This window comes from Rathayibacter sp. Leaf248 (assembly GCF_920939495.1).
In the GTDB taxonomy this organism is placed as follows: domain Bacteria; phylum Actinomycetota; class Actinomycetes; order Actinomycetales; family Microbacteriaceae; genus Rathayibacter; species Rathayibacter caricis.
On the sequence record NZ_CAKLAV010000002.1, the window covers coordinates 676,020 to 733,690 of the forward strand.

Here is a 57,671-nt window from a genome sequence, read left to right on the forward strand (position 1 = left end):
GCACGTGATCGCCCGGCTCGTGCGCGAGCACGGCTGGCGCGTCGGCGTGGTCGGCCAGTCCCACTCCGTCGTCGAGAACGTGCTGACGGCTGTCGTGGGGCGCGGAGTCGACCCGTCGCGGGTCGCGAAGGTGCCCAAGAAGGGCGCCTCGGCCGAGTCGCTCGCCGCGGCCGCGTGGGCTCCCGTCAGGAACGGCGCCGCCCTCGCGGCGGTGCTCCAGGAGGAGGGCGGCTGCGTCGTCGGCGGCACCGCGTGGACCTTCGCGAACGCCCAGACCGTGCCCCGTCGCTCCCTCGACCTGCTCGTCGTCGACGAGGCGGGTCAGTTCTCGCTCGCGCCGACCATCGCGAGCTCCGTCGCGGCGCAGCGGCTCCTGCTCCTCGGCGATCCGCAGCAGCTCCCGCAGGTCAGCCAGGGCTCGCACCCCGAGCCGGTGGACGAGTCGGCGCTCGGCTGGCTGGCCGACGGCCACGACGTGCTGCCCGCCGAGTACGGCTACTTCCTCGCGCAGACCTACCGGATGCACCCGGCCCTCGCCGCCGCCGTCTCCGAGCTCTCCTACGAGGGCGCCCTGGTGTCCCGGGCCCCCGCCGAGCGCCGCCTCGAGGGGGTGGCTCCGGGGCTGCACTCCGTCCCGGTCGTGCACGCCGGCGACACCACCTCCTCGCCCGACGAGGCGGGCCGCGTGGTCGAGATCGCACTGTCGATGATCGGCCGCACCTGGGTCGACGAGCACGGCGAGCGGAGTCTCTCCGCCGCCGACGTCATCGTGGTCGCGCCCTACAATGCGCAGGGCGGGCTGCTCCGCGCCGCGCTCGACGAGGCGGGCCTCGTCGAGACCGCGGTCGGCACCGTCGACCTGTTCCAGGGCCGGGAGGCGGTGGTCGCGATCGTGTCGCTCGCCGCGTCCTCGGGCGCCGACGTCCCGCGCGGCCTCGAGTTCCTCCTCCTGCCGAACCGGTTGAACGTCGCGATCTCGCGGGCGAAGTGGGCCGCGTACCTCGTGCACTCGCCCGCCCTCGCGGCCTCCCTGCCCACCTCGCTCACCGGGCTCGAGCGGCTGTCGCGCTTCATCCGCCTCCTCGAGAAGGACGTCGGCGTGGGGGAGTGACGGAATCAGTGGCCGGAAGGCGAGCGGAGCACCGTTCTCGATGGTTCCAGGCGTGGTGGGCGACGCGATCCGTCGCTACGGTAGGGGCATGAGAATCCTCCTGGTCGGTGCCGGCGGCGTCGGCGACGCCTTCGCCCGGATCGCCGCCCGCCGCACGTTCTTCGAGCAGATCATCGTCTGCGACTACGAGCTCGCCCGCGCCGAGCGCACCGTGGCGTGGATCGCCGACCGCCACGGCGTCGACGACCGCTTCGTCGCCGCCCGCATCGACGCCTCCGACGCCGAGAGCGTCGAGACGGTCGCGCGGGCGCACGGAGCGACGCACGTCATGAACGCCGTCGAGCCCAAGTTCGTCCCCACGATCTTCGCGGGCGCCCTCGCGGCCGGCGCCGACTACGTCGACATGGCGATGAGCCTCTCCCGCCCGCACCCCGACGAGCCGCACGCGAAGACCGGCGTCAAGCTCGGCGACGAGCAGTTCGAGGCGGCGGGGGAGTGGGAGTCGCGCGGCCGTCTCGCCCTCGTCGGCATGGGCGTCGAGCCCGGCCTGTCGGACGTCTTCGCCCGCTACGCCTCCGATCACCTCTTCGACCGGATCGACGAGCTGGGCGTGCGCGACGGCGCGAACCTCGTGGTCCGCGACGAGAGCGGCGCGGAGGTCTTCGCTCCGTCCTTCTCGATCTGGACGACCATCGAGGAGTGCCTGAACCCTCCGGTCGTCTTCGAGAAGGACCGCGGCTGGTTCACCACGCCGCCCTTCTCCGAGCCCGAGGTGTTCGAGTTCCCCGAGGGCATCGGCCCGGTCGAGTGCGTGAACGTGGAGCACGAGGAGGTGCTGCTGATGCCGCGCTGGCTCGACGCCGAGCGGGTCACCTTCAAGTACGGGCTCGGCGAGCAGTTCATCGGCGTCCTGCGCACACTCAACCTGCTCGGCCTCGACCGCACCGAGCCGATCCGCGTGCGGTCGGCCGAGGGCCCCGTGCTCGTCGCCCCGCGCGACGTGGTCGCCGCGGCGCTGCCCGACCCGGCCGGCATCGGCCCGCGCATGACCGGCAAGACCTGCGCCGGCCTGTGGGTCAGCGGCACGAAGGACGGCGCGCACCGCGAGGTGTACCTCTACCACGTGAGCGACAACGAGTGGACGATGACCGAGTACGGGGCGCAGTGCGTGGTGTGGCAGACCGCGCTGAACCCGGTCGTGGCCCTCGAGATGCTCGCCACGGGTGCCTGGACGGGAGCGGGAGTGCTCGGCCCGGAGGCGTTCGACGCGGCGCCGTTCCTCGAGCTGATGGCGAGGCCCGTCGAGGAGGGCGGCTACGGCCAGGCCTGGCACGTCCGCGAGGACACGCGAGCCTAGGCTGGTCGCATGAGCATCGACGACGGGCTCGCCTCGGCGAGGGACGACGCACGCGCGGCCCTGGAGGCCGCCCGAGCACTGCAGGCCGAGGCGGCGCGGGCGCTCGAGCGCGCCGAGGCCACCGCGGCGGCGCTGGGTGCGGTGTCGGGGCCGGAGGAGGCGAGCGCGGTCGTCGACGACGTGCGGCTGGTCGAGGCGGCGCAGGAGGATCCGGTCGCCGCGCCCGCGCCTCCGGCCCCGCTTTCCGAGTCCGCCGTCGACGCCGTCCGCGCCGGCTACGCCTTCGCAGGCCCCGTCCTCGAGCTCGGCGCCCTCGTCAACGGCGAGGCCCGCCCCGACGTCCCCGTCCGGCTCCCGCTCGGCATGCTCAACCGCCACGGCCTCGTCGTCGGCGCGACCGGCACCGGCAAGACCAAGACGCTGCAGGTCCTCGCCGAGCAGCTCTCCGCGGCCGGCGTCCCCGTCTTCGCCGCCGACATCAAGGGCGATCTCTCCGGCCTCGCGACGCCCGGCACCGGGAACGAGAAGCTCCTCGCCCGCACCCGCACCATCGGGCAGGACTGGCACGCGGAGGCGTCACCCGCCGAGTTCTTCGCGCTCGGCGGCATCGGCACGGGCGTCCCGGTGCGCGCGACCGTCACCGGCTTCGGGCCTCTGCTGCTCTCGAAGGTGCTCGGTCTGAACGCGACCCAGGAGTCGAGCCTGGGCCTCGTCTTCCACTACGCCGAGGGCGAGGGCCTCCCGCTCGTCGACCTCTCCGACCTCCGCGCCGTCCTCACCTATCTCGTCGGCGACGAGGGCAAGGGCGAGCTGGCCGAGCTGGGCGGCCTGTCCAAGGCCACCGCGGGCGTGATCCTCCGCGAACTGATCGCGTTCGCCGACCAGGGCGCCGACGTCTTCTTCGGCGAGCCCGAGATCGACACGGCCGAGTTCCTCCGCAGCACCGCCGACGGCCGCGGCGTGGTGAGCCTCCTCGAGGTGCCCGGAGTGGCGGACCGGCCGGCCCTCTTCTCGACGTTCCTGATGTGGCTGCTCGCCGACCTCTTCAACGACCTGCCCGAGGTGGGCGACCTCGAGCGCCCGAAGCTCGTCTTCTTCTTCGACGAGGCGCACCTGCTGTTCCGCGACGCCTCCAAGGACTTCCTCGCGGCGATCACGCAGACGGTGCGCCTCATCCGCTCGAAGGGCGTCGGCATCGTCTTCGTCACCCAGACGCCCAAGGACGTGCCGGGCGACGTCCTCGCCCAGCTCGGCTCGCGCATCCAGCACCAGCTCCGATCGCACACGCCCGACGACGCGAAGGCCCTGAGAGCCACCGTCTCGACCTACCCGGAGTCGGACTACGACCTCGGCGAGACCCTCCAGGCCCTGCCGATCGGCGAGGCGATCGTGACGGTGATGAACGAGCGCGGCGCTCCGACGCCCGTCGCCTGGACGCGGCTGCGCGCCCCACAGGGCTCCATGTCGCCGACACCGGAGTCGGAGCGCGAGGCGAGCGTGCAGCGCTCCCCGCTGCTCGCGCGCTACGGAACGCCGCTCGACCGCGACTCCGCCCGCGAGATCCTGACCCGCCGCCTCGACGCCGCAGCCGACGCGGAGGAGCAGCGCCGGGTCGCCGAGGAGCGCGCCGAAGAGGACGCCCGCCTCGCGAAGGAGCAGGCCCGCGCCGCGAAGGAGCGCGCCGCCGCCGACGCCCGCCTGCAGAAGGAACGCGCCGCCGCCGAGCGCCGCGCCGACGCCGCCGCCGAGCGCACCCGCCGCCGCACCGCCCCCACCACCCGCAGCAGCACCCCGCGCCGCGAGAAGGGCGTCGTCGAGCAGGTCCTCGGCTCCTCGGCGGGCAAGACCCTGCTCCGCGAAGTCGTCCGCGGCATCTTCGGCACCGCCCGCCGCCGCCGCTGACGCGGCCGCCGCCGCCGCTGACGGGGCCGTCTGCGGCGTTGTCGTCGGTCGCGATACCGCCGGTATCGCTCCCTCCTCCGCCTTGCAGCCGACCCCGTCAGCGGCGGCGGCCCTGCGGGCACCTTCCAGGAAGACGGGCGGCCCTGTGAGCGTCCTCTTGCCAGCCGGCGAAGCGGGCGCCGCTAACGTCTGCGTGTTAGCGTCACTACTCGTGACCGAGAGCCCGAGCACCCGAGACCGCATCCTCCGGGCGACCGCCGAGCTCCTGGCCGAGGGCGGCCGCGACGCCGTCTCGACGCGCGCCATCAGCTCCGCGGCCGGCGTGCAGGCGCCCACCATCTACCGCACCTTCGGCGATCTCCGCGGCCTCCTCGACTCGGTCGTCGCCGCGGCCGTCGCCGACGCCCTCGCCGACTTCGAGCGGAGCGACGCCCCGGCCGATCCCGTCGACGCCCTCCGCGCGGCCTGGGACCAGCACGTCGCGTTCGGGCTCGCGCAGCCGCACCTCTACGCCCTGATGTTCACCGCCCGGCCGGGAGAGGAGTCCGAGGCCGCTCGCCTCGCCGGCGGTGTCCTGCTCGCGCACGTGCGCGCTGTCGCCGAGGCCGGCCGCCTCACCGTCGACGTCGAGCACGCCGCCCGGCTCCTGCAGTCCGCGGCCCTCGGCTGCACGCTGACCCTGACTGCCGGGCGCGATTCCGACGACGACCTCTCCTCCCGGTCCCGCGAGGCGGTCCTGACGGCGATCACGACCTCGGAGGCGGGACCGACCGATCCCGCGGCCCGCGCCCTCGTCGCGCACGCGGTCGCCCTGCGCGCGGTGCTCGGCTCGGTCGACGCCCTGAGCGAGGCCGAGCGGATGCTGCTCGAGGAGTGGCTCGTCCGCATCGCCCGCTGACAGCGGACCCGCCGGAGAGCGGCGCACGGGTTAACGAAAACGGTGCCCGTGCTGGCGAGAGCAACGGACACCGTTCGCGGAGGATGGGGGATTCGAACCCCCGAGGGCTTTCACCCAACACGCTTTCCAAGCGTGCGCCATAGGCCACTAGGCGAATCCTCCAGGCGCGACCGTGATCGCGACCTCATGCACACTACACGGAACGGGCGCCCCCTGCAGACCACCGGGCGCTCCTGAGCCCCGCCGGATCGGGTTAGACTGTCTCCCGGCTCCCCGCGTGGCGCCATCCAGGCCAACTCCCCCAGGGCGGAAACGCAGCAAGGGTAACCGGGCTCTGGCGGGTGCGCGGGGGGTCTTCTTCCGTTAAACAGGACGCGTACCGCTCCTCCGCAGGCCGCACCTCGTGCACGCCCTCCCATCCTGAAGCGACTGCCCAGTCTCGACGCGGGCCCCGTCGGTAGGGTGGCTCCGATGGTCCAGAGCATCTACATCTCGTCCGCCGAAGGTCACTCCGGCAAGTCCACGGTCGCCCTCGGCGTCCTCGATGTGCTCAGCAGCCAGGTGCAGCGGGTGGGCGTCTTCCGCCCGATCGCGCGCTCCACCTCCGAGCCCGACTACGTGCTCGAGATGCTGCTCGGCCACTCCGATTCGGGTCTCGCCTACGAGGACTGCATCGGCGTCACCTACGAGGACGTGCACGCCGACGGCGAGGCCGCGCTGTCGCGGATCGTCGAGCGCTACAAGGGCGTCGAGGCGCGGTGCGACGCGGTCGTCATCCTCGGCTCCGACTACACCGACGTCGGCAGCCCCACCGAGCTGGGCTACAACGCCCGGATCGCGGCCAACCTGGGCGCCCCGGTGCTGCTGGTGCTGACCGGTCGCGACCCCTCCCGCAGCGAGCAGCTCGGCCAGGCGCCCGCGCGCACTCCCGAGGAGATGCGCCAGATCACCGAGCTCGCCTCAGTCGAGCTGCGCACCGCGCACGCCTCCCTCATCGGAGTGATCGCGAACCGCGCCGATCCCGAGACCGCACCGAACGCGGTCGCGGCGATCCGCGAGGTCCTGCCGGAAGGCGCCCCCGTCTGGGCGATCCCCGAGGATCCGTTCCTCGTCGCTCCCAGCGTCTCCCGTCTCGTCGAGGCGGTCGACGGCGTCGTCGTCGCGGGCGATCCCGAACTGCTCGGCCGTGAGGCGCTCGGCGTCGTCGTCGCCGGCATGTCGATGGTCAACGTGCTCCCGCGCCTGATGGAGGGCGGGGTCGTCATCGTCCCGGGCGACCGCCCCGAGGTCGTCCTCGCCGTGATCATGGCGCACGCCTCGGGCAACTTCCCGACGGTCTCGGCCATCATCCTCAACGGCGGCTTCGAGCTGCCGGAGCCGATCGTCCGGCTGATCGAGGGCGTCGACACGCGGCTCCCGATCGTCATGACCGAGCTCGGCACCTACGACACCGCGGTGCGCGTCACCGCGGCCCGCGGGCGCCTGGCGGCCGACTCGCCGCGCAAGCGCGACACCTCCCTCGCCCTGTTCCACCAGACGATCGACGCGGTCGAGCTGCTGACCCTCCTCGACGTCGGCCGCTCCGAGGTCGTCACGCCGCTCATGTTCGAGTACGGCCTGATCGAGCGGGCGCGCATCGCCGACCGGCACATCGTGCTCCCCGAGGGCGGCGACGACCGCATCCTCCGCGCCGCGGCGACCGTGCTGAAGCGCGGCATCGCCCGCCTGACGATCCTCGGCGAGGAGTCGGAGGTCCGCGGCCGCGCCGCCGGGCTCGGCCTCGACATCGACGGCGCCCGTGTCCTGAGCGTGCTCGACCCCGAGCACCGCGCCCGGTTCGCCGAGGAGTACGCCCGCATCCGCGCGCACAAGGGCATCACCTACGACCACGCGTTCGACACGGTCACCGACGTCTCGTACTTCGGCACGATGATGGTGCAGCTCGGCCTCGCCGACGGCATGGTCTCGGGAGCCGCGCACACGACGGCGCACACCATCCGTCCCGGCTTCGAGATCATCAAGACCAGCCCCGGCGTCTCGGTCGTCTCGAGCGTGTTCCTGATGGCGCTCGCCGACCGCGTCCTCGTCTACGGCGACTGCGCGGTGAACCCGGATCCGACCGAGGCGCAGCTCGCCGACATCGCGATCTCCTCGGCCGAGACCGCGCAGCAGTTCGGCATCGACCCGCGCATCGCGATGCTCTCCTACTCCACGGGCGAGAGCGGCGCAGGAGCCGACGTCGAGAAGGTGCGCGCCGCGACGGCGCTCGTGCGCGAGCGCCGCCCCGACCTGCTCGTCGAGGGCCCGATCCAGTACGACGCGGCAGCGGATGCGGCCGTCGCCGCCTCGAAGATGCCCGGCTCTCAGGTCGCCGGCCGTGCGACGGTGTTCATCTTCCCCGACCTCAACACGGGCAACAACACCTACAAGGCGGTCCAGCGCTCCGCCGGCGCCGTCGCCATCGGCCCGGTGCTCCAGGGTCTGCGCAAGCCCGTCAACGACCTCAGCCGCGGCGCCCTCGTCCAGGACATCGTCAACACCGTGGCGATCACGGCCATCCAGGCCGCGACGCAGGCGATCGTCCCGCCCACCTCCGCCATCCCCGTCGTGCGCTGACGCCACCCGCGTCGCCGCCTCCCCACCGACCCCGACCCCCAGGAGTCCTCTCATGTCCGTCGTCCTCGTCGTCAACAGCGGTTCGTCCTCGTTCAAGTACCAGCTCATCGAGATGACGACGGAGGAGACGCTCGCCAGCGGCCTCGTCGAGCGGATCGGCGAGGAGACCGGCCGCACGAAGCACTCGCACGACGGCGAGAGCGTCGAGATCGAGGGGCCGATCCCGGATCACACGGCAGGCTTCGACGCGATGATCCGCGCCTTCGAGGAGAACGGGCCGAGCCTGTCCGAGTTCCCGCCCGTCGCCGTGGGGCACCGCGTGGTGCACGGCGGCAAGCGCTTCTACGAGGCGACGGTCGTCACGGACCTCGTGAAGATCAACATCGAGGACCTCTCCGATCTCGCGCCCCTGCACAACCCGGCGAACCTCGAGGGCATCGAGGCGGCGCAGAAGGCGTTCCCGGACGTGCCGCACGTCGCCGTCTTCGACACGGCGTTCCACCACACCCTCCCGCCGGAGGCCTCGACCTACGCGATCCCGGCCGAGCTCGCCGACAAGCACCGCATCCGCCGCTACGGCTTCCACGGCACCTCGCACAAGTTCGTGTCCGAATCGGCCGCCGCCTACCTCGGTCGCCGCCGCTCCGACCTCAAGACGATCGTCCTGCACCTGGGCAACGGCGCGTCCGTCTGCGCGGTCGACGGAGGAGCCTCCGTCGAGACCTCGATGGGCATGACCCCGCTCGAGGGCCTCGTCATGGGCACACGCTCCGGAGACCTCGACCCCGCCGTCGTCTTCCACCTCGCCCGCAAGGCCGGGCTCTCGATCGACGAGCTCGACACGGTCCTCAACCGCCGCAGCGGACTGCTCGGCCTCTCCGGCCGCGGCGACATGCGCGACGTGCAGGAGGCGTCCGAGGCCGGCGACGAGAAGGCCGCCGCCGCCCTGGAGGTCTACTACCACCGCCTCCGCCACTACATCGGCGCCTACTACGCCCAGCTCGGCCGCGTCGACGCGATCGTCTTCACCGCCGGAGTCGGCGAGAACGTCCCCGCCGTCCGCGCCGGCGCGCTGCGCGGCCTCGAGGGCCTCGGCATCGAGCTCGACCCCGAGCGCAACGCCGCCCGCGACCGCGGCGCGCGCCGCATCTCGACCGACGACTCCCGCGTCGCGGTCCTCGTCATCCCCACCAACGAGGAGCTCGAGATCGCCCGGCAGTCCTTGTCGGTCGTCTAGCGGCTGCGCCGCTAGACGACCCGCGGTCGGCTTCCCGAGAGGGTCGCGTTCCCAGGAGCGGGGTGCGTCGGGCTGCCCGGAATCGCTCGCACGCGATTCCGGGTCGCGCCCTCTGAGCGGTGCGGCTGGTCGGTGGGGGACGGGGCTTCGCCCGTCCGCTCCCGGATGTCGGTCCTCACGCCCCGAAAAGGGACTCGTCGCCTCTGTGCTCGCCGCTCGCCGAGGCGCCGTGCGCAACGTCGGCCAGGAGTGCGCGTCAACCACGATGGTGGCCGAGGCCCGCTCCTGGCCGTCGTTGCGCACGGAACGTCCGACGCAGGAGGCGCCGGCAGCGTCGGATGCTCCCGGGTGGTCCTCAGAAGTAAGGAGCTGGGACGCGATCCCGCGATTCCCGCTCGGATCTGTCGCGATCAGCCTTCGTTCTGCAGGGCCGGCGGTCCGCAACCGAGGGCGCGGGCCGTCCAGGCGAACCGAGCGGCCTCCGCGAGCCCTCTCGACCTCCATTGCAGACGGAACGACGGATCCGACCCGCCGCAGAGCTGGACGAGCGGACGCGCCGCCCCTCACCTCTCCAGCACCCGCCCCTCACCCGAGTACACGTTGAACCCCGCCCCCCGACTGAACCCGATCAGCGTCAATCCGGCCCGCCGCGCGAGGTCCACCGCCAGCGACGACGGAGCCCCGACCGCCGCGAGCAGCGGGATCCCCGCCATCACGGCCTTCTGCACGAGCTCGAACGACGCGCGCCCCGACACCTGCAGCAGCGTTCCGCGCAGCGGGAGCCGCCCCTCCCGCAGGCCCCAGCCCACGACCTTGTCGACCGCGTTGTGCCGCCCCACGTCCTCGCGGAGGCACAGCAGCGCGCCGTCGGCGTCGAACAGCCCCGCCGCGTGCACCCCGCCGGTCCGCTCGAAGAGGCCTTGCGCCTCCCGCAGCCGGTCGGGCAGCGAGGCGAGCAGGGGGGTGGACGCCGTCACCGGGTCCTCGTCGACGGTCCACGCCGACTCCGTCGTCACCGCGTCCAGCGACGCGAGCCCGCAGACCCCGCACGAGCTGCTCGTGTACACCGAGCGCTCCCGCTCCAGGAGGAGCGACGCCCGCCCGTCGCGCACGGTCGCGTCGACCACGTTGTAGGTGTTCTCGCCCGGGCCCGCACCGCTCGCGCAGTAGCGCAGCGCCGCGAGCTGGTCGGTGGCGGTGAGGACCCCCTCCGACACCAGGAACCCGGCGACGAGGTCGAAGTCCTCGCCCGGGGTGCGCATGGTCACGCTGAACCGGCGGCCGCCTACGCGGATCTCGAGCGGCTCCTCGACCGCGAGCACGTCCTCCCGGCGACGGGTCGGCTCCGCGGCGCGCACGGCGGTCAGTCGGGTCCTCGCTGCGGCGCGGCTCATGGTGGTCTCCTCCTCGAGCGGTGCTGTCCATCCTCGCACCGGCTGCGCGGTGCCGGGCCGCCCCTCCGATCACCGGCTGAGCGACGTAGCATGCAGGGATGGTCGACGACGCCGCACCCCGAGAGAGCCCGATCGACGAGCGAGGCCTCACGGTCGGCGCCCGCAAGCACCGCGCGGTCGGGATCCCCGGAGTCGCGCACGCCCTGCAGATCTCGCTGAAGCAGATGGGGCCGCTCCGCAGCGCCGAGACCCTCCTCCGCGTGAACCAGAAGACGGGGTTCGACTGCCCCGGCTGCGCCTGGCCCGAGGCCGACAAGCGCCACGTCGCCGAGTTCTGCGAGAACGGAGCGAAGGCGGTGGCCGAGGAGGCGACGCTCCGCACCGTCACGCCGGCCTTCTTCGCGCAGCACCCGCTCGCCGAGCTCGAGACCTGGGACGACTTCGCGCTGGGCCAGCAGGGCCGTCTCACCGAGCCGATGCTGCTCGAGGAGGGCGCGACCCACTACCGCCCGATCGGCTGGGACGAGGCGCTCGACCTCGTCGCCGAGGAGCTGCGCGCGTGCGCCAGCCCCGACGAGGCGATCTTCTACACCTCCGGTCGCACCTCCAACGAGGCCGCCTTCGTCTACCAGCTGATGGTGCGCGGCTTCGGCACCAACAACCTGCCCGACTGCTCGAACATGTGCCACGAGTCCAGCGGATCCGCGCTGACCGAGACCATCGGCATCGGCAAGGGCTCGGTCAGCCTCCGCGACATCGAGCGGGCGCCGCTGATCATCGTCGCGGGGCAGAACCCGGGCACGAACCACCCGCGGATGCTCACCTCGCTCGAGCGCGCGAAGCGGGCCGGCAGCACGATCGTGGCGATCAATCCGCTGCCCGAGGCGGGGCTGCTCCGCTTCGACAACCCGCAGACCGTGCGCGGCACGATCGGCGGAGGCACCGCCCTCGCCGACCATTTCCTGCAGGTCCGCCTCGGCGGCGACCAGGCGCTGTTCCAGGGATTCGGCAAGGCGCTCCTCGACCTGGAGGAGTCGCGTGGCGGGGTCTTCGACCGCGCGTTCATCGAGCAGTCGACCGACGGGCTCGAGGCCTACCTCGACGAGCTGCGCGGTACCGCGTGGTCCGAGATCGAGCTCGGCAGCGGGATCGACGAGGCGCGGATCCGTGCGATCGCCGAGCTGATCGCGGCGTCCGAGGGCACGATCGTCTGCTGGGCGATGGGCCTGACCCAGCACCGCCACTCCGTCGCCACGCTCAAGGACGTCGTGAACGTGCTGCTGCTCACCGGCAGCATCGGCAAGCCCGGCGCGGGGGTCTGCCCGGTGCGCGGACACTCCAACGTGCAGGGCGACCGCACGATGGGCATCTTCGAGCGGATGCCGGACGTGTTCCACGACCGGCTCGACGCCGAGTTCTCGTTCTCGTCTCCGCGCGAGCACGGCACCGACACCGTCGCCGCCATCCGTGCGATGCGCGACGGGAAGGCGCGGGTCTTCATGGGACTCGGCGGCAACTTCGCGCGCGCGACTCCCGACACCGCCGTCACCGAGGCCGCGATGCGCTCGCTCGCCCTCACCGTCCACGTCTCGACGAAACTCAACCGCTCGCACGTCGTCACGGGCCGACGCGCCCTGATCCTCCCGACGCTCGGCCGCACCGACGCCGACGTGCGGGCGACGGGGGAGCAGCGCGTCACCGTCGAGGACTCGATGAGCGCCGTGCACGCGTCGCGCGGTCGCCTCGCTCCCCCGAGCGAGCACCTGCGCTCCGAGGTGGCGATCCTGACCGGGATCGCGGAGCGGCTCCTCGCCGGCCGCGAGAACGCGCCGGTCGCCGACTGGGCGGCCCTGCGCGAGGACTACCGCCTCATCCGCGGGCACATCGCCAACGTCGTCCCGGGCTTCGAGGACTTCGAGGAGCGGGTGAGCACTCCCGGCGGCTTCGTCCTCCCGCACCCGCCCCGCGACGAGCGCCGCTTCGAGACCGCGACCGGCCGGGCCCGCTTCACCGCGAATCCGCTCGAGTACCCGCGCGTTCCGGAGGGGCGCCTGCTGCTGCAGACCCTGCGCTCGCACGACCAGTTCAACACCACGATCTACGGCCGCGACGACCGCTACCGCGGCATCCACGGCGGGCGGCGCGTGGTCTTCGTGAACGCCTCCGACCTCGCCGCGCTCGGCATCGCCGACGGCGCGATGGTCGACCTCGTGTCGGAGTGGGAGGACGGCGTCGAGCGCCGCGCGCCGGAGTTCCGGACCGTCGCGTACGACACTCCGCGCGGGTGCGCCGCCGCCTACTACCCCGAGACCAACGTGCTGGTGCCGCTCGACTCGACGGCCAGGATCAGCGGGACACCGACCTCGAAGTCGGTCGTCGTGCGGCTCGAGCCGGTGGCCTGACCACTACCAGGGCAGCGGCAGCAACCGGACGGAGTCGCCGGCCTGCGCGCCGCCGGGCGGCACCACCGCGACGGCCTCCGAGGCCGCGAGCCCGGTGAGCATGTGCGAGCGGATGCCCGCCGCCGCCCGCCAGCCGCCCTCGCCCCGCGAGACGGGGACGAGCACGGTCGTCCCCGGTCTGCCGAGCGGCTCGCCCAGAGTCCCGGTACCGGGAGCCCGCGGCGTCGCTCCGGCGGCGGCGTCCAGCGCCGGAGGGAGGAACGACAGCGCGGCGAGCAGCGCCGCGAGCGGGTTCCCCGGCAGCGCGATCACGAGCGCACCTCCGGGCAGCACCGCGAGCATCGTCGGGTGGCCGGGACGCATGTCGACGCCGTCCACCAGCACCACGGCGCCGGCGAGGGTCAGCGCCCGTCGCACCGAGTCCGCCCGCGAGCGCCCGGTCCCGCCGGTCGTCACGCGGATCGGCGCCGAACCCGCCGAGAGCCGCGCGGCGATCGCGTGGTCGTCGTCGCCGAGCCGGTCGATCTCGCCGATCGCTCCTCCGGCGCCCTCGACGAACGAGGGGAGGAGCGGAGTGAACGCGTCGCGGACCCGGCCGGCCACGGGCGCCCCCTCGGTGTCGATCTCGTCGCCGGTGAGGAGGAGGTCCACGAGGCTCGGGCGGCGCACGCCGACGCGGTCGACGCCCGCGACCGCGAGCAGTGCGAGGTGCGCCGGAGTGAGGCGGGTCCCGGCGTCGACCAGCACGGTCCCGGCGGAGGCCTCGTCCCCGGCGCGGCGCACATGGCGCCCGTGCGGCAGGTCCGCGGCACTCGAGAGCACTCCGTCTCTCACGACGCCCTGCTCGGTGGGCACGACCGCGTCGCACCAGGCTGGCACGACGCCGCCCGTGACGATCGGAGCAGCGACCCCGTCGGCGAGCCGCCACGGACCAGCCCCGCGCACCGCCCAGCCGTCCATCGCCGACGAGTCGTAGTGGGGGAGCGGGCGGGTCGTCGCCACAGGCCCGGCGAGCACCGCTCCGCGGGCCGCGAGGAGCGGGACCTCGACGACGTCGCCGATGCCGACGGCCTCGGCGGCGCGCCGTCGGGCGTCGTCCCAGTCGGTCGCCTCGTGCCGGTGCGCGCTCATCCCCTCATTCTGGCCGGAGCCCGGGCGGGGCCCGCATCGCGCGGACCCCGCCCCTCGCTCAGCCGAGGTACCCGTTGGGGTTCAGCACGAACTTCTTGGCCGCTCCCTTGTCGAAGTCCGCGTATCCGCGCGGAGCCTCGTCGAGCGTGATCGCGGTGGCCTGCACCGCGTCGGCGATGTGCACCCGGTCGTGCAGGATCGCCATCATCAGCTGCCGGTTGTACTTCATCACCGGGCACTGACCCGTCGTGAAGGACAGCGACTTCGCCCAGCCCAGACCCAGCCGGATCGAGAGCGAGCCCTCCTTCGCCGCGTCGTCCACTCCGCCCGGGTCGCCCGTGACGTAGAGGCCGGGGATGCCGAGCGCGCCGCCCGCCGCCGTGATCGACATCAGCGAGTTCAGCACCGTCGCCGGCGCCTCCTGGTGCGAGTCGGGCCCGTTGCCGTGCGCCTCGAAGCCGACGGCGTCGACTCCGCAGTCGACCTCCGGCACGCCGAGGATCTGCTCGATCTGCCCGGCCGGGTCGCCCTTCGAGACGTCGACGGTCTCGCAGCCGAAGGAGCGCGCCTGGGCGAGCCGCTCCTCGTTGAGGTCGGCGACGATGACGACGGCCGCGCCCAGCAGCTGGGCTCCGACCGCCGCGGCGAGTCCGACCGGGCCCGCTCCCGCGACGTAGACCGTCGATCCGACGCCGACCCCGGCCGTCACCGCGCCGTGGAAGCCGGTGGGGAAGATGTCCGAGAGCATCGTGAGGTCGAGGATCTTCTCCAGCGCCTGGTCGCGGTCGGGGAACACGAGCAGGTTCCAGTCGGCGTAGGGCACCATCACGTACTCGGCCTGGCCGCCGACCCAGCCGCCCATGTCGACGTAGCCGTAGGCGCTGCCCGGTCGGTCCGGATTCACGTTCAGGCAGATGCCCGTCTTGCGCTCCTTGCAGTTGCGACAGCGGCCGCAGGCGATGTTGAAGGGCACCGAGACGATGTCGCCGACCTTCACGAACTCGACGTCCGGCCCGACCTCGACGACCTCGCCGGTGATCTCGTGACCGAGGACGAGGTCGGAAGGGGCGGTGGTGCGGCCGCGGACCATGTGCTGGTCCGATCCGCAGATGTTGGTCGAGACGGTGCGGAGGATCGCACCGTGCGGCAGCTTCCGGCCGATGTTGGCCGGGTTGACGCCCGGACCGTCCTTCAGCTCGAAGGTCGGGTAGTCGATGTCGATGACCTCGACGACTCCGGGGGACTTGTAGGCGACGGCTCTGTTGCCCGACATGGGTGCTCCTTCAGCGCAGCGACCGCGGAGCGCTCGCCCCGCGGGAGCCCTGGCGCCGCGCGGTGATCCGGCCGCGGCGTCGGGGCTCGATCGCACCGTACGCCCGCAGTCTGGAGCGGGATCGAGCCTCGGGGAGTACCGTGTCAGGAGTCGTGCGCGCGGCCGCGGATCGCTTCGCGCGACGCCGTCACGACCGCCTCGAGGGCCTCCGCCCCGCCGCCCTGCAGACCCGCCGCGTACCCCGCGAGGAACGTCGTCAGAGGAGCAGCCGGCCGCACCACCCCGTGCGCCGCGTCGCCCGCCAGCGCGAGCAGCGCGTCGCGGCCGATCGGCACCTCGCCGAGCCCGAGAGCGGCGCACAGCTCGTCCCACCAGTCCGCCAGCAGCGCGTCGGTGGAGTCGGCGGGAGGGGCGGCGCTCGTGTCGGTCATCCGCTCATTCTCCGCCGAGGGGGCGCGGGACGTCGATGCCGTGGCTCCTGGCGTCCTCGGGATCGTCGATGTCGTCGGCGGATCCTGCGGGCACCTCGACGAGGGCGACCTCCCGGTCGGCGAGCAGGGCGCGGACCGACGCGCCGTCGGCCGCGCCGAGCCGCCGGAGCGCCGAGACGAGCGAGGCGCGCCGGTGCACCCCGAGCAGCTGTTGGGATCGGCCGCCGGCGTCGAGGGCCAGGACGGAGTACGCGTCGCTGCCCGCCGCCTCCTCGATCAGCCGCCCGACGGCCGCCGACGGCGCGACGAGGTCCGCGGCGAGGACGAGCACCCACTCCGGGGAGTCCGGACGCTCGAGCAGGGGCAGCGCGGCGGCCAGGCCCGCGACCGGTCCGCCGAAAGGCGGCTCCTCCTGCACGAGCACGGTGCTCCCCGTCGCCGAGCGGAGCGATCCGGGTCCCGCCACGACGATCCGCTCGGCACCGTCGACCGCCGCGAGCGCGGTGGCCAGGAGCGTCGTGCCGCGGTGCACGAGGAGCGGCTTGGCTGCGCCGTCGAGGCGGCGCGCGCGCCCTCCGGCGAGCACGACGGCGTCGAAGCGGAGGAGGGGGGCGGGGTCCGTCACGGTCCGAGGCTACGCGGGGCCCGGGCTCGGGCGACCCGACTCCGGTGTCGGAGGTCGCGGCTACTCTGTACGGGTGGTAGCAGCCCTGTATCGCCGGTACCGGCCCGAGACGTTCGCCGAGATGATCGGCCAGTCGCAGGTGACCGATCCGCTCATGACGGCCCTGCGCACCAACCGCGTGAACCACGCCTACCTCTTCAGCGGTCCGCGCGGCTGCGGCAAGACCACGTCCGCGCGCATCCTCGCCCGCTGCCTGAACTGCGCCCAGGGCCCGACGGACACCCCGTGCGGCGTCTGCGACAGCTGCGTCGAGCTCAGCCGCGAGGGCCAGGGGTCGCTCGACGTCGTCGAGATCGACGCCGCGAGCCACAACGGAGTCGACGACGCGCGCGACATCCGCGAGCGCGCCGTGTTCGCCCCCGCCCGCGATCGCTTCAAGATCTTCATCCTCGACGAGGCGCACATGGTCACGCCGCAGGGCTTCAACGCGCTGCTCAAGATCGTCGAGGAGCCGCCGGAGCACGTGAAGTTCATCTTCGCGACGACCGAGCCCGACAAGGTCATCGGCACCATCCGCTCGCGGACCCACCACTACCCCTTCCGCCTCGTGCCGCCGGCGCAGATGCTCGACTACACGCAGGAGCTCTGCGAGCGCGAGGGCGTCGGAGTCGCGGCGGGCGTCCTGCCCCTCGTGGTCCGCGCGGGAGGCGGCTCGGTCCGAGACACGCTGTCCCTGCTCGATCAGCTGATGGCCGGGTCCGAGGACAGCACCGTCGAGTACGAGCGCGCCGTCGCGCTGCTCGGCTACACCCACGGCGCCCTCCTCGACGAGGTGATCGACGCGCTCGCCGAGCACGACTCCGCCGAGGCGTTCGGAGCGGTCGACCGCGTCATCCAGACCGGTCAGGACCCGCGGCGCTTCGTCGACGACCTCCTCGAGCGGCTCCGCGACCTGATCGTCGTGGCCGCCACCGGAGCCGCGGCCGCCGCGGTGCTGCGCGGCGTCTCGCAGGACGAGCTCGACCGCATGGCGGGCCAGGCCCGCGCGCTCGGCCTCGCCGAGCTCTCCCGCATCGCCGACCTCGTCAACGACGCCCTCACCGAGATGACCGGAGCCACGTCCCCGCGCCTGCACCTCGAGCTGATGATCGCGCGCGCCCTGGTCCTGAGCGGCGCGCCCTCGGCCGCCGGCGCCCCGCGCGAGGCACCCGTTCGTGCCGAGGCCCCCCGTGCCGAGGTCCCCCGCGCGGCCGACGAGCCGCGCGATCGCGCTCCGGCCGCCCCGGCTCCGATCGCGCCCGCGCACCGCATCGAGCGCCCCGCCGCCGTGATCGCCACCGCCGTGCCGGTCGAGGAGGTGCCGGTCGAGACCGTCCCCGTCGCCGCTCCGGCGGCGTCCGGTCCCGACGCCGTCCCCGCGAGCCCGGTCCCGGCGCCGTCCGCCCCCGCACCCTCCGCACCCGCGCCGTCCGCCGCCGAGGAGGGCCCGATCACCCTGCAGCGGATGAAGGACAGCTGGCCCGAGATCCTCGAGGTCGTGCAGAAGGCGAAGATGACGGCGTGGCTCGTCGCCTACACCGCGCAGGTGCGCGCCCTGAAGGACGACGTCCTCACCCTCTCCTTCCCGAGCCAGAACGACGTCGACTCGTTCAAGATGGCCGGAACGGCGGGGCAGCCCGGAGTCAGCGAGCACCTCCGCCAGGCCATCCAGCAGGTGCTCGGCCTCCGCGTGAAGTACATCGCCCGCGTCGAGCCGTCGGCCGCCGCTCCCGAGACGGTCCGCGCGGCCGCGGAGGCGCCGCCCGCACCTCCGGCCGCCGCCCGCGCCGCCGCGGCGCCGTCCGCGGCGACGGGATCCGACGGCTGGGCCACCGTGGCGATCCCCGCCGACCCGGTCGCTCCCGTCGTCGAAGGCGAATCGGTGCCCACCCCCGCGGCGGCCCCGAGTGCCCCCGCGCCGCAGCGCGCCGCCGAGCCCCCGGTCGTCCGCAGCGCCCCCGCCGAGGACGCTCCCCCCTTCGACGAGGAGCCGCCGGAGGAGGACATGCCTCCGGTCGAGCCTCCGATGCCCGACTCCTGGGCCGTCGTCGCCCCTCCCGGCGAACCCGCTCCAGCGGCCGTCCCCGAGCCCGTCCGCGCACCCGCCGCGGCCCCCGAGCGTCGGGAGCCGCCCGCGCGCCCGGTGACGCGGACCACCCGCTCGGCCACGGCCGACGGCCGCCAGCGCTACGGCGAGGCCGTCGTGCGCGAGATCCTCGGCGCCCAGTTCATCGAGGAGCAGCCCCACGTGCCGCGCGGTCCCCGCGTGAGCGGCGCATGATCCTCGCGCCGCCCCGTCCCGCCCGTTCCCCCCGCCCCGCCCGCCCCGACAGAGAGGAGGCGACCGCATGTACGAAGGCATCGTCCAGGAGCTGATCGACGAGCTCGGCCGCCTCCCCGGCATCGGCCCGAAGTCCGCCCAGCGCATCGCGTTCCACATCCTGCAGACCGAGACCTTCGACGTCACCCGCCTCGCCGAGATCCTGCTCGAGCTGCGCGGCCGCGTGCACTTCTGCGACATCTGCGGCAACGTGGCCGAGGAGGCGACCTGCGGCATCTGCCGCGACCCGCGTCGCAGCCGCACGGTCATCTGCGTGGTCGAGGAGGCGAAGGACGTCCCCGCCATCGAGCGCACGCGCGAGTTCCGCGGCCTGTACCACGTGCTCGGCGGAGCGATCAGCCCGATCGACGGCATCGGCCCGGACCAGCTCCGCATCCGGCAGCTCCTGCAGCGTCTCGCCGACGGCGAGGTGCAGGAGGTCATCATCGCGACCGACCCGAACCTCGAGGGCGAGGCGACCGCGACCTACCTCTCGCGCATGCTCAGCACGCTCGGCATCCGGATCACCCGGCTCGCCTCCGGCCTGCCAGTCGGCGGCGATCTCGAGTACGCCGACGAGATCACCCTCGGCCGCGCCTTCGAGGGCCGCCGCCTCGTCGAGAACTGACGCAGGAGGGGACGAGCCCGCCGGCCCGAAACATGGCCCCTCGTGCATGCGCCCGCCGGTAGACTCCTTCGTCGGGTCGCGACGGCCCACCAGCCACCGACCCGGGAGCAGCACGTGAGCCTGATCGTCCAGAAGTTCGGCGGGTCCTCCGTCGCCGACGCGGAGAGCATCAAGCGCGTCGCGAAGCGGATCGTCGCCACGAAGCAGGCGGGCAACGACGTCGTCGTCGCCGTCTCGGCCATGGGCGACACCACCGACGATCTGCTCGAGCTCGCCCATCAGGTGACCCCCATCCCGGCCCCCCGCGAGCTCGACATGCTGCTGTCCTCCGGGGAGCGCATCTCGATGGCGCTGCTCGCCATGGCCATCAAGAGCATGGGCTACGAGGCCCGCTCCTTCACCGGCAGCCAGGCCGGGATGATCACCGACGCGCAGCACGGAGCGGCGCGCATCGTCGACATCACTCCCGTGCGCCTGCGCGAGGCGCTCGACGAGAACGCCGTCGTCATCGTCGCCGGGTTCCAGGGCTTCAACCGCGACACCAAGGACATCACCACCCTCGGCCGCGGCGGCTCCGACACCACCGCCGTCGCGCTGGCCGCGGGCCTCGGCGCCGACACCTGCGAGATCTACACCGACGTCGACGGCGTCTTCACCGCCGATCCCCGCGTCGTCAAGCGCGCCCGCAAGCTCGACCGCATCTCCAGCGAGGAGATGCTCGAGCTCGCCGCGGCCGGGGCCAAGGTCCTGCACATCCGCGCCGTCGAGTTCGCGCGCCGCCACGGAGTGACGCTGCACGTGCGCTCCTCCTTCAGCCCGAACGAGGGCACCATCGTCTACAACGCCGGAGCAGCCGGCACCGAGAAGGGACAGACCGTGGAAGAGCCGATCATCGCCGGCGTGGCCGCCGACCTGAACGAGGCCAAGATCACCGTGGTCGGCGTGCCCGACATCCCGGGGAAGGCCGCGCAGATCTTCACGATCGTCGCGAAGACCGGGTCGAACATCGACATGATCGTGCAGAACGTGTCGGCCGCCTCGACCGGTCTCACCGACATCTCCTTCACGCTGCCCAAGGCCGACGGCCAGACGGTCCTCATGGCGCTCAACGCCGAGAAGGACGACGTCGGCTTCCAGGCGCTGCAGTACGACGACCAGATCGCCAAGCTGGCCCTCGTCGGCGCCGGCATGCGCACCAACGCGGGCGTCTCGGCGAAGCTGTTCCGCTCGCTGTTCGAGGCCGGCATCAACATCGAGATGATCTCCACCAGCGAGATCCGCATCTCGGTCGTCACGCGGGCCGACACGGTGAACGAGGCGCTGCGCGTCGTCCACACCGCCTTCGGGCTCGACGCCGAGGACGACGCCGTCGTCTACGCCGGCACCGGTCGCTGACGGACACCCACCCCCGCGATCCCGCCGATCGCGCGGTGCCGGGCGCGGAGGCGACTCGCCGCCCGGTACCTTCTCACCGGTACCCGCTGCCCGCGGGACCCCTCCTCATCCCCACGCGAGTGGGAGCGGCGGCCGCGCCGCACGGACGAAAGAGCAGAGCATGAGCAGCACCCCCCTCCACGTGGGCGTCGTCGGCGCGACCGGCCAGGTCGGGAAGGTGATGCGCCGCCTCCTCGAGGAGCGCGACTTCCCGATCGCCTCGATCCGCTTCTTCGCCACCGCCCGGTCGGCCGGCACCACTCTGCCGTTCCGCGGCGAGGACGTCGTCGTCGAGGACGTCGAGACCGCCGATCCGACGGGGCTGGACATCGCCCTCTTCTCGGCCGGAGCCACGGGCTCCCGCGCGCAGGCCCCGCGGTTCGCCGCCGCCGGCGCTCTCGTGATCGACAACTCCAGCGCGTGGCGCATGGACCCCGAGGTCCCGCTCGTCGTCAGCGAGGTCAACCCGCACGCGATCGACCAGGCCGTCAAGGGCATCATCGCGAACCCCAACTGCACCACGATGGCGGCGATGCCGATCCTGAAGGTGCTCGACGCCGAGGCGGGTCTCACCCGCCTCATCGTCAGCACCTACCAGGCGGTCTCGGGCAGCGGTCTCGCCGGAGCCAACGAGCTCGCCGGCCAGGCGAAGGCGGCCGTCGCCGACGAGCGCCTCCTCGACCTCGTGCACGACGGCTCCGCGGTCGCGTTCCCGGACCCCGCGGTCTACGTGGCTCCGATCGCCTTCGACGTCATCCCGTTCGCCGGCAACCTCGTCGAGGACGGCCTGAACGAGACCGACGAGGAGAAGAAGCTCCGCAACGAGAGCCGCAAGATCCTCGAGCTGCCCGGCCTGCTGGTCTCGGGCACCTGCGTCCGCGTCCCCGTCTTCACCGGGCACTCGCTCTCCGTCAACGCCGAGTTCGCGCGGGAGCTCACGCCCGAGCGCGCCCGCGAGCTGCTCGCCGATGCGCCCGGAGTCGTCCTCCACGAGGTCCCGACCCCCCTCGTGGCCGCGGGCACCGACCCGAGCTACGTCGGCCGGATCCGCGCCGACGAGGGAGCGCCCGAGGGCCGCGGCCTCGCGTTCTTCATCAGCAACGACAACCTGCGCAAGGGCGCCGCGCTCAACGCGGTGCAGATCGCGGAGCTGATCGCGGCGCGTCCCGCCGCCTCCTGACGCCGGAGCGGCGCCGCGCGAGCCGAGCCGACCGCTCGACTCCGCGCGGCGCCGCCCGCCTCCGCGTCGAAAAGCCGCGAATTTGATGACGGTGCAGCCCCCCGTCCGGGCTGCCGACCCTTCCGCGACGGTAAACTCGGTTCTCGTGAACTCCTCGGAACCGGTCGACGTCGCCCTCATCGGAGGGGGCATCATGAGCGCCACGCTCGGAGCCCTCCTGACCACGCTCCAGCCCGACTGGACGATCGCGGCCTACGAGCGCCTCGGCGACGTCGCGCAGGAGTCCTCGAACCCGTGGAACAACGCGGGCACGGGCCACGCCGCCCTCTGCGAGCTGAACTACATGCCCGAGGCGGCCGACGGCTCCGTCGACCCCGCCAAGGCGATCCAGATCAACGAGCAGTTCCAGATCTCGCGCCAGTTCTGGGCGAGCCTGGTCGAGGCCGGTGCGATCCGCGAGCCCTCCAGCTTCATCAACGCCGCTCCGCACATGACCTTCGTGCACGGCGAGGCCAACGTCGAGTACCTGCGCAAGCGCTACGAGGCGCTGAAGGACCAGCCGCTCTTCGCCGGCATGGAGTTCACCGAGAGCGTGAAGACGATCCACGAGTGGGCCCCTCTGCTGATGGAGCAGCGCCCCGCCGGCGGTGGCCCGTACGCGGCGACGCGCATCCCCGCCGGAACGGACGTCGACTTCGGCGCTCTGACCCACCAGCTCTTCGACCACGTCGTCGGCAACGGGGGAACCCTCGACACGGGCCACGAGGTCACGAACATCACCCGCCGCAAGGACGGGCTCTGGCAGCTCGACCTCAAGCAGCTCGTCGGCAGCACGCCCAAGCGCGTGCTCGCCCGCTTCGTCTTCGTCGGCGCGGGAGGCGGCGCCCTGCACCTGCTGCAGAAGTCGGGGATCCCCGAGATCAAGGGCTTCGGCGGCTTCCCCATCTCGGGTCAGTTCCTCCGCACCGACAACCCCGAGATCGTGGCGCGCCACCAGGCGAAGGTCTACGGCAAGGCCGCGGTGGGCGCACCGCCCATGTCCGTCCCGCACCTCGACACGCGCGTCGTCGACGGCGAGGCGTCGCTCCTCTTCGGTCCCTACGCCGGATTCACGCCCAAGTTCCTCAAGCGCGGATCGTGGCTCGACCTGCCGCTCTCGATCCGCCCGCACAACATCGGGCCGATGCTCGCGGTCGCCCGCGACAACTTCGACCTGATGAAGTACCTCCTCGGCGAGGTCGTCGCCGGCCGTGGCAAGAAGATGAAGGCGCTGCGCGAGTTCCTGCCCACCGCCCGCTCCGAGGACTGGTACCTGATCACCGCCGGCCAGCGCGTCCAGGTGATGAAGAAGGACGAGAAGAAGGGCGGAGTGCTGCAGTTCGGCACCGAGGTCATCACCGGGGGAGAGGGCACCATCGCCGGCCTGCTCGGCGCCTCGCCCGGAGCCTCGACCGCCGTCCCGATCATGCTCGACGTGCTCAAGCGCTGCTTCCCGGACGAGCTGAAGGGCTGGGAGCCGCGCATCCGCTCGCTCATCCCGAGCTACGGCTCGACGCTGAACGACGCTCCCGAGGCGGCCGAGCGCACGGTCGCGGCGACCGCCGAGACGCTCGCACTCGGCGCCTCGGTCTGACCCGATCGAGCGCCGTCCGGCGCACGGCATTCGAACGTATGTTCTAATTGCTCCATGAGGTGGAGCGGGCAGTCGATCGGCGCGGCCGACGACCGCGCGCTCCCGGGCCTCGTGCGGCTGACCGATCTGGTGCGGACGACCCGCACCCCCGAGTTCGACGGCATCACCTTCTACGAGGTGCTCGCGAAGTCGGCGCTCAACAGGGTGCACACCTCGTCGAAGATGCCGTTCGGCTGGACCATCAACCCGATGCGCGGGTGCACCCACGCCTGCACCTACTGCTTCGCCCGGCCGACCCATGAATACCTGGAGTTCGACGGCGGCCGCGATTTCGACTCCCAGATCGTCGTGAAGGTGAACGTCGCCGAGGTGCTCACGCGCGAGCTCGCCCGGCGGAGCTGGGAGCGGCACCCGGTGGCCCTCGGCACGAACACCGATCCCTACCAGCGGGCGGAGGGGCGCTACCGCCTGATGCCCGGCATCATCGCCGCGCTCGCCGCCTCGGGGACCCCGCTCTCGATCCTCACCAAGGGAACGCTCCTCCGCCGGGATCTGCCGCTGCTGAAGGAGGCCGCGGAGCACGTCCCGGTCGACCTCGGCGTCTCCATCGCGGTCTACGACGAGGAGCTGCAGCGCTCCGTCGAGCCGGGCGCCCCCACCGCCGCGGCGCGACTGGCCACGGTCACCGCCGCTCGCGAGGCGGGCTTCGACTGCTCCGTCTTCCTCATGCCGATCCTGCCGTTCCTCACCGACACGAAGGCGCACCTGGACGCCTCGCTCCGCGCCTGCGCCGAGGCGGGCGCCACGTCGATCCTGTACTCGACGCTCTACCTCAAGCCCGGGGTGAAGGAGTGGTTCCTGCACTGGCTCGCGCAGGAGCATCCGGAGCTGCTCGACCGCTACCGCTCGCTCTACCCGGGTCGCTCGGCCTACGCGCCGGTCGAGTACCGCCGCTGGCTGACGGAGCGGATCCGCCCGTTGATGCGCGCCCACCGTCTGGAGCAGGGGCGGGAGGATCCCGCCACCGGGTCGGTGCTCTCCTCCGGACTCGGCACGCTTCGGGTGCTCGGAGGGGATCGCCGCCCACTCCAGCACGGCGGTCTCCTGGCCGAGGAACTCGGTCCCGATCGTGCCGCGATGCTCCCCGGAGTCGGCCAGCCGACGCTCTTCTGACGTGCATCCGGCAGGAGCCGCGCTCCGGTGCTCCGATAGGATCGGGCCATGGTCAGCCGCTCCGGTGAGCCCTCGTCCGGCTCCTCCGCTCGCAGCGGCGACGACGAGTCGCCCCGCCCCGTGCGCCTCGGCATCCTCGACGATCACGAGCTCGTCCTCGACAGCATGAGCAGCTGGATCGCGGCGCACGCGCCGGACTTCGAGGTCGTCGTCGGCGCAGGGACCTGGATGGAGCTGGTGACGAGCACCGTGTTCCCGACGCAGGTCGTGATCATGGACTTCGAGCTCCGCGAGCCGATCTCGATCGAGGCGCGCATCCGCACCTGCCGCGCCGCAGGAGCCGTCGTCATCGTCCTCTCGGAGCACGAGGACGACGAGATCCGCGAGCGCAGCCTGCGCGCCGGAGCCGCCCGGCACCTGACCAAGGCGCAGCCGATGCGCGAGGTGATGGAGAGCACGCGGTCCGCGATGGCCATGCGCTCCACCGCAGGATCGGCGACGCAGTGGCGGCCGCTGCCGATCGGCGTCGCCGCCCAGCAGCGTCCGCGGCTGAGCGCGGGCGAGCTCGAGGCCCTCCGGCTCTACGTCTCGGGATCGAGCACCCCCGAGGTCGCTGCCAAGATGAACGTGCAGTTCGAGACGGCGAAGACCTATCTGCGCCGGGTGCGCCAGAAGTACGCCAGGGTCGGCCGTCCCGCGAGCCGCCGTGCGGAGCTCATCCGCCGCGCCGCCGAGGACGGCTTCCTGGAGTGAGCGCCCTCTCGAGCGCCCGACCGCCGACGAGCCCCGAGGAGACCTGATGGCGAAGCTGTACTTCCGCTACGGAGCGATGAACAGCGGCAAGAGCACGTCGCTCCTGCAGGCCGCGTACAACTACGAGGAGCGCGGTCACCGGGTCCTGCTGGCCAAGCCGGCGGTCGACACCAAGGGCGAGGCGCTCATCGTGTCGCGGCTCGGCGTCACCCGTCCGGTGGACATCCTGTTCCGCCCGGACGAGGACCCGGTCGCGGTGTTCGGCGCCGCCCGAGCGCGCGTGCTGGCCGAGACCGCGCGCGAGGTGAGCGCTCTACTGGTGGACGAGGCCCAGTTCCTGCCCGAGTCGCACGTCGACGACCTGCTGCGCATCGCCATCCTCGAGAACGTCCCGGTGCTGGCTTACGGCATCCGGACCGACTTCCGCACCGCCGCGTTCCCCGGGAGCAGGCGGCTCCTCGAGATCGCGCACAGCCTCGAAGAGCTCAAGACGATCTGCCGGTGCGGGCGCAAAGCGATCTTCAACGGGCGCGTCGTGGACGGCCGCTTCGTCTTCGACGGCGACCAGGTGGCGATCGACGGAGCCCTGGTGACGTACGAATCCCTCTGCGGAGCCTGCTATCTGCAGGAGAGCCGCGGGCGTCTGCGCGGGTAGTAGCCGAGAACGCCTCACGCCTGCGACACCCACGCGAAACGAACTAGTGGGTAGCCTTGCGGCGTGACATCACCGGAGACGGAAGAACGCGTGTCGAAGAACGAGGAGAGATCGGGGGGATCGATGACGGCGCAGGGCATCACGCCGAAGCGCGGGTCGTCCTGGGAGCAGGAGTACCGCGGCCGGCTCCTCGCCACCGACGTCCTCGCCATCCTCGTCTCCGTGTTCGGCACCCAGCTGTTCTGGTTCGACCTCGATCTCGGCTCCGGCGTGGTCGGCTTCCGCACGACGGACGCGTTCACCATCAACTACACGGTGGTCTCGGTCGTGCTCTCGATCGCCTGGCTCCTGGCCCTGCAGGTGTTCGACACCCGCGACCGCCGGATCATCGGAACGGGGTACGTCGAGTACCGCCGCATCGTCGACTCCACGATCTGGCTCTTCGGCATCGTCGCGATCGTCGCGTACCTCCTGCAGATCCAGCTCGCGCGCGGCTACATCATCACCGCCCTCCCCGCCGGCATCCTCCTCATCTGCGTGGGCCGTCTGGTCTGGCGCTCCTGGCTGACCCGCGAGCGCAAGCAGGGGCGCTCCGCGAACCAGGTGGTTCTGCTCGGTTCCCGGGCGAGCGTCCTCCACACCGCGCGCGAGCTGCGCCGCGGCACCGAGGCGGGCTACAAGCTGGTCGGCGCCGTCTCGACCTCCCCCGGGGGAGCGGACGCGCTCCACGGCGAGACGGAGCTCGACGGCCTGGCCGTGCACTCCTTCACCGGTATCGACGGAGTGCGAGCGGTCATGGACGCGACCGGCGCCGACACGGTCGTGGTGACCAGCTCCGACGAGCTGGCCCCGCAGCGGATCCGCGAGCTGAGCTGGACGCTCGAGCCCGGTCGCGAGCACCTCGTCGTGGCGCCGAGCCTCACCGACATCGGCGGCCCGCGCATCCACACGCGCCCGGTCGCGGGGCTGCCTCTCATCCACGTGGAGACCCCTCGCTTCGACGGGCGCCAGCGCTTCGCCAAGCGGCTGTTCGACATCGTCGCGTCGACCGCGCTGATCCTGCTCAGCGCTCCGGTCCTCATCGTCGTGGCGATCCTCGTGCGCACCACCAGCCCGGGGCCCGTGCTGTTCCGTCAGGAGCGCATCGGGCTGAACGGCGCGACGTTCGAGATGCTCAAGTTCCGCTCCATGGTCGTCGACGCCGAGGCCCGCCTGGCCGCTCTCGCCGCCCAGCAGCGCGCCGAGGGCAACAGCGTCCTCTTCAAGATGGCGAAGGACCCGCGCGTCACGAAGGTCGGGACGGTCCTCCGCCGGTTCAGCCTCGACGAGCTGCCGCAGTTCCTGAACGTCTTCCGCGGCGACATGTCGCTGATCGGCCCCCGCCCGCCGCTGGCCCGCGAGGTCGAGCAGTACGAGGCCCACGTGCACCGCCGCTTCCTGATGAAGCCGGGGATCACGGGCCTGTGGCAGGTGAGCGGCCGCTCGAACCTGTCGTGGGAGGACACCGTCCGCCTCGACCTCTACTACGTCGAGAACTGGTCGATGACGGGCGACCTGATCATCCTGTTCAAGACGGCCCGCGCCGTCCTCGCTCGCGACGGCGCGTATTGATCGGGTCCGAGGCGGAGGTCGCCCTCCGCGACATGACCGTCGCCGTCCTCGACGTGCCCTTCCGGGTCGTCTTCGGCGGCGGGCTGTCGCCGGAGGACGTCGAGCGGATCGCCTCCAGCTGGGCGGCGTGCCACCGCCCGCCGACGGGGGAGGAGCGGATCGTCCTCGCGGACGTGCTCCCGTCGACCATCGAGGGCGAGGGCGTGCGCGTGCTCGCCGGAACGGTCGCCCAGCTCGAGGAGTCGCTGACCTCGACGCTCACCGTGGAGGCGATCGGCGTCCGTCGCGACGACCTCCTGATGCTCCACGCGTGCGGAGTCGCCGACGAGTCGGGCCGCGTCCTGGCCTTCGTCGCGGCCTCCGGGACCGGCAAGACGACGATGGCCCGGCTGCTCGGCACGCGATTCGGCTACGTGAGCGACGAGACGGTCGGCGTCGCCGAGGACGGACGCGTGCTGCCCTACCCCAAGCCGCTCTCGGTGAAGCCGCTGACGGGCACCGCACCCAAGGCGCAGCTCGCCCCGGCGGCGCTCGGGCTCCGGCCCGCACCACGCGGGCCGCTCGTGCTCGCGGGCGTGGTCCTCCTCGACCGCCGCCCCGGAGTCGCGGAGCCGTTCCTCGAGGCGGTCGATCCGATCGAGGCGATCGACGACCTCGTGCCGCAGACCTCCTACCTCTCGGCGCGGCCGCGCCCGATCGTGCACCTCGTCGAGACGCTCCGCTCGCTCGGCGGCGTGCGGCGCCTCGTCTACTCCGAGTCCGCCGACGCTCTCGGGCTCGTCGAGCAGTTGTTCGCGGCGCTCGGCGACCCGGCTCCGGCGATCTGGGACGAGGTCGTCCCCCTCCCGCTCTCGGGCACCGCGTCGGACGACCTCGAGCTGTCGCTCGTCGACGATGCGCTGCGCGCCCCGGACGGCGAGGTCCTCGTCTTCTCCGGAGGCGTCCTGGTCCGCCTCTCGGGCATCGGCCCGGCTCTCTGGCAGCGGATCGGCGAGGGTGTCCCCGCCGACCGCCTGAGTGCCGCCGTCCTCGCCGACGTCGGCGGGGCACCCGAGGGAGTGGACCCGCGGTCCGCCGTCGACGCCGCGGTCGACGAGCTCGTCGGGCTCGGAGTGATCACGAGGAGGCGTGCACAGCAGCCCACCCCGGACGGGGTGCACCCATGATGCGCCGCGAAACAGGCCGACAACACGCCTGTGCAACAATCTCAGGGCTCACCGTCTCCGACGGTCGTGCGCCGCTCCGAATCAGTGAAGGAACCTGCCACCTTGGAACTTAGGGACGTCCTCCGACTTCTCCGTGATCACTGGTTGCCGATCGTCGCAGCGATCCTCCTCGGGACCCTGGTCGCCTTCGGGTGGTCCCTGACTCAGAAGCCGCGCTACGAGGCCGACTCCAAGGGCCTCGTCACGGTGGCGGTGCCCGACAGCGGAGACGGCAGCCAGGACCTGTACGGCGAGCAGATCGCCGAGGCCCTCGCCAAGTCGCGACTCACCACCTACGTGCCGATCGCCTCCTCGCGAGACGTCGCCGAGATCGCCATCGAGAACCTCGGCCTCGACATCAGCCCCTCCGCACTGATCAGCGCGATCACCGTCACCCCCGAGGCCGCCGCCCCCGTCCTCAACGTCACAGCAGAGGCCTCCACCGCCGACGGCGCGCAGAAGCTCGCCGACGCCTGGGTCTCGGCCGTCGCCACCCGGATCCAGCAGATCAACGCCGAGACGGGCACGGGGGACTCGGTGAGCCTCAAGGTGATCCAGGACGCCGCTCTGCCGGGCTCGCCCGCCTTCCCGAACCTCCGGCTCGTCCTGGCGGTCGGAGCGCTCGCCGGGCTCGTGCTCGGCCTCGTCTACGCGTTCGTCCGCAACACGCTCGACCGCCGCATCCGCACCGCCGAGATGGTCGAGCGCCTCTTCGACCTCCCCGTGGTCGGCACCCTGCCCGTCGACAAGCGCCTCAGCGAGACCAACCGGATCATCCCCGAGGCCGACACGACCGACTACGTGAAGGCCGACGGCAAGCACGCCCTCGCCGAGTCGCTGCGCGAGCTGCGGACGAACCTGCAGTTCATGAACGTCGACAGCCCGCCGCGGATCATCGTCGTCACGAGCCCGCTGCCCTCCGACGGCAAGTCCACCGTGACCGCCAACCTCGCGGTCACGCTCGCCGCATCCGGGCAGCGCACCGTCGTCGTCGACGGCGACCTCCGCAAGCCCACCGTCGCCAAGTCGTTCGGTCTCGTCCCGGGCGTCGGCCTCACCGATCTCCTCATCGGCAAGGCCGAGCTGCAGGACGTCCTCCAGCCGTGGGGCCCGTCCGGCAACCTCTGGATCCTCGGCGCCGGCTCGATCCCGCCGAACCCGAGCGAGCTCCTCGGCTCCAACGGGATGGACATCCTCCTGCACGAGATCGCCCGCGAGGCCATCGTGATCGTGGATGCGCCTCCGCTGCTGCCCGTCACGGACGGCGCCATCCTCACCGCCCGCACCGACGGCGCGCTCGTCGTGATCTCGGCCGGCAAGACGACCACCGACGAGCTGGGCAAGGCGATCCAGAACCTCGAGCGCGTGAGCGGCCACACCCTCGGCGTCATCCTCAACCGCGTTCCTCCGCGGGGCCAGGTCGGGCGGGGCTACGGCTACTACTACACGAGCTACTACGGCTCCGAGAAGACGGGTGCCCGCCCCGAGTCCGCGAGCGAGCCCACCCCGAGCGCCGTCTGATCCGCGCCGCATGACGTTCCCCGGAGACGACGGCTCCCGTCGGAGTCGTCGAGGCCGCCCCTCGGCGGAGGCGGCGTCCGCGTCGGGCTCTCCGGTGTTCACGATCCTGTCCGTCTGCACCGGCAACATCTGCCGGTCCCCGATGTCCGAGCAGCTGCTGCGGCACGAGCTGGGCGATGCGACCTCTCCTGCCGGGGGCCCGCTCTTCTCGTTCCGGAGCGCAGGGGTGCAGACGCGGGACGGCTACCCGATGGATCCGACCTCCGCCCGGCTGAGCATCGTGCACGGCGGCGATCCGACCGGTCACTCCAGTGCCCGGCTCTCGGAGCGTCTGGTGGCGGAGGCCGACGTGATGCTCACGATGACCCGCGACCACCTCGTCGATGCGGCGCGGAGCTTCCCCTCGATCCTGCTCCGGGGCTTCACCCTGCTCGAGTTCGCGCGGGTGCTGCCCTTCGTCCTCGCCGAGGTCCCCCTCCCGGTCGTCGCGGATCCCGCAGCCCGGCTCCGCGGTGTCGTGCGCCTCGCCGCGGCGAACCGGGGTCGCGCCCCCGGGGGAGCGGCGGGAGACGACATCGACGATCCGATCGGTCGCAGCGAGGCGACGCACACCCGCGTCGCCGAGCAGATCGCCGCCGCCGTCGCCGACATCTCCCGCGATCTGAGAGCATTGGCGCGGTGAGAGAACGCTCCCGGAGCGGCTCGTCGCCGGATTCAGCTCCCCCCGCCGTCGCCGACGCGACACCCACCCGTCCACGATTCGGAGAAACCCTGTGAAGCTTTCTGTCATTGGTTGCGGCTACCTCGGTGCCGTCCACGCCGCCGCGATGGCCGAGCTCGGCCACGATGTGATCGGCATCGACGTGGACCAGGCCAAGATCGACGCCCTGGCTGCCGGCTCCGCCCCGTTCTTCGAGCCCGGCCTGCCCGAGCTCCTGTCCTCCGGAGTGGCGTCGGGTCGTCTCCGCTTCTCGACGAACACGGCCGACGCCGCCGGTGCGGCCGTGCACTTCGTCGCCGTCGGCACCCCGCAGAAAGCGGGCTCGAACGCCGCCGACATGCGCTTCGTCGACTCGGCGATCGAGGGCCTCCTGCCCCACCTCACCTCGGACTCCCTCGTCGTCGGCAAGTCGACGGTTCCGGTCGGCACGGCCGCCCGTCTCGCCGAGATGATCGCCCCGACCGGCGCGTCGCTCGTGTGGAACCCCGAGTTCCTCCGCGAGGGCTTCGCCGTCGAGGACACCATCAGCCCGGACCGCCTCGTCTACGGAGTGCCCTCGGGCGAGGCCGGAGCCGCCGCCAAGAGCGTGCTCGACGAGGTGTACGCGACCGCCCTGGCAGCCGACACCCCCCTCGTCGTCACCGACTACGCGACCGCCGAGCTCGTCAAGGTCTCGGCCAACGCGTTCCTCGCGACCAAGATCTCGTTCATCAACGCGATCGCCGAGATCGCCGAGGTGACCGGAGCGGACGTGACTCAGCTGGCCGACGCCATCGGCTACGACGCTCGCATCGGCCGTCGCTTCCTCAACGCCGGAATCGGCTTCGGAGGCGGCTGCCTGCCCAAGGACATCCGCGCCTTCTCCGCCCGCGCGGACGAGCTCGGCGTCGGCGAGTCCGTCGCGTTCCTCCGTGAGGTGGACTCGATCAACCTGCGCCGTCGTCAGCGCGTCGTCGACCTCGTCGTCGAAGGCCTCGGCGGCTCGGTCGAGGGGAAGAAGATCGCCGTCCTCGGTCTGGCCTTCAAGCCGGAGTCCGACGACACCCGCGACTCGCCGTCGCTCGACGTCGCCGGTCGCTTCCACGACCTCGGCGCGAACGTCGTCGCGACCGACCCCGAGGCGATCGAGAACGCCCGGCGCAAGTACCCCGACATCACCTACACGACCGACGTCGACGAGGCCCTGCGCGGCGCCGACGCCGTGGTCGTCGTCACCGAGTGGAAGCAGTTCCGCGCCATCGACCCCGCCGTCGCGGGCGAGCTGGTCTCGAACCGCTTCGTCGTCGACGGGCGCAACTGCCTGGTCCCCGCCGACTGGCGCGCCGCCGGCTGGGAGTACCGCGGCCTGGGCCGCTGACGCACCAGCACACCTCGATCGGCGCCGGAGGCGCGGAGCCGGACGACGCCACGGCGTCGCACCGGCCTCCGCGCGCCGGCGCCGTCGTTCGTTCAGGAACGGACGACCGGCTCAGACGCGGCCGGGGAGCGGAGCGCGGACGAGCAGATCGTCCTCCCTCCGTGCGAGTCGCTCCCGGTGCTGCAGAACCGCGCGCACGACGGAACCGAGCACGGCGCCGATCGCCGCTCCGAGGCTGTTCATCACGACGTCGTCGGTGGTGGCGAAGCGGTCCGACAGGAACAGCAGCTGCCCCGTCTCGATGACGGCGCTCGTCGCCGCTCCGATCACGACGGCGAGCCAGGCCCAGCGGGGCCGCAGATGCAGGGCGACGAGGACGCCCAGGGGGACGAACAGCGCGACGTTGGCGGCGCGCTCGATCAGGTCGTAGTCGATCACCCCCAGGCCGTGACGAGCGAGAGCGGCCAGCAGCCGGTCGAGCACGTCCCGCACGCCCGAGTCGACGGGGACGGGCCAGAACGCGACCAGTGCCAGCGCTGCCAGGTACGGGGCGCCGACGGCGAGGGTGAGGCGGGTGAGCGACCGGCTCATGGTGCTCCTCCTGCGGGGACGGTGGCATGCGGCGGGCGGGAAGGACCCAGTCTGCTCGGCGTTCCTCCGAGAGGACCGCCCGTGCGCGGAACAGCGCCTGTGCGGCGCGCCCACGACCGCCGGAGGACCCGGGAACGACGAAGCCCGGCCCGGATCATCGATCCTGGCCGGGCTTCTCACCGGTCGGGGTAGCGGGATTCGAACCCACGACCTCCTCGTCCCGAACGAGGCGCGCTACCAAGCTGCGCCACACCCCGGTGGAGTGCTCGCACCGCTCTCGCGGGCGAACCTCGTCAATGATAGCCGATATTCACGAGCCGGAAGAACGGCCGCGATGCACTCCGACTCAGCTCGCCGGCTCGAGGGTCACGAGCGTCACCTCGGGGCGGCAGGCGAAGCGCACCGGCGCGTAGATCGAGGTGCCGACGCCCGCCGAGACGTTGAGGTAGGAGCTGCGCAGCCCGTTGTCCCAGGTCGTGAACCCGGAGACCTTGTCGCGGGGGATGTCGCAGTTGGTGACGAGGGCGCCGAATCCCGGCACGCAGACCTGTCCGCCGTGCGTGTGCCCGGCGAGGATCAGCTCGGCGCCGCGCGCGACGAAGTCGTCGAGCACGCGCTGGTAGGGGGCGTGCGCCACTCCGATGCTCACGTCCGCCGGACCGTCGGCCGCGGCGCGCAGCTCGTCGACGGAGCCCGCCACCAGGTCGATGCGGTCGCGGGCGATGTGCGGGTCGTCGACGCCGAAGAACTCGATCCGGGTCCCGCCGACCTCGATCGAGGTGGCGGTGTTGTTCAGGTCGGTCCAGCCGAGGTCGTCGGTGAAGTAGCCCGTGAGCGCGGCGGTGTCGAGCCCGGCCTGGTCGGGGCGGGGGTTCTCCGACGGTCCGCGGAAGTAGCGCAGCGGGTTCTTGAGCCGGGGGCCGAAGTAGTCGTTCGAGCCGTGGACGAACACGCCGGGGACGCCCGCGAACGGCTCGAGTGCGCGGCGGATGCCGAGCACGCCGTCGCGGTGGCCGAGGTTGTCGCCCGTGTCCACGATCAGATCGGGGGAGAGAGCGGCGAGCGAACTCAGCCACTCCTGCTTCTTCGACTGCCAGGGGGCCATGTGCAGATCCGAGAGGTGCAGGATCCGCAGCGGCGCCGCTCCCTGCGGCAGCACGGGCACGCTGATCCGGCGGACGGTGAACAGGGTGCGCTCGATGCCGATGCCCCAGACGCCGGCGGCCGCGCCGGCGAGGGCGGCCGTCGCGAGAGCGGTGGTCAGGGGGCGTCGGCTGCGTCCGGTCATGTGTCCTTCTCCCGAGGGTGCGGCCGCGAGGCGCGACCGCGTTCATTCTGCACGACGGCACCGGACGGCCGGTGAGTGCTCATCCGCCGGTAGGAGGCGCGGTGCCGGGCGACGGCGGAGCGGGCGAGGGCGGCGGCGTCGCGGGCCCTGCGCTCACCTGGAGCACGACGGCGCTCCCCCGGGCGATGCGCGAGCCGGCCGGAGGGCTCGTCTGGGCGACGGTGCCGGCGGGGCGATCGGAGGGCACGCGGACGGGGTCGACGCTCACCCGGAAGCCGAGCTGGCGCAGCCGCTCGGAGGCGGCGGCGGGGCTCTGCCCGGTGACCTCGGGCACGGCCTCCTGAGGCGCCTCCACGAGGGAGCGCTGCGGTGACGGGAACGCCGAGCCGCCGTACTTCGCATCGGCGACACGCATGATCCGCGGCCAGATCTGATGGCGCACCTGACCCGCGTTTACGCCGTTCAGGCGCAGCCCGCGCATGGAGGTCTTGCCGACGACGTTGCCGACCCAGGTCGCCGTGGCGACCTCGGTGCTCGCGCCGACCATCCAGGTGTGCACGGCGTTGTCGGTGGTGCCCGTCTTGCCGATGTGCGGGACGCCGGTGCCGGTCGCGGACGCGCGCCCCGTTCCTCCGGTCATGACCTGCTGCAGGGCGTAGTCGGCGGTGGCCGCGACCGCCTCCGACATCCCCTGCGTGCACTCGGAGGCGGGAGGAGCGACGTCCGCCCCGGTGCGGTCGACGATGCGGTCGATCGCGATCGGGGTGCAGACGGTGCCCTTGTTGGCGAAGCCCGCGAAGGCGGTCGCCATGGTCAGCGGAGCGATCTCGTTGGTGCCGAGGATCGTGGGTGCGAACTTCTGCAGCTCCGTGCCGTCGGCGCGGTGCACGCCCATCGCCAGGGCGGTGTTGCGGATGCCGCAGAGGTCGAGCTGCTCGGCCATCGCGGCGAAGCCCGTGTTGATCGAGCCCTTCGTCGCGTCGAGGACGGAGTAGACGCCTCCGTTGCCGCCCTCGTCGTTCTTGGGGTCCCAGGACTCGCCGTAGTAGATGCCGTCGGGTTCGCAGCTGTCGCGGAAGGTCGTGTACGCGCGGCGCACCCCGTCGACGCTCTCGCCGAGCGAGCGTCCCTCCTGCAGCCACTCCGCGAGGGTGAACACCTTGTAGGTCGATCCCACCTGGAACCCCGACGAGCCGCCGTAGCCGAAGTCGGTGCTGTAGTTGACGCTCGTGTAGTTCGGCCCGGCGACGTCGGGATCGTTCGAGTAGTCCTTGTTCTGCGTCATCGCGAGGATGCGACCGGTGCCCACCTCCACCGAGACGCTCGAGCTGCCGATGTTGATCGATCCCATCGACTTCGGCACCCAGGCGTCGGTCGCCGAGACGGCTGCCTGCTGCAGCTCGCTGTCGAGGGTCGTGTAGATCTGGTACCCGCCGCGCTTGAACGTCGCGTCGCGCTCGTCCCGGCTCGCTCCGAACGCGTCGTCGTTCTTGATGACCCAGGTGACGTAGTCGCAGAAGAACGCGGCGATGCCGGCGGTCTGGCAGCCGGTGCTGGGCTCGGTGACGACGGGGGCGATGGGCGTTCCGGCGGCCTCGGCGATCTGCTCCGGAGTGACCTTCGACTCCTTGTCCATCTGCACGAGGATGTAGTTGCGCCGGTTCAGGGTCTCGGGGTATCCCTCGACGGCGAGGTTGGCCGGGTCGTCGGGACGGTCGAAGCGGAACTTCTCGGGGTTGTTGACGATCGCGATGAGCGCGGCCGACTGCGCCAGGGTGAGGTCGCGGGCGCTCGTGCCGAAGTAGTAGTTCGCGGCGGCCTCGATGCCGTAGACCGTTCCTCCGAACAGCGCGATGTTGAGGTAGCCGAGCAGGATGTCGTTCTTCGGGTACTCCTTCTCGAGGCCGATCGCGAGGCGCATCTCGGCGACCTTGCGCTCCGGAGTCGTCTCGGTCGCCTCTCGGTAGGCGGCGTCGCGCTCGATCGGGTCCGAGAGGGCCTCGGCCTTCTGCACCAGGACGTTCTTCACGTACTGCTGGGTGATCGAGGAGCCGCCCTGCACGCGGCCCCCCATCGCGGTCGTGGCCGCGGCGCGCACGGTGCCGAGGAGGTCGATCCCGCCGTGCTCGTAGAAGCGCGGGTCCTCGGAGGCGACGACGGCGTCCTTCACGAAGGGGGAGATGTCGTCCCAGCCGACCTCGACGCGGTTCTGCGCGTAGAAGGAGGCGAGGAGGACGTCGGCGCCGCTCGCGTCCTTCGCGTAGATGTTGCTCTTCTCGGCGAGAGTGCCGATCTCGAGGTACTCGGGGAGGTTGTCGAACATCTGCACGCCGTTGTTCGCGGCCATGCCGCCCAGCGCGATGGCCGGAGTGATCGACGCGGCCACGAGGATCCCCGCGATCACGCTCATCGCGACCACCCCGATGAGCCCGCCGACGGCGCCCCCGATCGACTTCACGACCCTGGTCCCGCCTGCCCCCGACATAGAATCAGCGTAGTCGCCGCGACCGCACCGGACGCGGCGCACCCCCGCCCGCACCGCCTCGCGGCGGTGCGCCCCGCACTCGAGGAGAGCCATGTCCGTCCCGCGCTGGGAGTACGTCACGACCCCGTTGATGATCCACAACACCACGGCGATCCTGAACACCTGGGGATCCGAGGGCTGGGAGCTGGTGCAGATCGTGACCGGCCCCGAGGGCGGGCTCGTCGCCTACCTCAAGCGCCCCGTCGCCGAGGCCGGCGCGTGAGCGGAGCGGGCATCGCCCAGCGCCTCGCGGAGCTGGGCATCGAGCTGCCCGCCGTCGCCGCCCCCGCGGGCGCGTACGTCCCGGCGGTCGTGCACGAGCACCTCGTCTTCACCGCGGGGCAGATCCCGTTCGTCGACGGCGTCCTGCCCGCGACGGGCAAGGTCGGCTCCGGTGACGGCCTCGTCGATCCCGACGAGGCGAAGGCCCTCGCGCGGATCTGCGCGCTCAACGCCCTCGCGGCGGTCGCCGACGCGATCGGATCGCTCGACCGCGTCACCCGCGTCGTCAAGCTGACCGGCTTCGTCGCCTCCGCTACCGGTTTCACCGGGCAGCCGGGAGTGATCAACGGCGCGTCCGAGCTGCTGGGCGACGTCTTCGGCGAAGCGGGCCGCCACGCGCGCTCGGCGGTCGGAGTCGCGGAGCTGCCGCTCGGCGCTCCGGTCGAGGTCGAGCTGGTCGTCGCCTTCGCCTAGTGCCGGTGCCCGGGGGAGGCCCCCGGGCGCCGCACTCACTCCGCGGCGATCGCGGACGAGATGACGGTCATCACCTGCGTGTCGGCGAGCGTCGTCGTGTCGCCGACGGCCCGTCCCTCCGCGACGTCGCGCAGGAGGCGGCGCATGATCTTGCCCGAGCGGGTCTTGGGCAGCTCCTGCACGATCAGGATGCGCTTCGGGCGAGCGATCGCTCCGATGTGCTCGGCGACGTGCGCCTTGAGGGTCGCCACGAGCTCGTCGTGGCCGCCCGCCAGCGACTCCGCCTGGCTCGCCTTGGCGATGACGAACGCGACGACGGCCTGGCCCGTCGCCTCGTCCGCCGCTCCGACGACCGCGGCCTCGGCCACGACAGGGTGCGAGACGAGCGCCGACTCGATCTCGGCGGTCGAGAGCCGGTGCCCCGACACGTTCATCACGTCGTCGACGCGCCCGAGCAGCCAGAGGTCGCCGTCGCGGTCCCGGCGCGCGCCATCGCCGGCGAAGTACCGGTCGCCGAACTTCGACCAGTAGGTCTCGACGTAGCGCTCGGGATCGCCCCAGATGCCGCGCAGCATCGCGGGCCACGGCTCCGTGATCACGAGCAGGCCGCCCGAATCCTGGCCGACCGAGCGGCCGGACTCGTCGACGACGTCGATCGAGACGCCGGGCAGCGGCACCTGCGCCGAGCCCGGTTTGAGCGTCGTCACGCCCGGGAGCGGCGACACCATGATCGCCCCGGTCTCGGTCTGCCACCACGTGTCGACGATGGGCGTGCGGCCGCCGCCGATGACGTCGCGGTACCAGACCCACGCCTCCGGGTTAATCGGCTCGCCCACCGAGCCGAGCAGCCGGAGGCTCGAGAGGTCGAAGCGCTGGGGGATCTGGCGGCCGAGCTTCATGAACGAGCGGATCGCCGTGGGCGCGGCGTAGAGGATCGTCACGCCGTACTTCTCGACGATCTCCCACCAGCGGCCGGTGTGCGGAGTGTCGGGGGTGCCCTCGTACATCACCTGCGTCGCTCCGTTGGCCAGCGGCCCGTAGACGACGTAGCTGTGCCCGGTGATCCAGCCGACATCGGCTGTCGACCAGTAGACGTCGGTCTCGGGGTGCAGGTCGAACACCGAGCGGTGCGTGTAGGCGACCTGGGTCAGGTAGCCGCCGCTGGTGTGCAGGATGCCCTTGGGCTTCCCGGTGGTGCCGCTCGTGTAGAGGATGAAGAGGGGCTGCTCGGCGGGGAACGCGCGGGCCGTGTGGTCGGCGTCGACCGCGACGATCTCCTCGTGCCACCAGAGGTCGCGGCCGTCGCGCCAGTCGACCGTGTTGCCGCCGCGCTGCACGACGAGCACGTGCTCGACCGTGGAGGGGGAGTCGTCCCCGCCGATCGCGAGGGCGGCGTCGACGACGGGCTTGAGCGGGAAGACCGAGCCCTTGCGCCAGCCGCCGTCGGCGGTGATGACGAGATTCGCCTCCGCGTCGTCGATGCGCGCCCGCAGGCTCTCGGCGCTGAAGCCGCCGAAGACGACGGAGTGGACAGCGCCGATGCGCGCGACGGCGAGCATCGCGACGACCGCCTCCGGGATCATCGGCAGGTAGATCGCGACGCGGTCGCCCGCGTGCACGCCGAGGCTGGTCAGTAGGTTGGCGGCGCGCTTCACCTCGGCGGTGAGCTGCGCGTAGGTGAGGGTGCGGGTGTCGCCGGGCTCGCCCTCCCAGTGGATCGCGACCCGGTCGCCGTGGCCGGCGAGGACGTGGCGGTCGAGGCAGTTGTAGGCGACGTTCAGCTCGCCGTCGTCGAACCACTTCGCGAAGGGCGGGTCGCTCCAGTCGAGGGTCCGCGTGAACGGGCGGTGCCAGTGCAGCAGCTCGCGGCTGCGCGCGGCCCAGAAGGCGAGTCGATCGGCGGCCGCCTCGTCGTAGAGGTCGGCGGTGGCGACGGCGTTCTCTGCGAAGTCGGCGGGGGGAGGGAACCGGCGCGTCTCGTGGAGGAGGTTGTCGATGGTCTCGGAACCCGGGATCACGACGTCGTCGGGGGGAGTGGTCATCTGCGATTCGCTCCTTCGCGAGTGCGCCTGCACGGCCGCTGCCGGCCGATCTCGCTCCACCGTAGCGCGCGGGCGGAGGCGGGGCCGGGCGTGTGCCGGCGAGGTGTGCCCGGTGATGGTCGGCGTGCCCCCGAACGGGTCGGAAATCGGGGGTTGGCGTTTCGGCCGCGGTCACGTACTCTTACATACGGCCGAATGAACTTCGGCTCAGCGGCGCATGTGATTCCCCCCAATCCCGCGCCGCCGAGGCGGCACCTGTTCCCCCCAATGGGTGCCGCCCCCTTCTCTTAACGGCCCGTGCAGGACTCCGGGCCGTGTCGCCGCTGGGGCTCGGGCTCGCGGAGGTGGGTCTCTCGGGCTCGTCCGCCGTTCATTCCTCCCCAGCCCCTCGATCGCGGGCGTCTCCACCGATCGGGGTGCTGCGTCATCGGCGGGAGTGCGTGCGCGCCTAGCGTGCCCGGATGATCGCCGACTTCGTGCCCCTCGTCCCTGCCGAGTTCCGCAGGGAGCCGCCCGCGGCCCCTGCGCCGGCCCACCCTCCCGTCCGGCCGGGAGCGGCCGCCCTCGGGCTCCTGGCGCCGTTCGCCGCCGATCCGGCCGTCACCGACCTCTTCGTCAACGGCGGAGCCGGGCTCTGGGTGGACCGCGGTCAGGGGGCGGTGCGCGAGCCGACCTGGTCGCTCGACGCGTCGGGTGCACGGCGTCTGGCCGTGTCCCTCGTCGCCGCGGGTGGTCGGCACGTCGACGAGGCGAGCCCGTGCGTCGACGTGCGGCTGCGCCACGGCGTCCGTGTCCACGTGGTGCTCCCTCCGGTGGCCACCGCGGGGGCACTGATCTCGGTGCGCGTCCCGCGGGCCGGGGCGTGGAGCCTCGATCAGCTGCAGGCGGCGGGGATGATGGACGACTCCGGTCGCGCCCTGCTGGGCCGCGCGGTCGCGTCGCGGTGGAACCTGCTCGTCTCGGGGGCGGGCGGCTCCGGGAAGACGACGCTGCTCGGAGCGCTGCTGGGGTGCGCGCCGACGCACGAGCGCATCATCGCGATCGAGGACGTGGGGGAGCTGCGGCCCGCGCATCCGCACGTCGTCTCGCTCGAGTCGCGACAGCCCAACCTCGAGGGGGCGGGCGGCGTCGGACTCGACCGGCTCGTGCGCGAAGCGCTGCGGATGCGGCCGGACCGCCTCGTCCTGGGCGAGTGCCGCGGGGCGGAACTGCGGGAGCTGCTCTCGGCGCTGAACACCGGCCACGACGGCGGGGCGGGGACGGTGCACGCGAACTCGCTCGCCGACGTGCCGTCGCGGCTCGAGGCGCTCGGTGCGCTCGCGGGGATGGGACCGGACGCCGTCGCGCGCCAGGCGGTGAGTGCGCTCGATCTCGTGCTGCACCTCGAGCGCCGGGGCGGGCGCCGTCGCCTCGCGTCCTGGGGGTGCTTCGCTCTGGACGACTCCGGACGGCTCCGGATCGCCGAGGGGACGCTGCCCGCTCGGGCCCGGTCGGCACCGTGAGGAGCGCGGACGGGCTGGACGAGGTCGCGGCCGTCGTGCACCGGCTGTCGGTCCTGCTCGCTGCGGGGGTCGCTCCCGCCTCCGCGCTGACGCATCTGGCCGAAGCCGATCCCTCGGGTGCGGCGGGCCCACCGGGTGCGGCTCGACGGAGGCGGCTGCTCCGCTCGGTCGCGCTCGAGGCGGCTCGCGGCGGTGATGCGACGGAGGCGCTCCTTCGCGGGGTTCCGGAGTCGCGTCGATCCGGCGTCCGTCGCCGCGGTCGGCGGCAGACCCGGGACGGTGGTGAGGCGACGGCCTGGGCGTCCCTCGCCGCGTGCTGGCGGGTGGCCGCCGACTCCGGGGCTCCGGTGGCTGCTGCGCTGACCGAGCTGGCGGAGTCGATGCGCGAGACGGGGCGGGCGCGCCGCGACATCGACGTGGCGCTCGCGGGACCCGCGGCGACCGGGCGGGTGGTCGGCGTGCTGCCGCTCGTGGCGCTGGGCTTCGGGGTGCTCCTGGGGTTCGACGTGGTCGGGGTGCTCGTGGGCACGGTGCCCGGGCTCGTGTGCCTCGGCGGGGGAGCGGCGCTGATGGTGCTCGCGCAGGCGTGGACCCGTCGTCTGGTGCGCGGAGCGGACCCGGGGGAGGCGGCTCCGGGCCTCGCGCTCGACCTGCTCGCGGTCGCGCTCGCCGGAGGAGGGTCCGCCGACGCAGCCCGAGCGCGCGTGCTGGCGGCGCTGGCCGAGTGCGGACTGCCTCCGGACGCCCGAGCGCTCGAGGCCGCGGAGGCGATCCTCGCGCTGTCGACCGGCGCCGGAGTGCCCGCGGGGCGGCTGCTGCGCAGCGAGGCGGCGCTGGTACGGGTGCGGGCCGCGGGTCGTGCCCGGGAGCGGGCCGCGCGACTCGGGGTGACCCTGATGCTGCCGCTGGGCGTGTGCGTGCTGCCCGCCTTCCTGCTGCTGGGCGTCGCTCCGATGATCGTGTCCGTGCTGCTCTCGACCTTCGACGTCACGCGGTGAGCGGGCTCCTCCCCAGGCGGCATCGAACCGTGCTCTCCACCGATCGGTCGATCGGCTGCGTGCGGGTCGGAGGACCCGGCGATGCTCGTGGTGAGGGGCACAGCACGGGGCGGGAACGGAGCAGGAGAGATGAACGGGTTCGACGGTAGGGGAGCACCGGTGGGCGGGGCGCGGCCGGGGCTGCGCCGACTCGTGGCGGAGGAGGAGGGATCGGCGACCGCCGAGTACGCGATCGCGACGATGGCCGCGGTCGGCTTCGCGGGTCTGCTGGTGGTGATCCTCAAGGGGGACGAGGTGCGCGGGATCCTGACCGACCTCGTCACCCGCGCGCTGACGTCCGGCGGATGAGGGGCCGCGCCGGCAGGGCGGTGCGGCGAGCGGCGGAGGAGGACGGATCGGCGAGCGCGGAGCTGGCGGTCGTCCTCCCCGCGGTTGTCGTGGTGCTGGCGCTGTGCCTGGGCTCGGTCGCGGCGTCGGCCCAGTACGTGCGGCTGGTGGATGCGACGGCCGACAGCGCCCGGTCCTCCGCTCGGGGAGATGATCCCGCGGGGCCGGTGGCGCGGGTCGACGCGGAGGCGGCGGTCGCGGTGGCGGAGGAGGGCGGTCTCGTGTGCGTGAGCGTGGCGGCCCGGCTGCGGCCGCTCCCGGTGCTCGAGGTGCCGGTGGAGGTGCGCTCGTGCGCGCTGGGCGGTGGCCGGTGAGGCGGCGCACGGCGGCGGGGCGGAGGGATCGGCCACCGTGGGCTCTCCGCAGCGGGTCGCTCCGCGGCGAGCCGCTCCGCGGCGAGGACGGCTCGGCGGCGACGGCGGTCGTCGGTGTCGTGGCGGGCACGATCCTCGTCACCGCCGCGGTGCTCGCGGGGTGCGGCGGTGTGATCGGGCATCAGCGCGCGGTGGCCGCGGCGGACGCGGCGGCGCTCGCCGCGGCCGACGTCGCCTCCGGGCTGCTGGCCGGGGCGCCGTGCACCGAGGCTCAGCGGGTGGCGGAAGCGGGTTCGGCGACGCTGTCGGAGTGCGCAGTGGAAGGAGGAGTCGCGACCGTCTCGGTCTCGGTCTCCGTCGGTCCGCTCGCGCTGCCCGCGCGCTCGAGGGCCGGTCCGCCGCCCTGATGGACGGGGCGTCGCCCGGGCGACCCGTCAGCCGCCGTCCGGATCAGTCGGAGCTGAGGCGCTGGTACCGGTACGCGGCGGCCGTGGGCTGCGACCCCGCGCCCTCGTCGTGCTCGAGGGAGCCGGCGAGGAGGTAGACCCAGCGGGAGGAGCCGCGGCCGGTCGGGATCTCGATCCGGGCGGCGGGAGCGCCGTCGTCGCCGTACGGGCGGCGGAGCGTCTTGCCCTCGAGAGGGCCGTCCGCGAGCTTCGCCGTGTACGCGGCGAGCGTGTCGGACGGGCGGAGGGAGGAAGAAGGAGTGTGCGTCGTTGCCATGCACCTCATCATGCGCCGATCGGGCCGCGACGTCACCAGGAGCGGCTCGACGGACCTCCTCGCGTTCGGCGTGCTCAGGGCCCGCTCTCAGCCTCATCCGGCACCCGCGGGGGCCTCGGTCCCCGGACTCGGTGTGTATGGTGTGCCTGTCGGGCGCCCGAGGCCCACGCGAACGGGACACCGTTCCCCGTGCGGCCGCCGCGCACCGCCTCCCCGCAGACGGGGACCCGTCGGACGGCCCGCCCGTCCGACCCGACAGCATCAACCGAGGAGAACTGTGTCCGGCACGAAGAAGCTGGTGATCGTCGAGTCGCCGGCGAAAGCCAAGACCATCGCCCAGTACCTGGGCGACGGGTACGAGGTGCTCGCCTCCGTCGGTCACATCCGCGACCTCATCGAGCCCAAGAACCTCCCGCCCGAGCTCAAGAAGGGCCCGCTGGGCAAGTTCTCGGTCGACGTCGACAACGGCTTCGAGCCGTACTACGTCGTGTCGGACCAGAAGAAGAAGACGGTCGCCGATCTCAAGCGGGCGCTGAAGAACGCCGACGAGCTCTTCCTCGCGACGGATGAGGACCGCGAGGGCGAGGCCATCGCGTGGCACCTCCTCGAGGAGCTCAAGCCCAAGGTCCCCGTGCACCGGATGGTCTTCCACGAGATCACCAAGGACGCGATCCAGAAGGCCAGCCAGAACACCCGCGACATCGACACCTCCCTCGTCGACGCGCAGGAGACCCGCCGCATCCTCGACCGCCTCTACGGCTACGAGATCTCGCCGGTGCTCTGGCGCAAGGTCGGCCCAGGACTCTCGGCCGGCCGCGTGCAGTCGGCCGCCACCCGCCTCGTCGTCGACCGCGAGCGCGAGCGGCTCGCGTTCGTCTCGGCGAGCTACTGGGATCTCGCGACCGTGCTCGCCCCCGAGGCCGACGCCTCGGCGGGCTTCGACGCCCGACTGGCGCGCCTCGACGGCAAGCGCATCGGCAGCGGCCGCGACTTCGACGACCGCGGCGAGCTCAAGAGCGACGTCACCGTACTCGACGAGACCAGCGCCACCGCACTGGCCACGGCTCTGCGCGACCCGGCGACCCTCGTACGCGTCACCAACCTCGAGTCCAAGCCCTACTCGCGGCGCCCCGCCGCTCCGTTCACCACGTCGACGCTCCAGCAGGAGGCGGCGCGCAAGCTCCGCTTCTCGGCCCGCCAGACCATGAGCGTGGCGCAGTCGCTGTACGAGAACGGCTTCATCACCTACATGAGGACCGACTCGCCGAACCTGTCGCAGCAGGCGATCACCGCGGCTCGCTCGCAGGCGACCGCGCTCTACGGTGCCGAGACGGTGCCCGACAAGCCGCGCCTCTACTCCGGCAAGAACAAGAACGCACAGGAGGCGCACGAGGCGATCCGCCCCGCCGGCGAGACCTTCCGCACCCCCGACCAGCTCGCGGGCACCCTCCGCGGCAACGATCACCGCCTCTACGACCTGATCTGGAAGCGCACCGTCGCCTCCCAGATGGCCGACGCGAAGGGCTCGACCGCCACGGTCACCCTCGAGGCGAACCCGGCCGGCGACACCACCCGCAGCGCCGAGTTCACCGCGTCCGGCACGGTCATCACCTTCCGCGGCTTCCTGCTCGCCTACGAGGAGGGCCGCGACGAGGAGCGCCACGGCGCCCGCGACGAGAAGGACGCCAAGCTCCCCGTGCTCGAGGTCGGCCAGTCCCTCGTGGTCTCCGAGGTCGAGGCGAAGGGCCACGAGACGTCGCCGCCGCCGCGCTACACGGAGGCGAGCCTCGTCAAGTCGCTCGAAGAGCTGGGGATCGGGCGCCCCTCGACGTACGCGTCGATCATCTCGACCATCGTCGACCGCGGATACGTCACTCCGCGCGGCACGGCGCTCGTGCCGAACTGGATCGCCTTCTCGGTCGTGCGCCTGCTCGAGGACTTCTTCTCGGACCTCGTGGAGTACGACTTCACGGCCGAGATGGAGGGCGACCTCGACCGCATCGCCGGCGGCGAGGAGGACCGGGTCGACTGGCTCAACCGCTTCTACTTCGGCGGCGGCGCGCACCCCGGACTCCGGAACGTCGTCGACAACCTCGGCGAGATCGACGCCAAGAGCATCAACTCCATCCGCATCACCGACGACATCACGCTGCGGATCGGCAAGTACGGCCCGTACCTCGAGGTCGCCGAGGAGGAGGGACAGGAGACGCCGCGCCGCGTCAACCTGCCGCTCGAGCTCGCCCCCGACGAGCTGACTCCCGCCAAGGCGCAGGAGCTCATCGACGCGCCGGTGCAGACCGACCGGGTGCTCGGCAGCAACCCCGACACCGGGAAGACCGTCGTCGTCAAGGACGGGCGCTTCGGCCCGTACGTGACCGAGGTCGACCCCGAGCCCGAGACGACCGCCGACCCGGCGACGGGCGAGGTCGTCGAGCCCGCCCCGGCCAAGCGCGGGGCGAAGAAGCCCGCGGTCGTCAAGCCGCGGACCTCCTCGCTCTTCAAGTCGATGGACGTCGCGACGGTCGACCTGGCCACGGCGCTCCGCCTGCTGGACCTGCCCCGCACGGTCGGCGAGGACCCCGAGACGGGTGAGCCGATCACGGCGCAGAACGGCCGCTACGGCCCGTACCTCAAGAAGGGCACGGACAGCCGCTCGCTCACCAGCGAGGACCAGATCTTCGAGGTCGACCTGCCCACCGCTCTGGAGGTGTTCGCGCAGCCCAAGTACGGAGCGAAGCGGGCGTCGAGCGCTCTCAAGGAGTTCGAGGCCGACCCGGTGAGCGGCAAGCCGATCCGCATCCGCGACGGCCGCTTCGGCGCCTACGTCACCGACGGCGAGACGAACGTCACGATCCCCAAGGGCCAGACGATCGAGGAGATCGACTTCGAGCAGGCCGTGCAGATGCTCGCCGACAAGCGCGCCAAGGGGCCGGTCAAGAAGGCACTCGCGAAGCGTGCACCCGCCAAGAAGCCGGCGGCGAAGACGACGGCGGCCAAGACCACCGCGGCGAAGACCACCGCGGCGAAGACCACGGCGGCCAAGACCACCGCGGCGAAGACGACGGCGGCGAAGACCACCGCCGCCAAGACCACCACCCGCAAGCCGGCCGCGAAGAAGCCCGCGGCCGCATCGGAGGCGACGGGCACCGCGGAGTGACCGGGCTGTTCGTCACCCTCGAGGGCGGGGACGGCGCGGGCAAGACGACGCAGGCCCGGCTGCTCGAGGAGTGGCTGGGCTCGCGGGGCGAGACCGTCGTGCGCACCCGGGAGCCGGGCGGCACGGAGGTGGGGGTGCAGATCCGCGAGATCGTCCTCCACCACCGCGGCGACATCGACCCGCGCGCCGAGGCCCTGCTCTACGCGGCGGACCGCGCCCAGCACATCGGCACGCTGGTGCGGCCGGCCATCGAGCGCGGCGAGGTGGTGGTCCAGGACCGCTACATCGACTCCTCCGTCGCCTATCAGGGGGCGGGACGCGTGCTCGACGCGGACGAGGTGAGGCGCCTCTCGGAGTGGGCGACCCACGACTTCCGCCCCGATCTCACGGTGCTGCTCGATCTCGATCCGGCGGCGGCCCGCTCGCGCCTGGACGCCGCCCGCACCCGGTTCGATCGGCTCGAGGCCGAGAAGGCGGAGTTCCACGAGAGGGTGCGCGGCGCGTTCCTCGCGATCGCCCGATCCGACCCCGAGCGCTTCCTCGTGCTCGACGCCGCCCTCCCCGTCGAGGAGCTCGCCGCTGCTGTGCGCTCGCGCGTGGAGGAGCTCCTCGAGCGCGACGGCGGCACTGTCGGCGGCGGTCCTGTCGGTACTCGCGGGTAGCGTGGACGCGTGAACGTCTGGAGCCAGCTCGTCGGCCAGGAGCACGCCATCGGCGCCCTGCGCGACGCCTCCACGCCCCGCTCCGCCTCGGGTGACGAGTCGGCGTCGATGACGCACTCGTGGCTCATCACCGGCCCGCCCGGCTCCGGCCGCTCGAACCTCGCCTACGCGTTCGCCTCGGCGCTGCTGTGCCGGAACGGGGGCTGCGGCGAGTGCCCGGACTGCCGGCAGGTCGCGGCCCGGTCGCACCCCGATCTCTCCGTCCTCGCGACCGAGCGCGTGATCATCTCGATCGAGGAGGTGCGCAAGCTCGTCTCGAGCTCGCAGTACTCGCCGTCCGTCTCGCGCTACCGCGTGATGGTGATCGAGGACGCCGATCGGATGAGCGAGCGCACGTCGAACGTGCTGCTGAAGGCGCTCGAGGAGCCGCCCGAGCGCACGGTCTGGATCCTCTGCGCGCCCAGCGAGGCCGACCTGCTGCCCACCATCCGCTCCCGGGTGCGCTCGGTGCGCCTGCGGGTCCCGAGCGTCGAGGACGTCGCCGGGCTGCTCGAGCGCCGCGACGGGGTCGACTCCGAGACCGCGGAGCGCGCGGCCCGCCAGGCGCAGAGCCACATCGGCATGGCGCACCGCCTCGCCACCGACGCGAACGCGCGTGCGCGGCGCGAGGAGACGCTCCGGATCGCCCTGCGCCTGCGAGGGGTGTCGGACGCCGTCCTCGGCGCCGCCCGCCTGATCGAGGTCGCGACCGACGATGCGAAGGCGATCACCCTCGAGCGCGACGAGGTCGAGCGCGCCCAGGCCCTGCGTTCGCTCGGAGTCGAGCCGGGGGGCACGATCCCGCCTCAGCTGCGCTCGCAGCTGAGGGCCCTCGAGGAGGACCAGAAGCGCCGCGCGACGCGGAGCCTCCGCGACGGTCTCGACCGGATCCTCGTCGACCTGCTCTCGCTCTACCGCGACGTCGTCCGCCTGCAGCTCGGTGCGCCGGGCGGGGTCATCAACGAGGAGGTCCGCGCCGAGATGACCGCGCTCGCCGACGCCACCCGGCCCGAGCGCACCCTCGCGGTGCTCGAGGCCGTCTCGACGGCGCGGCAGCGGATCGACGCCAACGTGTCGCCGGTCCTCGCGCTGGAGGCGATGCTCGTGGTCGCCGCCCGCCGTCCGGTGGCGGCGTGAGGCGCGCGGGGCGCTCGCTCGCCGCAGCCGCCGTGATCGCCGCGTCGGCTCTGCTCGCCGGGTGCTTCGCGCCGACCCCGTCCGCGACGTCCACGCCCGCCGCGCAGCCGGTCGAGGCGCCGCTCGAGCCGTACTACGGCCAGGTCCTCGTCTGGGACGACTGCGGCGACGGCGCGCAGTGCACGGAGGCGACGGTCCCGCTCGACTGGGACGAGCCCGCGGGGGAGACGGCGACGATCGCCCTCGTGCGCCACCCGGCCGCCGAGCAGCCGGCGCTCGGCTCCCTGCTGGTGAACCCCGGAGGCCCCGGCGCCTCGGGAGTCGACTTCGTCCGCGACAGCGTCGACTACGCCGTCGACGAGGAGCTCTCGGCCCGCTACGACGTCGTCGGCTTCGACCCGCGGGGCGTCGGCGCCTCGACGGCCGTCACCTGCCTCGACGACGCAGGACTCGACTCCTACCTCTACGACATCACCCCGGGCGAGCGGGGGAGCGACGAGTGGATCGCCGCCCAGCGCACCGCGTCGTCCGCCTTCGCCGACGCCTGCGCCGAGCGCAGCGGCTCCCTGCTCGGCGAGGTCGGGACGCCGAACGCGGCGCGCGACCTCGACGTGCTGCGCGCCGCGCTCGGCGACGAGACGCTGAACTACCTCGGCTACTCCTACGGCACGTTCCTCGGCGCGACGTACGCGGGACTCTTCCCCGAGCGGGTCGGCCGCCTCGTGCTCGACGGCGCGATCGATCCGTCCGCGACCTCGCTCGACGTGGTGCGCGAGCAGGCGAAGGGGTTCGAGAGCGCCCTGCGCGCCTATCTCGCCGACTGCCTCGGCTCGGCCGACTGCCCCTTCTCCGGCTCCGTCGAGGACGGGATGGATCAGGTGCGGTCGATGCTCGAGCGGGTCGACGCATCCGGGATCCGCGCGGGCGACGGCCGGGTCCTGGGGGCGAACACGCTCTTCACCGCGATCGTCTACCCGCTCTACGACGCGGGAGCGTGGGGCGCCCTCAGCGAGATGCTCGCCGAGGTGCAGTCGGGCACGGCGACGACCGCGTTCCAGTACGCCGACGCGTACAACGGACGCGACGCCGACGGCGCGTACCGCGACAACGCCACCGAGGCCTTCCTCGCGATCAACTGCGTCGACTACTCCTACACCGGCGATGTGGCCGCGATGCGCGCCGATGCGGCGGCGCTCGAGGAGGCCGCCCCGACGATCGGGCGCTACATGGCGTACGGCGACATCCTCTGCAGCGAGTGGCCCGCCCGGTTCGAGGGCGCGCGGGAGCCCATCGCGGCGGAGGGATCCGCGCCGATCCTCGTGGTGGGCACCACCAACGATCCGGCCACGCCCTACGTGTGGGCCCAGGCCCTCGCCGGCCAGCTCGCCGAGGGGCACCTCCTCACCTACACGGGCGAGGGTCACACCGCCTACAACAAGTCCAACCCGTGCGTGAACGACACGGTCGACGCCTACCTCCTCGAGGGCGTCGTGCCATCGGAGGATCCGCAGTGCTGAGAGAGACAGAGCCGACCGCCCCCCGCCCCGGTCTCCGGGAGCGCAAGCGTCTCGCCACCCGGCGCGCGATCGAGATGGCGGTGCTCCGCCTCGCCGCCGAGCGCGGGCCCGACCGCGTGACCATCGAGGACGTGTCGCGGCAGGCCGACGTCTCGACGCGCACGTTCTTCAACTACTTCGCGTCGAAGGAGGACGCCCTCGTCGGCGGACTCCCGGTGATCACCGACGAGACGGCCGCCGCCTTCGTCGAGGGGGAGGGGCCGGTCCTCGACGCCCTGCAGAGCGTCTTCGTCGCCGCGATGGAGGAGCCGATGGAGGACGACCGCGAGCTGCACCTGCTCCGGCGCGAGCTGTTCCGCGAGCATCCGCAGCTGGTGGGCCTCAAGATCGCCGGCATGCGCGACTTCGAGGTCGCCGTGGAGCAGCTGGTCGCCGACCGCCTCGCCCGCACCGAGCAGGACCCCGACGTCGCACGCAGCCGGGCGCGCATGCTCACGCTCGTCGGGCTCGCGGCGATGCGCCACGCGTGGGTCTGCTGGGCCGACCAGGACGGCCGGGTGGCGCTGCCGGGCCGGGTCGCCGCGTCGTTCGAGGAGCTGCGCTCGGTCCTGGCCTGAGGGGCCGTCGGGGGTAGGGAGCCGCGCCGGTCGTGTTCACGGCCGGGCTCGCGACCGTATATGCTGTGTACTCGTGTCCGGGGCCCAGGCCCTCGTTCACGCCGCCTTAGCTCAGTCGGCAGAGCGTCTCACTCGTAATGAGAAGGTCGTGGGTTCGATTCCCACAGGCGGCTCCGTTCCCCTCCCTCCACCAGGTTCCCTGGACGGTCCACGACTACCATGTCCTGGATGACCCCGACCCGGACCACTCCGACCCGGACGACCCCGTCCCGCCGCCGGTCGTGGCTGCTCGCGGTGTCCGCGGTCCTCGCCGCGGTCCTGCTCGGGATCGGCGCGTTCAGCGTCGGAGCCGCGCTGGCCGGCGACGAGGAGTCCCGTGCGGCGGCGGTCGCGACGACCACCGCCACTCCGGAACCGACGCCGACGCCCACTCCGTCCGCCCGGCCGACGGTCGCGGACACCGCTGCCGCTCTGCGCACCTGCTCGGTCGCGGACGCGGCGGCGGATCCCCGCCTCGGCTCGATGCAGGCGCGGGTCGTCGACGCGGCGACCGGCCAGGTGCTGTTCGACCGCGGCGGGGAGACCCCTTCGCGCACCGCCAGCGCGCTGAAGATCCTCACGGCCGCCTCCGCGCTGGCCGTCCTCGGCCCCGACACCCGCATCGCGACGACCGTCGTGCGGGGCGAGGCTCCCGGCTCCGTGGTGCTCGTCGGCGGCGGGGACGTCACGCTCAGCCGGCTCCCGACCGGGCAGAGCTCGTTCTACTCCGGCGCGGCCCACCTCGACGATCTCGCAGAGCAGACCCGCAGCGCCTGGGACGCCGATCCGGGGACCGCCGGCACTCCGATCACCTCGGTGGTCCTCGACTCGACGTTCTTCACCGGCGACACCTGGCAGCCGACCTGGAACCGCAAGGAGCAGACCCAGGGCTACATGCCCGAGATCACGGCGCTGCAGGTCGACGGCGACCGAGCCGATCCGACCGCGTCGACCTCGACGCGCGGCACCGACCCGGTCGGGCGCGCCGGCGCGGCGTTCGCGGACGAGCTTCCCGGGTCGCCGTCGATCAGCACCGGGACCGCTCCGGCCGGCGCCGAGGTCCTCGGGACGGTCGAGTCCGCTCCGGTCCGCGAGCTCGTGCAGCAGATGCTCCTCGTCTCGGACAACGCGATCGCCGAGATGCTGGCGCGGCTCGTCGCGATCCGCACCGGCGCCGGCAGCACCTTCGCCGCCGAGCAGGCCGGCGTCCTGCAGGGTCTCGCGGGCTACGGAGTCGACACGACCGGGATCGTGATCGCCGACGGGTCGGGTCTGAGTGACGACAACTCGGTGGCGCCCGCCTTCTTCACCGAGCTCCTGCGCAAGGTGCAGGCGCGCGAGGGCGACCTCGGTGTCGTCCTCGACGGGCTGCCGGTCTCGGGCCGCACCGGGTCCCTCGCCTACGCCGACCGGTTCGCGGGTGAGAACGCTGTCGCCGATGGCGCAGTGCTCGCGAAGACCGGCTGGATCGACACCGGCTACACGCTCGCCGGAGTCGTCACCGCCGCCGACGGCACCGTCCTGACCTTCGCCGTGTACGCCCTCGGCGACGTGGCGGACTCGGCGAAGACCGCGATCGACACCCTCGTCACCGGCTTCTACCGCTGCGGCGCCGGGCTCTCCGACTCCTGACCACGCACTCCCGACTCCGCTCTCCCGACCCCGCTCCCGACCCCGCTCCTCCGGAAGGAACCCCATGACCACCGCGCTCCTCATCGTCGACGTGCAGAACGACTTCACCGAGGGCGGTGCGCTCGCGGTGGACGGCGGCGCCCGCGTCGCCGAGGACGTCTCGGCGTACCTCACGGCGAACCCCGAGCGGTACCGGACCGTGCTCGCCTCCCGCGACTGGCACGACGGCGACTCCGACAACGGCGGCCACTTCTCTCCCGAGCCGGACTTCGTCGACAGCTGGCCCGTGCACTGCGTCGCGGGCACCCCCGGCGCCGACTACCACCCCTCGCTCCGGACGGACGCGATCGACGTGCACCTCTGGAAGGGCCAGGGGCGTCCCTCCTACTCCGCGTTCGAGGGAGTCACCGCCGATGGCGACGGCCTGCCCGAGACGCTCGCGCGGCTGGGAGTGACGGAGCTCGACGTCGTGGGGCTCGCGACCGACCACTGCGTCCGGGCGTCGGCGCTCGACGCGCGCGCGGCCGGGCTCGAGGTGCGGGTGCTCCAGGACCTTGTGGCAGGAGTGTCGGCCGAGGCGAGTGCCGCCGCGCTCCGCGAGCTCGCCGAGGCGGGCGTGCGCGTCGAGCAGTCGGTCTGACGAAGTCCTCCCCCTCGCCTCGAGGAGTACCCTCGAAGGGGTGATCCTCCTCCGCGAGTGCCCCGAGCACCGCGATCCGCAGAGAAAGAATGCATCCGTGACTGATTCCGTCGAGACTCCGACTCTCACCGAGGCGTCGCTCCTCGCTCGCACGCCCGCCCAGCTGTACATCGGAGGCGAGTGGATCGACGCTTCGGGCGGCACGACGATCGACGTGGAGGACCCGGCGACGGGCCGGGTGATCCGCACCATCGCCGACGCGACGCCGGAGGACGGCCTGCGCGCACTCGACGCCGCGGTCGAGGCCGGTCCCGCGTGGGCGGCGACCGCGCCCCGGGTGCGCGGCGAGATCCTCCGCCGCGCCTTCGACCTGCTGCAGGAGCGCAAGGACGAGTTCGCCCTGCTGATGACCCTCGAGATGGGCAAGCCGGTCGCGGAGGCGCTGGGCGAGGTCGCCTACGGCGGCGAGTTCCTCCGCTGGTTCAGCGAGGAGGCCGTGCGCATCTCGGGCCGCTACGGCGTGAACCCGGAGGGCACCGGACGGATGATCGTGTCGCAGCACCCGGTGGGCCCCTGCTACCTCATCACCCCGTGGAACTTCCCGCTCGCGATGGCGACGCGCAAGATCGCGCCGGCGCTCGCGGCGGGCTGCACGGTCGTCGTGAAGCCCGCGGAGCTCACTCCGCTGACCACCCTCGCCTTCGCGGCGCTGCTCGCCGAGGCGGGCGTCCCTGCCGGCGTCGTCAACGTGGTCACCACGTCGAGCGCCGCGGCCGTGTCGGAGCCGATCCTCTCGGATCCGCGCCTGCGGAAGGTGTCGTTCACCGGCTCCACCCCGGTCGGGCAGACCCTGATGCGGCAGGCCGCCGAGAACGTCCTGCGCACCTCGATGGAGCTGGGCGGGAACGCCCCCTTCGTGGTCTTCGAGGACGCCGACCTCGACCGCGCGGTGGACGGTGCGATGCTGGCGAAGTTCCGCAACATCGGACAGGCCTGCACCGCCGCCAACCGCTTCTTCGTGCACGAGTCGATCGCCGACGAGTTCGCGACGCGGGTGACCGAGCGGGTCCGCGCCCTGCGCGTGGGCCGCGGCACCGAGGAGGGTGTGGGCATCGGCCCGCTCATCGACGACCGTGCCGTCGCCAAGGCCGACGCGCTCGTGCAGGATGCCGTCGAGCGGGGTGCTCAGGTGCGCGTGGGTGGCCGCGCGGTCGACGGTGCGGGGCACTTCTACGAGCCGACGGTGCTGACGGACGTCGTCCGGGGCAGCGAGCTCCTGCGCACCGAGATCTTCGGGCCGGTGCTCGCGATCGTGCCGTTCCGCGACGAGGAGGAGGCCGTGCGGCTCGCGAACGACACCGAGTTCGGGCTGGTCTCGTACGTCTTCACCCGGGACCTCGCGCGCGGCCAGCGGATGATCGAGCGCCTCCAGACGGGCATGATGGGGCTGAACGTGGGAGTCGTCTCGAACGCCGCCGCTCCGTTCGGCGGCGTCAAGTCGTCCGGGCTGGGCCGCGAGGGCGGGCCGGAGGGCATCGCCGAGTACCTCAGCACGAAGTACACGCTCACCCCCGACCCGTTCGCCTGATCCGTGGCACGGGTCGAGGTCGCCTCCCTGGACGATCCGCGGCTGCGCGACTACGCGCACGCCACGGATGTGGCGCTGAAGAACGCCCGGGGTGCGCAGGGGCTCTACATCGCGGAGTCGGCGCTGGTGCTGGAGCGTGCACTGCGGGCGGGGCACCGTCCGCGGTCGGTGCTGGCGCTCGGCTCCTCCGCCGACGAGGCGGAGCGTCTGGTCGCGGAGTTCGACGTGCCCGTCTTCACCGGTCCGGGCGAGCTCCTGGCCGAGCTCACGGGCTACGTCCTGCACCGCGGGCTCATCGCGGCGATGGAGCGGCCGGCGCTGCCCGATCCGGTGGCGCTGCTGGCCGGGGCGCGGCGGGTGGTCGTGCTCGAGGACGTCGTCGACCCGACCAACGTCGGCGCGATCTTCCGCTCGGTCGGCGCGATCGGAGCGGACGCCGTGCTCGTCACTCCGCGCTGCTCCGACCCCTTCTACCGCCGCGCGATCCGGGTCAGCATGGGCACGGTGCTGCAGGTGCCCTGGACGCGGGTGGGCGGCTGGGACGAGACGGCCGCGCTCCTGCACGGGGCCGGCTTCACGATCGCGGCGATGGCGCTGACGGAGGGGGCGCTGCCGCTGCGCGCGTTCGCCGCCACCGCCCCCGAGAGGGTGGCTCTCGTGCTCGGCACGGAGGGGGAGGGGCTGACCGCGCAGGCGCTGGCGGCCGCCGACGTCGCCGTGCAGATCCCGATGCGGCACGGGATCGACTCGCTCAACGTCGCGGCGGCCAGCGCCGTGGCGATGTGGGCGCTGGCCGAGCCGGACTGAGCTCACGGGGTGGCGCCCCGTCCGTCGATGTGCGCCGTGCCCCCTGGGCCCAGCAGCCCTGAGGTACCGTGGCTGCCACTCCTGTCCACCCCGCCCGAACGAGGTCCTCATGCCGCAGACGCCGCGACGGAGACGGACCGCTCCGGTCGGAGCGCTCGTTCCGGCTCCGCTCGTTCAGGCGCTGCTCGTCCCGGCTCTGCTCACGCTGCTCCTGACCGGGTGCATGGCGGATCCCGCCGAGATCCCCGGCGACGCACAGGAGCCCTCCGCGCCCTCCGCCACCGCGCCGGCGGACGGGGGAGCCGACGGCACTGCTCCGAGCGCCGCCCCCGACGACCCCGAGTCGACCGACGTCGGTGCGGCCGTGGCTCGCCGCATCACCGACTGCCTCGCGCGCTACGGGCTGAGCGAGCGCCCCGTGCTGCCGGACGACGTGTCCGAGGAGGAGCTGGTCGCCGCCAGGCGGCTCATCGAGCAGTACGACCAGACCTTCACGACGTGCACGGCCGAGGCGCTGGCGGCATCGGCCACCGCACCGTGACGGCGGACGGCTGATGCGCCTCGACTCGCTCTCCGCCCTCGTGGCCGGTGGCGCATCCGGTCTGGGCGCGGCGACGGCGGTCGCCCTGCTCGAGGCGGGAGCGCGGGTCGTCGTGCTCGATCTTCCGGACGCCCTGGAGCGGGCGGATCTCCCCGACGCCGTCGTCCGGGTGCCCGGAGACGTCCTCGACTCGGACGCCGTCGCCCGCGCCGTGGCGGCGGCCGGCGATCTCCGGGTGGCCGTGACCTGCGCGGGCATCGCGACTCCGGGCCGGCTGCTCGGCAAGGAGGGCCCGCTCGCGCTCGACGGTATCGAGCGGGTACTGCGCGTCAACACGGTCGGCACGCTGAACGTGTTGCGGCTCGCGGCGGCGTCGATCGTCGAGCGGGAGCCGATCGACGGGGAGCGCGGGGTGCTCGTGACGACGTCGTCGGTGGCCGCGTTCGACGGCCAGATCGGGCAGGCGGCCTACGCGGCGTCGAAGGGGGCGGTGGCGGCCCTCACCCTGCCGCTCGCGCGCGAACTGGCCGCGTCGCTCATCCGGGTGGTCTCGATCGCGCCGGGGACGTTCGACACACCCCTGCTCGCCGGGCTCCCCGAGCGCGCTCGGACGTCCCTGGGTGCGGCGACCCCGCATCCGGCTCGACTCGGCCGCCCGTCGGAGTTCGCGGCCCTCGTGCGGCACATCGTCGAGAACCCGATGCTCAACGGCGAGGTCGTCCGGCTCGACGGAGCGCTGCGGCTGCCGCCGCGCTGAGCGCGCCGCCGGGCTCAGCCCGTCAGACCAGCAGCTGGTGCTTCGCGAGGTCGCGGTAGAGCGGGGTCGACTCGACGAGCTCGGAGTGCGTGCCGACTCCGACGACCTCGCCCTTCTGCAGCACGACGATGCGATCGGAATCGACGACGGTCGAGAGACGGTGCGCGATGACCAGGAGCGTGCGGTTCTCGGCGACGGCGTCGATCGCGAGGCGCAGGCGCTGCTCGTTGAGCCCGTCCAGGCTCGAGGTCGACTCGTCCAGGAGCAGGATGGGCGGCGCGGCGAGGAGCGCGCGGCCGATCGCGAGACGCTGGCGCTCGCCTCCCGACAGCATCACTCCGCTCTCGCCCACCGGGGCGTCGAGGCCGAGCGGGTTGCGTTCGAGCACGTCGGTGAGGTTCACGGCCTCGAGCACGCGGAGGCAGTCGGCGTCGTCGGCGTCGGGGCGGCCGAGCACGAGGTTCTCGCGGATCGTGCCGGCCAGGACCGGGGCGTCCTGCTCGACGTAGCCGATCTGGGCGCGGAGGGCGTCGCGGTCGACGGCGGTGATGTCGACGCCGCCGAGGCGGACCACTCCGGCCTCGGGGTCGTAGAAGCGCTCGATGAGCGCGAGGATCGTGCTCTTGCCGGCGCCCGAGGGGCCGACGAGGGCGGTGCGCTTGCCGCGCGGGACGGTGAAGGAGACGCCGCGCAGGACGGTGCGGTCGCGCTCCTCCGGAGCCGGATCGGCCCCGTCGGCCGGCACCGACTGCTCGTCGTACGAGAAGACGACGTCCTCGAACGCGATCGCGTCCTCGCCGACTCCGGCGCCGAGACCGCTGACGGAGCCCGCTCCGTCGCCGTCTCCCTCGATGGGGAGGTCGATG

49 protein-coding genes, 3 tRNA genes and 1 other RNA gene (2 of these 53 cut by a window edge) are annotated in these 57,671 nt (G+C 72.7%); 40 read left to right on the forward strand and 13 right to left on the reverse strand.

What is annotated here, in order from left to right; genetic code table 11:
• The 4 genes from LRG51_RS16200 to LRG51_RS16215 form a co-directional block, all read left to right on the forward strand.
• Positions 1-1,111: the end of a TM0106 family RecB-like putative nuclease gene (locus LRG51_RS16200; protein WP_230673658.1), read on the forward strand. The gene continues 2,318 nt to the left of window position 1, outside the view; only the last 1,111 of its 3,429 coding nucleotides appear in the window; the start codon falls outside the window, past its left edge; the stop codon is at positions 1,109-1,111.
• Between the two features lie 88 nt (positions 1,112-1,199).
• Complete coding sequence (locus tag LRG51_RS16205) at positions 1,200-2,468, forward strand: saccharopine dehydrogenase family protein (protein WP_230673660.1); 1,269 nt, start codon at positions 1,200-1,202, stop codon at positions 2,466-2,468.
• Between the two features lie 9 nt (positions 2,469-2,477).
• Entirely contained in the window at positions 2,478-4,370 is a 1,893-nt protein-coding gene (locus LRG51_RS16210; protein WP_230673662.1) for a helicase HerA-like domain-containing protein, read from the forward strand.
• Positions 4,371-4,581: 211 nt separating this feature from the next.
• The gene (locus LRG51_RS16215) at positions 4,582-5,268 is read left to right on the forward strand and encodes a TetR/AcrR family transcriptional regulator (protein WP_107575622.1); all 687 of its coding nucleotides are present in this window, start codon (positions 4,582-4,584) and stop codon (positions 5,266-5,268) included.
• A 77-nt stretch (positions 5,269-5,345) separates the two neighbouring features.
• On the opposite strand, the gene LRG51_RS16220 is transcribed toward LRG51_RS16215, so the two are convergent.
• Positions 5,346-5,430 (reverse strand) — tRNA-Ser (locus tag LRG51_RS16220).
• Positions 5,431-5,532: 102 nt separating this feature from the next.
• Here LRG51_RS16220 and ffs point away from each other — a divergent pair.
• The 3 genes from ffs (at position 5,533) to LRG51_RS16235 (ending at position 9,121) form a co-directional block, all read left to right on the forward strand.
• An RNA gene (gene ffs, locus LRG51_RS16225) (signal recognition particle sRNA small type) lies at positions 5,533-5,629 on the forward strand.
• Between the two features lie 110 nt (positions 5,630-5,739).
• The gene (gene pta / locus LRG51_RS16230; protein WP_230673663.1) at positions 5,740-7,884 is read left to right on the forward strand and encodes a phosphate acetyltransferase; all 2,145 of its coding nucleotides are present in this window, start codon (positions 5,740-5,742) and stop codon (positions 7,882-7,884) included.
• Positions 7,885-7,936: 52 nt separating this feature from the next.
• Positions 7,937-9,121 carry an acetate/propionate family kinase gene (locus tag LRG51_RS16235; RefSeq protein ID WP_230673665.1) on the forward strand — a complete coding sequence of 395 codons (1,185 nt, stop codon included), beginning with the start codon at positions 7,937-7,939 and terminating at the stop codon, positions 9,119-9,121.
• 563 nt (positions 9,122-9,684) lie between these two features.
• Here LRG51_RS16235 and fdhD read toward each other — a convergent pair.
• Positions 9,685-10,515 carry a formate dehydrogenase accessory sulfurtransferase FdhD gene (gene fdhD, locus LRG51_RS16240; RefSeq protein WP_230673667.1) on the reverse strand — a complete coding sequence of 277 codons (831 nt, stop codon included), beginning with the start codon at positions 10,513-10,515 and terminating at the stop codon, positions 9,685-9,687.
• 98 nt (positions 10,516-10,613) lie between these two features.
• Between fdhD and LRG51_RS16245 the strand changes: the two genes are divergently transcribed.
• A complete protein-coding gene (locus LRG51_RS16245; RefSeq protein ID WP_230673669.1) occupies positions 10,614-12,917 on the forward strand; it encodes an FdhF/YdeP family oxidoreductase in 2,304 nt (767 codons plus the stop codon).
• A 3-nt stretch (positions 12,918-12,920) separates the two neighbouring features.
• On the opposite strand, the gene LRG51_RS16250 is transcribed toward LRG51_RS16245, so the two are convergent.
• The 4 genes from LRG51_RS16250 to mobA form a co-directional block, all read right to left on the reverse strand.
• Complete coding sequence (locus tag LRG51_RS16250) at positions 12,921-14,048, reverse strand: molybdopterin molybdotransferase MoeA (protein WP_230673671.1); 1,128 nt, start codon at positions 14,046-14,048, stop codon at positions 12,921-12,923.
• Between the two features lie 58 nt (positions 14,049-14,106).
• Positions 14,107-15,321, reverse strand: a complete 1,215-nt coding sequence (gene fdhA / locus LRG51_RS16255; RefSeq protein ID WP_055791222.1) for a formaldehyde dehydrogenase, glutathione-independent — start codon at positions 15,319-15,321, stop codon at positions 14,107-14,109.
• Between the two features lie 143 nt (positions 15,322-15,464).
• Entirely contained in the window at positions 15,465-15,752 is a 288-nt protein-coding gene (locus LRG51_RS16260) for a DUF6457 domain-containing protein (protein WP_230673673.1), read from the reverse strand.
• Between the two features lie 4 nt (positions 15,753-15,756).
• Entirely contained in the window at positions 15,757-16,377 is a 621-nt protein-coding gene (mobA, locus tag LRG51_RS16265; RefSeq protein WP_230673675.1) for a molybdenum cofactor guanylyltransferase, read from the reverse strand.
• Between the two features lie 73 nt (positions 16,378-16,450).
• Here mobA and LRG51_RS16270 point away from each other — a divergent pair, with 73 nt between their 5' ends.
• The 13 genes from LRG51_RS16270 (at position 16,451) to LRG51_RS16330 (ending at position 32,607) form a co-directional block, all read left to right on the forward strand.
• A complete protein-coding gene (locus LRG51_RS16270; protein WP_230673677.1) occupies positions 16,451-18,697 on the forward strand; it encodes a DNA polymerase III subunit gamma and tau in 2,247 nt (748 codons plus the stop codon).
• A 67-nt stretch (positions 18,698-18,764) separates the two neighbouring features.
• Positions 18,765-19,364, forward strand: coding sequence for a recombination mediator RecR (gene recR / locus LRG51_RS16275; protein WP_055791233.1), 600 nt, complete (start codon positions 18,765-18,767; stop codon positions 19,362-19,364).
• Positions 19,365-19,478: 114 nt separating this feature from the next.
• Positions 19,479-20,759, forward strand: coding sequence for an aspartate kinase (locus LRG51_RS16280; RefSeq protein WP_056867815.1), 1,281 nt, complete (start codon positions 19,479-19,481; stop codon positions 20,757-20,759).
• Positions 20,760-20,919: 160 nt separating this feature from the next.
• Positions 20,920-21,978: an aspartate-semialdehyde dehydrogenase gene (locus tag LRG51_RS16285; protein ID WP_055791238.1), complete on the forward strand. Its 1,059-nt coding sequence runs from the start codon at positions 20,920-20,922 to the stop codon at positions 21,976-21,978.
• An 85-nt stretch (positions 21,979-22,063) separates the two neighbouring features.
• Positions 22,064-23,611 carry a malate:quinone oxidoreductase gene (locus LRG51_RS16290; RefSeq protein WP_082481308.1) on the forward strand — a complete coding sequence of 516 codons (1,548 nt, stop codon included), beginning with the start codon at positions 22,064-22,066 and terminating at the stop codon, positions 23,609-23,611.
• A 54-nt stretch (positions 23,612-23,665) separates the two neighbouring features.
• The gene (locus LRG51_RS16295) at positions 23,666-24,784 is read left to right on the forward strand and encodes an Rv2578c family radical SAM protein (protein WP_230673679.1); all 1,119 of its coding nucleotides are present in this window, start codon (positions 23,666-23,668) and stop codon (positions 24,782-24,784) included.
• A 48-nt stretch (positions 24,785-24,832) separates the two neighbouring features.
• Complete coding sequence (locus LRG51_RS16300) at positions 24,833-25,537, forward strand: DNA-binding response regulator (protein WP_107575612.1); 705 nt, start codon at positions 24,833-24,835, stop codon at positions 25,535-25,537.
• Positions 25,538-25,583: 46 nt separating this feature from the next.
• On the forward strand, positions 25,584-26,192 hold the full coding sequence (locus LRG51_RS16305; protein ID WP_230673681.1) for a thymidine kinase: 609 nt from the start codon (positions 25,584-25,586) through the stop codon (positions 26,190-26,192).
• A gap of 90 nt (positions 26,193-26,282) precedes the next feature.
• Entirely contained in the window at positions 26,283-27,803 is a 1,521-nt protein-coding gene (locus LRG51_RS16310) for a sugar transferase (RefSeq protein WP_230673683.1), read from the forward strand.
• A 32-nt stretch (positions 27,804-27,835) separates the two neighbouring features.
• The gene (locus LRG51_RS16315) at positions 27,836-28,969 is read left to right on the forward strand and encodes a hypothetical protein (protein WP_230673685.1); all 1,134 of its coding nucleotides are present in this window, start codon (positions 27,836-27,838) and stop codon (positions 28,967-28,969) included.
• Between the two features lie 84 nt (positions 28,970-29,053).
• Complete coding sequence (locus tag LRG51_RS16320; RefSeq protein ID WP_268788507.1) at positions 29,054-30,529, forward strand: polysaccharide biosynthesis tyrosine autokinase; 1,476 nt, start codon at positions 29,054-29,056, stop codon at positions 30,527-30,529.
• 10 nt (positions 30,530-30,539) lie between these two features.
• Positions 30,540-31,211, forward strand: a complete 672-nt coding sequence (locus tag LRG51_RS16325) for an arsenate reductase/protein-tyrosine-phosphatase family protein (protein WP_082481315.1) — start codon at positions 30,540-30,542, stop codon at positions 31,209-31,211.
• A gap of 91 nt (positions 31,212-31,302) precedes the next feature.
• Entirely contained in the window at positions 31,303-32,607 is a 1,305-nt protein-coding gene (locus tag LRG51_RS16330) for a UDP-glucose dehydrogenase family protein (RefSeq protein ID WP_055791252.1), read from the forward strand.
• 111 nt (positions 32,608-32,718) lie between these two features.
• Here the strand turns inward: LRG51_RS16330 and LRG51_RS16335 are convergent, their stop codons facing one another.
• From LRG51_RS16335 to LRG51_RS16350, 4 genes are all read right to left on the reverse strand, one after another.
• Positions 32,719-33,198: a VanZ family protein gene (locus LRG51_RS16335; RefSeq protein WP_055791255.1), complete on the reverse strand. Its 480-nt coding sequence runs from the start codon at positions 33,196-33,198 to the stop codon at positions 32,719-32,721.
• Between the two features lie 183 nt (positions 33,199-33,381).
• Positions 33,382-33,455, reverse strand: a tRNA-Pro gene (locus LRG51_RS16340).
• A gap of 89 nt (positions 33,456-33,544) precedes the next feature.
• Positions 33,545-34,486, reverse strand: a complete 942-nt coding sequence (locus LRG51_RS16345; RefSeq protein ID WP_055791257.1) for a metallophosphoesterase — start codon at positions 34,484-34,486, stop codon at positions 33,545-33,547.
• 79 nt (positions 34,487-34,565) lie between these two features.
• Positions 34,566-36,971 carry a penicillin-binding protein gene (locus LRG51_RS16350; RefSeq protein WP_230673686.1) on the reverse strand — a complete coding sequence of 802 codons (2,406 nt, stop codon included), beginning with the start codon at positions 36,969-36,971 and terminating at the stop codon, positions 34,566-34,568.
• Positions 36,972-37,062: 91 nt separating this feature from the next.
• Here LRG51_RS16350 and LRG51_RS16355 point away from each other — a divergent pair, with 91 nt between their 5' ends.
• Both LRG51_RS16355 and LRG51_RS16360 read left to right on the forward strand, forming a co-directional pair.
• The gene (locus LRG51_RS16355) at positions 37,063-37,233 is read left to right on the forward strand and encodes a hypothetical protein (RefSeq protein WP_165759626.1); all 171 of its coding nucleotides are present in this window, start codon (positions 37,063-37,065) and stop codon (positions 37,231-37,233) included.
• On the forward strand, positions 37,230-37,706 hold the full coding sequence (locus LRG51_RS16360; RefSeq protein ID WP_055791263.1) for a RidA family protein: 477 nt from the start codon (positions 37,230-37,232) through the stop codon (positions 37,704-37,706). Before LRG51_RS16355 ends, LRG51_RS16360 begins: the two co-directional genes overlap by 4 nt.
• Positions 37,707-37,741: 35 nt before the next feature.
• Here the strand turns inward: LRG51_RS16360 and acs are convergent, their stop codons facing one another.
• On the reverse strand, positions 37,742-39,748 hold the full coding sequence (acs, locus tag LRG51_RS16365; protein ID WP_230673688.1) for an acetate--CoA ligase: 2,007 nt from the start codon (positions 39,746-39,748) through the stop codon (positions 37,742-37,744).
• A gap of 461 nt (positions 39,749-40,209) precedes the next feature.
• On the opposite strand from acs, the gene LRG51_RS16370 reads away from it, so the two are divergent.
• From LRG51_RS16370 to LRG51_RS16390, 5 genes are all read left to right on the forward strand, one after another.
• The gene (locus LRG51_RS16370) at positions 40,210-41,250 is read left to right on the forward strand and encodes a TadA family conjugal transfer-associated ATPase (RefSeq protein WP_082481319.1); all 1,041 of its coding nucleotides are present in this window, start codon (positions 40,210-40,212) and stop codon (positions 41,248-41,250) included.
• On the forward strand, positions 41,247-42,248 hold the full coding sequence (locus tag LRG51_RS16375) for a type II secretion system F family protein (protein WP_230673690.1): 1,002 nt from the start codon (positions 41,247-41,249) through the stop codon (positions 42,246-42,248). The genes LRG51_RS16370 and LRG51_RS16375 overlap by 4 nt, the downstream gene beginning before the upstream one ends.
• Positions 42,249-42,377: 129 nt before the next feature.
• Entirely contained in the window at positions 42,378-42,596 is a 219-nt protein-coding gene (locus LRG51_RS16380; protein ID WP_055791279.1) for a DUF4244 domain-containing protein, read from the forward strand.
• A complete protein-coding gene (locus LRG51_RS16385) occupies positions 42,593-42,949 on the forward strand; it encodes a TadE family type IV pilus minor pilin (RefSeq protein ID WP_230673692.1) in 357 nt (118 codons plus the stop codon). The genes LRG51_RS16380 and LRG51_RS16385 overlap by 4 nt, the downstream gene beginning before the upstream one ends.
• The gene (locus LRG51_RS16390) at positions 42,946-43,356 is read left to right on the forward strand and encodes an Rv3654c family TadE-like protein (RefSeq protein ID WP_230673694.1); all 411 of its coding nucleotides are present in this window, start codon (positions 42,946-42,948) and stop codon (positions 43,354-43,356) included. Before LRG51_RS16385 ends, LRG51_RS16390 begins: the two co-directional genes overlap by 4 nt.
• Before the next feature lie 43 nt (positions 43,357-43,399).
• Here LRG51_RS16390 and LRG51_RS16395 read toward each other — a convergent pair whose 3' ends face one another.
• Positions 43,400-43,672 carry a hypothetical protein gene (locus tag LRG51_RS16395; RefSeq protein ID WP_107575599.1) on the reverse strand — a complete coding sequence of 91 codons (273 nt, stop codon included), beginning with the start codon at positions 43,670-43,672 and terminating at the stop codon, positions 43,400-43,402.
• A 277-nt stretch (positions 43,673-43,949) separates the two neighbouring features.
• Here LRG51_RS16395 and topA point away from each other — a divergent pair, with 277 nt between their 5' ends.
• The 12 genes from topA (at position 43,950) to LRG51_RS16455 (ending at position 56,805) form a co-directional block, all read left to right on the forward strand.
• Positions 43,950-46,829, forward strand: a complete 2,880-nt coding sequence (topA, locus tag LRG51_RS16400; RefSeq protein WP_230673697.1) for a type I DNA topoisomerase — start codon at positions 43,950-43,952, stop codon at positions 46,827-46,829.
• Entirely contained in the window at positions 46,826-47,491 is a 666-nt protein-coding gene (gene tmk / locus LRG51_RS16405; RefSeq protein WP_055791289.1) for a dTMP kinase, read from the forward strand. Before topA ends, tmk begins: the two co-directional genes overlap by 4 nt.
• Before the next feature lie 9 nt (positions 47,492-47,500).
• Entirely contained in the window at positions 47,501-48,667 is a 1,167-nt protein-coding gene (locus tag LRG51_RS16410) for a DNA polymerase III subunit delta' (protein WP_055791292.1), read from the forward strand.
• The gene (locus tag LRG51_RS16415) at positions 48,664-50,184 is read left to right on the forward strand and encodes an alpha/beta hydrolase (RefSeq protein WP_230673700.1); all 1,521 of its coding nucleotides are present in this window, start codon (positions 48,664-48,666) and stop codon (positions 50,182-50,184) included. Before LRG51_RS16410 ends, LRG51_RS16415 begins: the two co-directional genes overlap by 4 nt.
• Positions 50,178-50,801, forward strand: a complete 624-nt coding sequence (locus tag LRG51_RS16420) for a TetR/AcrR family transcriptional regulator (RefSeq protein ID WP_055791298.1) — start codon at positions 50,178-50,180, stop codon at positions 50,799-50,801. Before LRG51_RS16415 ends, LRG51_RS16420 begins: the two co-directional genes overlap by 7 nt.
• Positions 50,802-50,901: 100 nt before the next feature.
• Positions 50,902-50,974: transfer RNA gene (locus tag LRG51_RS16425), tRNA-Thr, on the forward strand.
• A 55-nt stretch (positions 50,975-51,029) separates the two neighbouring features.
• Positions 51,030-52,472: a D-alanyl-D-alanine carboxypeptidase/D-alanyl-D-alanine endopeptidase gene (dacB, locus tag LRG51_RS16430; RefSeq protein WP_230673702.1), complete on the forward strand. Its 1,443-nt coding sequence runs from the start codon at positions 51,030-51,032 to the stop codon at positions 52,470-52,472.
• 64 nt (positions 52,473-52,536) lie between these two features.
• Entirely contained in the window at positions 52,537-53,112 is a 576-nt protein-coding gene (locus tag LRG51_RS16435; protein WP_230673705.1) for an isochorismatase family protein, read from the forward strand.
• A gap of 97 nt (positions 53,113-53,209) precedes the next feature.
• Positions 53,210-54,700: an NAD-dependent succinate-semialdehyde dehydrogenase gene (locus LRG51_RS16440; RefSeq protein WP_055791643.1), complete on the forward strand. Its 1,491-nt coding sequence runs from the start codon at positions 53,210-53,212 to the stop codon at positions 54,698-54,700.
• 3 nt (positions 54,701-54,703) lie between these two features.
• Positions 54,704-55,507 carry a TrmH family RNA methyltransferase gene (locus tag LRG51_RS16445; protein WP_230673708.1) on the forward strand — a complete coding sequence of 268 codons (804 nt, stop codon included), beginning with the start codon at positions 54,704-54,706 and terminating at the stop codon, positions 55,505-55,507.
• Positions 55,508-55,616: 109 nt separating this feature from the next.
• A complete protein-coding gene (locus LRG51_RS16450; RefSeq protein WP_230673711.1) occupies positions 55,617-56,048 on the forward strand; it encodes a hypothetical protein in 432 nt (143 codons plus the stop codon).
• 13 nt (positions 56,049-56,061) lie between these two features.
• A complete protein-coding gene (locus LRG51_RS16455; protein ID WP_230673714.1) occupies positions 56,062-56,805 on the forward strand; it encodes an SDR family NAD(P)-dependent oxidoreductase in 744 nt (247 codons plus the stop codon).
• A gap of 22 nt (positions 56,806-56,827) precedes the next feature.
• Here LRG51_RS16455 and LRG51_RS16460 read toward each other — a convergent pair whose 3' ends face one another.
• Positions 56,828-57,671 carry the final stretch of an ABC transporter ATP-binding protein gene (locus tag LRG51_RS16460; protein WP_107575590.1) on the reverse strand. 989 nt of this gene lie beyond the right edge of the window, so 844 of the gene's 1,833 nt are visible here — the last part of the coding sequence; its start codon lies off the right edge, out of view; the stop codon is at positions 56,828-56,830.

Bases quoted from the DNA above. Each gene is read 5' to 3' on its own strand.
- LRG51_RS16300 (WP_107575612.1), top strand. From the start codon at position 24,833: ATGGTCAGCCGCTCCGGTGAGCCCTCGTCCGGCTCCTCCGCTCGCAGC.
- fdhD (WP_230673667.1), bottom strand. From the start codon at position 10,515: ATGAGCCGCGCCGCAGCGAGGACCCGACTGACCGCCGTGCGCGCCGCG.
- LRG51_RS16335 (WP_055791255.1), bottom strand. From the start codon at position 33,198: ATGAGCCGGTCGCTCACCCGCCTCACCCTCGCCGTCGGCGCCCCGTAC.
- LRG51_RS16380 (WP_055791279.1), top strand. From the start codon at position 42,378: ATGAACGGGTTCGACGGTAGGGGAGCACCGGTGGGCGGGGCGCGGCCG.
- LRG51_RS16210 (WP_230673662.1), top strand. From the start codon at position 2,478: ATGAGCATCGACGACGGGCTCGCCTCGGCGAGGGACGACGCACGCGCG.
- LRG51_RS16285 (WP_055791238.1), top strand. From the start codon at position 20,920: ATGAGCAGCACCCCCCTCCACGTGGGCGTCGTCGGCGCGACCGGCCAG.
- LRG51_RS16290 (WP_082481308.1), top strand. From the start codon at position 22,064: ATGACGGTGCAGCCCCCCGTCCGGGCTGCCGACCCTTCCGCGACGGTA.
- LRG51_RS16395 (WP_107575599.1), bottom strand. From the start codon at position 43,672: ATGGCAACGACGCACACTCCTTCTTCCTCCCTCCGCCCGTCCGACACG.
- LRG51_RS16435 (WP_230673705.1), top strand. From the start codon at position 52,537: ATGACCACCGCGCTCCTCATCGTCGACGTGCAGAACGACTTCACCGAG.
- LRG51_RS16205 (WP_230673660.1), top strand. From the start codon at position 1,200: ATGAGAATCCTCCTGGTCGGTGCCGGCGGCGTCGGCGACGCCTTCGCC.
- LRG51_RS16370 (WP_082481319.1), top strand. From the start codon at position 40,210: ATGATCGCCGACTTCGTGCCCCTCGTCCCTGCCGAGTTCCGCAGGGAG.
- LRG51_RS16355 (WP_165759626.1), top strand. From the start codon at position 37,063: ATGTCCGTCCCGCGCTGGGAGTACGTCACGACCCCGTTGATGATCCAC.
- acs (WP_230673688.1), bottom strand. From the start codon at position 39,748: ATGACCACTCCCCCCGACGACGTCGTGATCCCGGGTTCCGAGACCATC.
- LRG51_RS16345 (WP_055791257.1), bottom strand. From the start codon at position 34,486: ATGACCGGACGCAGCCGACGCCCCCTGACCACCGCTCTCGCGACGGCC.
- dacB (WP_230673702.1), top strand. From the start codon at position 51,030: ATGACCCCGACCCGGACCACTCCGACCCGGACGACCCCGTCCCGCCGC.
- recR (WP_055791233.1), top strand. From the start codon at position 18,765: ATGTACGAAGGCATCGTCCAGGAGCTGATCGACGAGCTCGGCCGCCTC.
- pta (WP_230673663.1), top strand. From the start codon at position 5,740: ATGGTCCAGAGCATCTACATCTCGTCCGCCGAAGGTCACTCCGGCAAG.
- LRG51_RS16455 (WP_230673714.1), top strand. From the start codon at position 56,062: ATGCGCCTCGACTCGCTCTCCGCCCTCGTGGCCGGTGGCGCATCCGGT.
- LRG51_RS16385 (WP_230673692.1), top strand. From the start codon at position 42,593: ATGAGGGGCCGCGCCGGCAGGGCGGTGCGGCGAGCGGCGGAGGAGGAC.
- LRG51_RS16350 (WP_230673686.1), bottom strand. From the start codon at position 36,971: ATGTCGGGGGCAGGCGGGACCAGGGTCGTGAAGTCGATCGGGGGCGCC.
- LRG51_RS16305 (WP_230673681.1), top strand. From the start codon at position 25,584: ATGGCGAAGCTGTACTTCCGCTACGGAGCGATGAACAGCGGCAAGAGC.
- LRG51_RS16250 (WP_230673671.1), bottom strand. From the start codon at position 14,048: ATGAGCGCGCACCGGCACGAGGCGACCGACTGGGACGACGCCCGACGG.
- LRG51_RS16325 (WP_082481315.1), top strand. From the start codon at position 30,540: ATGACGTTCCCCGGAGACGACGGCTCCCGTCGGAGTCGTCGAGGCCGC.
- LRG51_RS16260 (WP_230673673.1), bottom strand. From the start codon at position 15,752: ATGACCGACACGAGCGCCGCCCCTCCCGCCGACTCCACCGACGCGCTG.
- LRG51_RS16295 (WP_230673679.1), top strand. From the start codon at position 23,666: ATGAGGTGGAGCGGGCAGTCGATCGGCGCGGCCGACGACCGCGCGCTC.
- LRG51_RS16315 (WP_230673685.1), top strand. From the start codon at position 27,836: ATGACCGTCGCCGTCCTCGACGTGCCCTTCCGGGTCGTCTTCGGCGGC.
- LRG51_RS16450 (WP_230673711.1), top strand. From the start codon at position 55,617: ATGCCGCAGACGCCGCGACGGAGACGGACCGCTCCGGTCGGAGCGCTC.
- LRG51_RS16245 (WP_230673669.1), top strand. From the start codon at position 10,614: ATGGTCGACGACGCCGCACCCCGAGAGAGCCCGATCGACGAGCGAGGC.
- fdhA (WP_055791222.1), bottom strand. From the start codon at position 15,321: ATGTCGGGCAACAGAGCCGTCGCCTACAAGTCCCCCGGAGTCGTCGAG.
- LRG51_RS16235 (WP_230673665.1), top strand. From the start codon at position 7,937: ATGTCCGTCGTCCTCGTCGTCAACAGCGGTTCGTCCTCGTTCAAGTAC.